This is a genomic window from Vibrio sp. 10N.261.46.A3 (assembly GCF_041472995.1).
Taxonomy (GTDB): domain Bacteria; phylum Pseudomonadota; class Gammaproteobacteria; order Enterobacterales; family Vibrionaceae; genus Vibrio; species Vibrio coralliirubri.
In genome coordinates, this window is sequence record NZ_JBFRRH010000095.1 from 1 (window position 1) to 57,671 (window position 57,671).

The 57,671-nt window shown below is 44.4% G+C and carries 42 protein-coding genes, 1 tRNA gene and 1 riboswitch (1 of these 44 running past the window's edge); of the genes, 16 read left to right on the top strand and 27 right to left on the bottom strand.

The window, feature by feature from the left end; all coding sequences use genetic code 11:
• Positions 1-22: 22 nt before the first annotated feature.
• Positions 23-967: a 23S rRNA pseudouridine(955/2504/2580) synthase RluC gene (rluC, locus tag AB4484_RS20280; RefSeq protein ID WP_017054981.1), complete on the bottom strand. Its 945-nt coding sequence runs from the start codon at positions 965-967 to the stop codon at positions 23-25.
• A gap of 618 nt (positions 968-1,585) precedes the next feature.
• On the opposite strand from rluC, the gene rne reads away from it, so the two are divergent.
• Both rne and AB4484_RS20290 read left to right on the top strand, forming a co-directional pair.
• The gene (gene rne / locus AB4484_RS20285; RefSeq protein WP_372080066.1) at positions 1,586-4,723 is read left to right on the top strand and encodes a ribonuclease E; all 3,138 of its coding nucleotides are present in this window, start codon (positions 1,586-1,588) and stop codon (positions 4,721-4,723) included.
• A 258-nt stretch (positions 4,724-4,981) separates the two neighbouring features.
• Complete coding sequence (locus AB4484_RS20290) at positions 4,982-6,529, top strand: SulP family inorganic anion transporter (RefSeq protein ID WP_019823563.1); 1,548 nt, start codon at positions 4,982-4,984, stop codon at positions 6,527-6,529.
• A 114-nt stretch (positions 6,530-6,643) separates the two neighbouring features.
• Here the strand turns inward: AB4484_RS20290 and AB4484_RS20295 are convergent, their stop codons facing one another.
• Positions 6,644-7,093, bottom strand: coding sequence for a low molecular weight protein-tyrosine-phosphatase (locus AB4484_RS20295; protein WP_172379805.1), 450 nt, complete (start codon positions 7,091-7,093; stop codon positions 6,644-6,646).
• 84 nt (positions 7,094-7,177) lie between these two features.
• Here AB4484_RS20295 and cobO point away from each other — a divergent pair, with 84 nt between their 5' ends.
• Entirely contained in the window at positions 7,178-7,783 is a 606-nt protein-coding gene (gene cobO, locus AB4484_RS20300; RefSeq protein WP_048610567.1) for a cob(I)yrinic acid a,c-diamide adenosyltransferase, read from the top strand.
• 220 nt (positions 7,784-8,003) lie between these two features.
• Here the strand turns inward: cobO and AB4484_RS20305 are convergent, their stop codons facing one another.
• From AB4484_RS20305 to apbC, 3 genes are all read right to left on the bottom strand, one after another.
• Positions 8,004-10,130, bottom strand: a complete 2,127-nt coding sequence (locus AB4484_RS20305; RefSeq protein ID WP_372080069.1) for an AsmA family protein — start codon at positions 10,128-10,130, stop codon at positions 8,004-8,006.
• 106 nt (positions 10,131-10,236) lie between these two features.
• Complete coding sequence (gene udk, locus AB4484_RS20310) at positions 10,237-10,878, bottom strand: uridine kinase (RefSeq protein WP_004734002.1); 642 nt, start codon at positions 10,876-10,878, stop codon at positions 10,237-10,239.
• A 257-nt stretch (positions 10,879-11,135) separates the two neighbouring features.
• Positions 11,136-12,212, bottom strand: coding sequence for an iron-sulfur cluster carrier protein ApbC (gene apbC, locus AB4484_RS20315; RefSeq protein WP_372080071.1), 1,077 nt, complete (start codon positions 12,210-12,212; stop codon positions 11,136-11,138).
• Between the two features lie 157 nt (positions 12,213-12,369).
• On the opposite strand from apbC, the gene metG reads away from it, so the two are divergent.
• Positions 12,370-14,430, top strand: a complete 2,061-nt coding sequence (gene metG, locus AB4484_RS20320; RefSeq protein ID WP_017062160.1) for a methionine--tRNA ligase — start codon at positions 12,370-12,372, stop codon at positions 14,428-14,430.
• Positions 14,431-14,651: 221 nt separating this feature from the next.
• Positions 14,652-15,131, top strand: a complete 480-nt coding sequence (locus tag AB4484_RS20325; RefSeq protein ID WP_010437231.1) for a DUF1456 family protein — start codon at positions 14,652-14,654, stop codon at positions 15,129-15,131.
• Positions 15,132-15,325: 194 nt separating this feature from the next.
• On the opposite strand, the gene fadR is transcribed toward AB4484_RS20325, so the two are convergent.
• Positions 15,326-16,165: a fatty acid metabolism transcriptional regulator FadR gene (fadR, locus tag AB4484_RS20330; RefSeq protein WP_017062161.1), complete on the bottom strand. Its 840-nt coding sequence runs from the start codon at positions 16,163-16,165 to the stop codon at positions 15,326-15,328.
• 640 nt (positions 16,166-16,805) lie between these two features.
• Between fadR and nhaB the strand changes: the two genes are divergently transcribed.
• Together nhaB and dsbB are read left to right on the top strand one after the other, a co-directional pair.
• On the top strand, positions 16,806-18,398 hold the full coding sequence (gene nhaB / locus AB4484_RS20335; protein ID WP_372080073.1) for a Na(+)/H(+) antiporter NhaB: 1,593 nt from the start codon (positions 16,806-16,808) through the stop codon (positions 18,396-18,398).
• 132 nt (positions 18,399-18,530) lie between these two features.
• Complete coding sequence (gene dsbB, locus AB4484_RS20340; protein ID WP_372080075.1) at positions 18,531-19,055, top strand: disulfide bond formation protein DsbB; 525 nt, start codon at positions 18,531-18,533, stop codon at positions 19,053-19,055.
• Between the two features lie 126 nt (positions 19,056-19,181).
• Here dsbB and AB4484_RS20345 read toward each other — a convergent pair whose 3' ends face one another.
• Entirely contained in the window at positions 19,182-19,802 is a 621-nt protein-coding gene (locus tag AB4484_RS20345) for an SEC-C metal-binding domain-containing protein (protein WP_048613192.1), read from the bottom strand.
• A gap of 175 nt (positions 19,803-19,977) precedes the next feature.
• Here AB4484_RS20345 and dusC point away from each other — a divergent pair, with 175 nt between their 5' ends.
• Positions 19,978-20,934 carry a tRNA dihydrouridine(16) synthase DusC gene (gene dusC, locus AB4484_RS20350; RefSeq protein WP_248639507.1) on the top strand — a complete coding sequence of 319 codons (957 nt, stop codon included), beginning with the start codon at positions 19,978-19,980 and terminating at the stop codon, positions 20,932-20,934.
• 30 nt (positions 20,935-20,964) lie between these two features.
• Here dusC and AB4484_RS20355 read toward each other — a convergent pair whose 3' ends face one another.
• From AB4484_RS20355 to yfbV, 4 genes are all read right to left on the bottom strand, one after another.
• On the bottom strand, positions 20,965-22,431 hold the full coding sequence (locus AB4484_RS20355; protein ID WP_372080077.1) for a GGDEF domain-containing protein: 1,467 nt from the start codon (positions 22,429-22,431) through the stop codon (positions 20,965-20,967).
• 191 nt (positions 22,432-22,622) lie between these two features.
• Positions 22,623-24,470, bottom strand: a complete 1,848-nt coding sequence (gene malZ, locus AB4484_RS20360; RefSeq protein ID WP_372080079.1) for a maltodextrin glucosidase — start codon at positions 24,468-24,470, stop codon at positions 22,623-22,625.
• 190 nt (positions 24,471-24,660) lie between these two features.
• Positions 24,661-25,626: an ABC transporter substrate-binding protein gene (locus AB4484_RS20365; protein WP_372080081.1), complete on the bottom strand. Its 966-nt coding sequence runs from the start codon at positions 25,624-25,626 to the stop codon at positions 24,661-24,663.
• 302 nt (positions 25,627-25,928) lie between these two features.
• On the bottom strand, positions 25,929-26,381 hold the full coding sequence (yfbV, locus tag AB4484_RS20370; protein ID WP_017062168.1) for a terminus macrodomain insulation protein YfbV: 453 nt from the start codon (positions 26,379-26,381) through the stop codon (positions 25,929-25,931).
• Between the two features lie 341 nt (positions 26,382-26,722).
• On the opposite strand from yfbV, the gene AB4484_RS20375 reads away from it, so the two are divergent.
• The 3 genes from AB4484_RS20375 (at position 26,723) to AB4484_RS20385 (ending at position 31,358) form a co-directional block, all read left to right on the top strand.
• Complete coding sequence (locus tag AB4484_RS20375) at positions 26,723-27,919, top strand: acetate kinase (protein WP_017107306.1); 1,197 nt, start codon at positions 26,723-26,725, stop codon at positions 27,917-27,919.
• Between the two features lie 147 nt (positions 27,920-28,066).
• Complete coding sequence (gene pta / locus AB4484_RS20380; RefSeq protein WP_017069189.1) at positions 28,067-30,232, top strand: phosphate acetyltransferase; 2,166 nt, start codon at positions 28,067-28,069, stop codon at positions 30,230-30,232.
• 121 nt (positions 30,233-30,353) lie between these two features.
• Complete coding sequence (locus AB4484_RS20385; protein WP_372080083.1) at positions 30,354-31,358, top strand: GGDEF domain-containing protein; 1,005 nt, start codon at positions 30,354-30,356, stop codon at positions 31,356-31,358.
• Here AB4484_RS20385 and AB4484_RS20390 read toward each other — a convergent pair.
• The 11 genes from AB4484_RS20390 to moaA all read right to left on the bottom strand — a co-directional run bounded on the left by AB4484_RS20390 (position 31,355) and on the right by moaA (position 41,503).
• Positions 31,355-32,296: a glutathione S-transferase family protein gene (locus AB4484_RS20390; protein ID WP_372080085.1), complete on the bottom strand. Its 942-nt coding sequence runs from the start codon at positions 32,294-32,296 to the stop codon at positions 31,355-31,357. The genes AB4484_RS20385 and AB4484_RS20390 overlap by 4 nt on opposite strands.
• 194 nt (positions 32,297-32,490) lie before the next feature.
• Positions 32,491-33,477 carry a murein tripeptide/oligopeptide ABC transporter ATP binding protein OppF gene (gene oppF / locus AB4484_RS20395; RefSeq protein WP_009848634.1) on the bottom strand — a complete coding sequence of 329 codons (987 nt, stop codon included), beginning with the start codon at positions 33,475-33,477 and terminating at the stop codon, positions 32,491-32,493.
• Positions 33,474-34,445, bottom strand: a complete 972-nt coding sequence (locus AB4484_RS20400) for an ABC transporter ATP-binding protein (RefSeq protein WP_012603544.1) — start codon at positions 34,443-34,445, stop codon at positions 33,474-33,476. Before AB4484_RS20400 ends, oppF begins: the two co-directional genes overlap by 4 nt.
• Before the next feature lie 42 nt (positions 34,446-34,487).
• Positions 34,488-35,390 carry an oligopeptide ABC transporter permease OppC gene (gene oppC, locus AB4484_RS20405; RefSeq protein ID WP_017062173.1) on the bottom strand — a complete coding sequence of 301 codons (903 nt, stop codon included), beginning with the start codon at positions 35,388-35,390 and terminating at the stop codon, positions 34,488-34,490.
• Between the two features lie 15 nt (positions 35,391-35,405).
• Positions 35,406-36,326, bottom strand: a complete 921-nt coding sequence (gene oppB / locus AB4484_RS20410) for an oligopeptide ABC transporter permease OppB (RefSeq protein WP_372080087.1) — start codon at positions 36,324-36,326, stop codon at positions 35,406-35,408.
• Positions 36,327-36,440: 114 nt separating this feature from the next.
• Positions 36,441-38,072, bottom strand: coding sequence for an ABC transporter substrate-binding protein (locus AB4484_RS20415; RefSeq protein WP_372080089.1), 1,632 nt, complete (start codon positions 38,070-38,072; stop codon positions 36,441-36,443).
• 650 nt (positions 38,073-38,722) lie between these two features.
• Positions 38,723-39,178 (bottom strand): molybdopterin synthase catalytic subunit MoaE, encoded by a 456-nt coding sequence (gene moaE, locus AB4484_RS20420; RefSeq protein ID WP_081230609.1) that lies wholly within the window; start codon positions 39,176-39,178, stop codon positions 38,723-38,725.
• Between the two features lie 2 nt (positions 39,179-39,180).
• Positions 39,181-39,426 carry a molybdopterin synthase sulfur carrier subunit gene (gene moaD / locus AB4484_RS20425; RefSeq protein ID WP_048617867.1) on the bottom strand — a complete coding sequence of 82 codons (246 nt, stop codon included), beginning with the start codon at positions 39,424-39,426 and terminating at the stop codon, positions 39,181-39,183.
• The gene (gene moaC / locus AB4484_RS20430) at positions 39,423-39,902 is read right to left on the bottom strand and encodes a cyclic pyranopterin monophosphate synthase MoaC (protein WP_004734026.1); all 480 of its coding nucleotides are present in this window, start codon (positions 39,900-39,902) and stop codon (positions 39,423-39,425) included. Before moaC ends, moaD begins: the two co-directional genes overlap by 4 nt.
• 12 nt (positions 39,903-39,914) lie before the next feature.
• Positions 39,915-40,427 carry a molybdenum cofactor biosynthesis protein B gene (gene moaB, locus AB4484_RS20435; protein WP_017084034.1) on the bottom strand — a complete coding sequence of 171 codons (513 nt, stop codon included), beginning with the start codon at positions 40,425-40,427 and terminating at the stop codon, positions 39,915-39,917.
• An 86-nt stretch (positions 40,428-40,513) separates the two neighbouring features.
• The gene (moaA, locus tag AB4484_RS20440) at positions 40,514-41,503 is read right to left on the bottom strand and encodes a GTP 3',8-cyclase MoaA (RefSeq protein ID WP_372080092.1); all 990 of its coding nucleotides are present in this window, start codon (positions 41,501-41,503) and stop codon (positions 40,514-40,516) included.
• Positions 41,492-41,644: riboswitch (molybdenum cofactor riboswitch) on the bottom strand. Its footprint overlaps the gene before it by 12 nt.
• Before the next feature lie 195 nt (positions 41,645-41,839).
• Between moaA and AB4484_RS20445 the strand changes: the two genes are divergently transcribed.
• Entirely contained in the window at positions 41,840-42,727 is an 888-nt protein-coding gene (locus AB4484_RS20445; protein WP_050620882.1) for a YvcK family protein, read from the top strand.
• A gap of 75 nt (positions 42,728-42,802) precedes the next feature.
• Here AB4484_RS20445 and luxU read toward each other — a convergent pair whose 3' ends face one another.
• From luxU to uvrB, 3 genes are all read right to left on the bottom strand, one after another.
• Positions 42,803-43,147: a quorum-sensing phosphorelay protein LuxU gene (gene luxU, locus AB4484_RS20450; protein WP_017066591.1), complete on the bottom strand. Its 345-nt coding sequence runs from the start codon at positions 43,145-43,147 to the stop codon at positions 42,803-42,805.
• A 24-nt stretch (positions 43,148-43,171) separates the two neighbouring features.
• A complete protein-coding gene (gene luxO, locus AB4484_RS20455) occupies positions 43,172-44,560 on the bottom strand; it encodes a quorum-sensing sigma-54 dependent transcriptional regulator LuxO (protein WP_004734031.1) in 1,389 nt (462 codons plus the stop codon).
• A 301-nt stretch (positions 44,561-44,861) separates the two neighbouring features.
• Entirely contained in the window at positions 44,862-46,892 is a 2,031-nt protein-coding gene (uvrB, locus tag AB4484_RS20460; RefSeq protein ID WP_372080095.1) for an excinuclease ABC subunit UvrB, read from the bottom strand.
• Positions 46,893-47,401: 509 nt separating this feature from the next.
• On the opposite strand from uvrB, the gene AB4484_RS20465 reads away from it, so the two are divergent.
• Positions 47,402-47,477: transfer RNA gene (locus AB4484_RS20465), tRNA-Asn, on the top strand.
• A 402-nt stretch (positions 47,478-47,879) separates the two neighbouring features.
• Here the strand turns inward: AB4484_RS20465 and melB are convergent.
• Together melB and AB4484_RS20475 are read right to left on the bottom strand one after the other, a co-directional pair.
• Entirely contained in the window at positions 47,880-49,253 is a 1,374-nt protein-coding gene (gene melB / locus AB4484_RS20470; RefSeq protein ID WP_048610537.1) for a melibiose:sodium transporter MelB, read from the bottom strand.
• Positions 49,254-49,728: 475 nt separating this feature from the next.
• Complete coding sequence (locus AB4484_RS20475) at positions 49,729-51,846, bottom strand: alpha-galactosidase (protein WP_372080097.1); 2,118 nt, start codon at positions 51,844-51,846, stop codon at positions 49,729-49,731.
• An 847-nt stretch (positions 51,847-52,693) separates the two neighbouring features.
• Between AB4484_RS20475 and AB4484_RS20480 the strand changes: the two genes are divergently transcribed.
• The 3 genes from AB4484_RS20480 to AB4484_RS20490 form a co-directional block, all read left to right on the top strand.
• Complete coding sequence (locus AB4484_RS20480; RefSeq protein WP_372080099.1) at positions 52,694-53,938, top strand: carbohydrate porin; 1,245 nt, start codon at positions 52,694-52,696, stop codon at positions 53,936-53,938.
• Between the two features lie 107 nt (positions 53,939-54,045).
• Entirely contained in the window at positions 54,046-54,948 is a 903-nt protein-coding gene (locus AB4484_RS20485) for a MalM family protein (protein ID WP_372080101.1), read from the top strand.
• Positions 54,949-55,077: 129 nt separating this feature from the next.
• Positions 55,078-57,671, top strand: the 5' portion of a protein-coding gene (locus AB4484_RS20490) for a beta-galactosidase (protein WP_372080103.1). The gene runs 508 nt beyond the window's last position; the window shows 2,594 of its 3,102 coding nt (coding positions 1-2,594); the start codon lies at positions 55,078-55,080; its stop codon lies off the right edge, out of view.

Genomic DNA, 57,671 nt, shown 5'->3' on the forward strand with positions numbered 1-57,671 from the left:
GTATCTCGTATCTCGTATCTTCTTAAAGCTTACGTAAACCAGTTAAGGCTTTCTCAAGCCTTCTTTCCATTGGCGCCGAGATATCCATCTTCTCTTCACTACCTGGGTGTGTGAACTTGATGTTTGCTGCATGTAGGAACAGACGATCAAGACCAACCTTGCCCGTGTAAGCATCAAAACGACGATCACCGTAGCGATCATCCCAAGCTATTGGGTGACCAGTATACTGAGCGTGCACACGAATTTGGTGTGTACGGCCTGTAATTGGGCTAGCTTGAATCAACGTCGCCTCTTGGAACTTCTCTAAAACCTTAAAGCGAGTTTCAGAAGCTTTACCATTCGGGTTCACTCGAACAATGCTATTCACTTCGTTTTTTAACAAAGGTGCGTTGACGACTTTACAGCTGTTCTTCCATTCGCCCATGACCAAAGCGAAGTAGTATTTTTGAACCGTTTTTTCACGGAACTGTGCTTGAAGGTGTCTTAGCGCCGAGCGCTTCTTAGCAACAAGCAAAATGCCAGACGTATCTCTATCGATACGGTGTACTAATTCAAGAAAACGAGCATCAGGACGAAGAGCACGTAATGCTTCAATCGCGCCAAACTTTAATCCGCTACCACCATGAACAGCAGTGCCAGATGGTTTGTTAAGAATTAGCATGTGATCATCTTCATAAATGATGCACTGTTCTAATTCTGAAACCTTGTTGAGTTTCGTGCTCGGCACGTTCTCTTCTGTTTTCTCTTCAATAGTAACCGGAGGGATACGAACTAAATCGCCAGCTTTTAGTTTGTACTCAGCCTTGATGCGTTTTTTATTTACGCGGACTTCGCCTTTACGCACGATTCGGTAAATCATGCTTTTCGGGATGTTTTTTAATTGGTTGCGTAAGAAGTTATCAATACGCTGACCAGCCATATCTTCGTCAATGTCGACGAATTGGACTTGGGTTCTAATTTCGCTCATTGCGCTATTGTATCACTGTCACTTTTGATAATTGAGATTTTCTTAGCCCTATTCCGAACTTATTTATCCCTAATCCTTACCGATCTATCCCAAAATGGTCATTGAAGTTCTATATTTCTTTGATTCTTCGAACAAAAAAGCACCAAGATTCCTGCAAATTAAAATATCAATTGATAAATTATTTATAGACAGTGAGTTAGAGCTATCAAAACCCAAACAAAAACTGTTTTTTTTACAGCATTCCGACAAAGCAGATTGCTGTGTTTACCGACCGCTGCTATAGTTCACAGCTGCTATCAGTGGTTTGACTATTATTTAAACAGCTAACCATTCATAAGCAAGTAAATGAGTAGATAACTCAGATTAGACAGTGCTGCAATCGGCGTAAGACACGGTCAACTGAGTTCCTTATCGCTCTACTCACGTACACTCATGTTGAGTATTCACCGCCACATCGCGGATCATAGGCTAACTCCCTATGATGACTGACGTGCCCCAGAGCATCCCTCTCCAGCCGGGAGGCTGCACCGATAAAGCCATGGGATCTGGCACCATGAGAAACGAAATAAAGCGATAAGAACAATGATGAAAATAAGAAAAGACAATGAGAATTTCTAAATGAAAAGAATGTTAATTAACGCAACTCAAAAAGAAGAGTTGCGTGTCGCTTTGGTTGATGGCCAACGACTGTTCGATCTAGATATCGAAAGTCCAGGTCACGAGTCAAAGAAAGCGAATATCTACAAAGGACGTATTACCCGTATTGAACCAAGCCTAGAAGCGGCATTCGTTGATTACGGCGCAGAACGTCACGGTTTCCTCCCTCTTAAAGAAATTGCCCGCGAATACTTCCCTGAAGGTTATACATACCAAGGCCGTCCTAGCATTAAAGAAGTGCTAAAAGAAGGCCAAGAAGTAATCGTACAAGTAGAGAAAGAAGAACGTGGTAGCAAAGGTGCTGCACTGACAACTTTCATCTCTTTGGCTGGTAGTTACTTAGTTCTTATGCCTAATAACCCTCGTGCTGGCGGTATTTCTCGTCGTATCGAAGGTGATGAGCGCACCCAACTGAAAGCAGCATTGAGCACTCTTGAGCTTCCTCAAGGTATGGGCTTAATCGTGCGTACAGCGGGCGTTGGCAAAAGCGCAGAAGAGCTAGAGTGGGACCTAAACGTTCTATTGAACCATTGGGGCGCTATCAAGCAAGCTTCTGATTCAAATGCAGCTCCTTTCCTAATTCACCAAGAGAGTAACGTTATTGTTCGCGCAATTCGTGACTACCTACGTCGTGATATTGGCGAGATTCTAATCGACAGCAATACTATTTTTGAACGTGCTCAAGCGCACATTCAATTAATACGCCCAGATTTCATGAATCGCGTTAAGAAATACGATGGTGAAGTGCCACTATTCAGCCATTACCAGATTGAAAGCCAGATCGAATCTGCTTTCCAACGTGAAGTTCGTCTTCCATCTGGTGGTTCTATCGTAATCGACCCAACAGAAGCACTGACTTCTATCGATATCAACTCTGCTCGTGCAACAAAGGGCGGCGATATTGAAGAAACAGCACTTAACACTAACCTAGAAGCTGCCGATGAAATTGCACGTCAATTACGTCTACGTGACCTAGGTGGTCTTGTTGTAATCGACTTTATCGATATGACTCCGGTTCGCCACCAACGCGAAGTAGAAAGCCGTCTACGTGATGCCGTTCGTTTAGATCGCGCACGTGTTCAGATTGGTCGTATTTCTCGCTTTGGTCTTCTAGAGATGTCTCGTCAACGTTTGAGCCCATCACTAGCAGAAGCAAGCCACCACATTTGTCCTCGTTGTACAGGTACTGGTGTTGTTCGTGATAACGAATCTCTAGCACTTTCTGTTCTACGTTTGATTGAAGAAGAAGCTCTAAAAGACAACACAGCACAAGTACTTGCTGTTGTACCTGTTCCAATCGCTTCTTACCTTCTGAACGAAAAACGTCGTTCAGTAAACCACATCGAGAAGAATCAAGAAGTTAAGATCACTGTTGTTCCTAACTCAGACATGGAAACGCCGCATTTTGAGGTTATCCGTGTTCGTGAAGGTGAAGAGTTCGATCTACTGTCTTACTTGCTGCCTAACAAGCTAGAAGCTCTAAAAGAAGCGGAAAGCAAAGAGCCAGCTGAACAGACTATTCGTCCTAAGAAGATCGAAGAACCTGCTCTGAAAGGCTTTGCAGCTCCTGCTCAATCAGCACCGACTCCTGCTCCAGCACCTAAAGCTGTTGAAGAGAAGAAAGCTGAACCAGCAGCGACTCAAGAACCAGGCTTAATTGGTCGTTTCTTCAAAGCTATCGGTAGCTTCTTATTTGGCTCTTCAACTCAAGAAGAGAAAAAAGAAGAAGAGAAGAAAGAAGAAGAGAAACCTAAAAACAATCGCAACAACGGCAACCGTCAACGCCGTGATCGTAACGATAACCGTCGTCGTAACCAACGTGGTGAGCGTAACGACCGTGGTGAACGTGGCGACAATCGTAACGAAAACCGTGACAACAAACGCCGTCGTAAGCCAGCTCGTGATGAGAAGCCTGAAGAGCAAAAAGAAGCAGCTCCACAGCAAACTCGTCAGCCTCGTAAGCCTAAGCAAGACCGTCGCAACAAGCCACGTGATGAGCAGAAGCAACGCGAAGAGCAAGCACCATCTAAATTAGCAGAAGAAGGTCTACAGCTAGCAGCAGAAGCACAAGCTGGTAAACCGGAAGCGCCTAAGGCTAAACCTGAAGCAAAAGCAGCTAAGATTAAAGAGCGTCGTCAGCGTCGTAAACTGAACAAGCAAGTTCGTGTTAAAGACCAACAAGCTCAAGCTGAAGATAACGCTTCAAAAGAACAGGTTGTTGCTAAAGAACAATCAGTAGCTCAAGAGCAAAAAGTTGCGGAACAAGTAGAAGCAACTCAAGCGAATGCAGAGCAAACTGAACAGGAAGAGCCGAAACAACGTCGTAACCGTCGTTCTCCACGTCACCTACGTGCAAGTGGTCAACGTCGTCGTCGCGGTCGTGATCGTCGCCCTAACCCATTCCGCCTACGTAAAGGTGGTGTAGCTTCTCCAGAGATGGCTATGGGTAAAGTGATGCCTCGCTTCATTCCAAAACCTCACCACAAGCAGGCAAAACCTGAAGTGGCTGAAGTTCAAGTAGCAGCTGAAGCGCAAACATCTGTTCAAGAGCAGAATGTTGCTCTAGAGACGGCACCACAAAGCAATGTAGTAATGGCTGGCGGCTTCGCATGTCCAGAGCTTGCAATGGGTAAAGTGATTATCCGTCGCGAAGAAGCTGCTGTTGAAGCTCAAGTAGCTGAGACTCCTACTGTAGTTGAAGCTCCTGCAGTCGTTGAAGAAGCACCAGTGGTCGTTGAAACTGCAAAAGTTGAAGCTCCAGTGATTGCAGAAGCGACGAAAGTTGAAGCGCCTGTTGTAGCAGAAGCTGTACAAGCAGAAGCAACACCAGTTGTTGAAGCTGAAGCGCCTAAAGCTGAAAGTGCAAAAGTTGAAGAAGCACCTGTTGTAAAAACAGAAGCTCCTAAAGCGGCACCAAAGGCAGCTGTTGCTAAGAAGCAAGCCGGTTCACCAATGACTAAAGCTCCTGGTCCTCAAGAGATCAAAGAGATTGAAGTGATTGCAGCTCCGTTCCGCACTGAACGTTTTGTATCGAAAGGTGCAGGCAGTCAGGCAGCGTCGAACAAAGCTGGCGCGGCGATGACTAAGCCAAACTACTAGTGATTACTGATAGATAATCGCAAGTAAATAGAATCAAAGGCTGCTTATTAAAGCAGCCTTTTTCATATCTACTAATCGAATAAAAATTAACAGATATATTACTCAAAGTTAGGTTCAACCTTGAACTTAATCACATTTTTGGGTAGCATTCGCGCACTTATCTTTTCGACACTTCGCTATTGCCGCTCTTTTCCATCACTGTTTGGCTACGCAATACACCCGTGTCGGTAAATCCATCTTAAGCATAGCTGAGCAAACATGTTCGAATTCCCACAATTTTCAAAGCACTCTGTAAAGAATGACGTGCTTTCAGGTCTTACAGTAGCCCTAGCTCTGGTACCTGAAGCTGTAGCATTCGCCTTTGTTGCTGGCGTTGACCCAATGGTTGGTCTTTACGCAGCATTCATCGTAGGTTTAATCACTTCTGTCTTTGGCGGTCGTCCAGGTATGATTTCTGGTGCAACTGGCGCAATGGCCGTGGTAATGGTGAGCCTAGTGGCAACCCATGGTGTTCAATACCTATTCGCAGCCGTTATGCTGGCTGGCCTTCTGCAAATTGCAGCGGGTGTATTTAAACTAGGTAAATTTATCCGTATCGTTCCACACCCAGTAATGATTGGTTTCGTGAACGGTTTGGCCATTGTTATCTTCCTAGCTCAGCTTGGTCAATTTAAAGCACCAGACGTAACAGGTGCGTTGACTTGGTTACCAAGCGGTCAAATGACACTAATGCTAGGTCTAGTAGCCCTTACAATGGCTATCATCCACTTCCTACCTAAGCTAACAACAGCAGTACCATCTTCATTGGTTGCTATTGTTACAGTAACAGCTTTGGTTGTGGGTCTTGACCTTGAAACTCGCACTGTTGTCGACTTCCTACGTACAATGTCTGGTGACGAAGCTGCTACGCTAGCGGGCTCTCTACCAACATTCTCAATTCCTGCTGTTCCGTTTTCTTTAGAGACACTACAGATCATCCTGCCTTACGCGATTATCCTTGCGGCTATCGGCCTGATTGAATCTCTGCTGACACTAACAGTACTAGACGAAATGACAAACACTCGTGGTCAATCTAACCGTGAATGTGTTGGTCAAGGTATGGCTAACGTAACGTGTTCTGTATTTGGCGCGATGGGTGGTTGTGCGATGATCGGTCAATCGATGATCAACGTAAACTCAGGTGGTCGTGGTCGCCTTTCAGGTATCGTAGCCGCAGTTGCACTACTGATGTTCATCCTGTTCGGTTCTGCACTGATTGAAATGATTCCTCTAGCAGCACTTGTGGGCGTAATGTTCATGGTTGTTATCGGCACATTTGAATGGGCTACTTTCAAGCTTGCACGTCGCGTTCCTAAGCAAGACTTCTTCGTTATCGTTCTTGTTACCGTAGTAACCGTACTGACAGACCTTGCTGTAGCGGTAGGTGTTGGTGTTGTAGCTTCAGCGCTAATGTTTGCTTGGCAACATGCTAAACACATCTACGCAGATACATCAGTAAACGCTGAAGGCTCAAAAGAGTACAAAGTTAACGGTCCAATATTCTTTGGTTCGACGGCTAACTTCCTAGAGTTGTTTGACGCTTACAACGATCCACAAGATGTGATCGTTGATTTCGCAAACTCACGCGTGACTGACCACTCTGCAATTGAAGCGATCGACACGATTGCTGACCGTTACGCGGCGCTAGGTAAAACACTTCACCTTCGCCACCTAAGCCAAGACTGTGTTGCTATGCTGCACAAAGCAGGTAGCTTAGTTGAAGCAAACGTTGCAGAAGACCCAATCTACAAAGTAATGTCTAAGTAATCTTAGCTGTAGCTTTAAGTTAGATTTAGAGAGGCCGACATTCAATGTCGGCCTTTTTTATACCTATCGGTCAGCTCTTACGCTGAACACCTAACAACGCACATTGTTCCTAAACTACATTGAACGTAGTATCGCTTCGCTAGACTCTTCGATTAAATCCAACACCAATTCAAAGCCATTTCCCTCACCATAATACGGATCGGGGATCTCTTGATATTGTGACTTTCCAAAGCTTAAAAATAACGCAAGCTTGTATTGGAGATGAGCGGGACACTGGCTCATTAAGTCATCTAGATTCGCCCTATCGGCCGCGAGTATCAGGTCAAATTCTTCGAAATCATTATCAACCACTTTACGAGAAGTTATCCCCTTAAAGCTATAGCCTCGCTTCTCTCCTGCAGATTTCGAACGCGAGTCTGGCGGGTTGCCTTGATGAAAACCAATCGTCCCTGCAGAGTCGACCACAACGTCAATATCCAGTTGTTGCGCTTTCTTCCTTAGCACCGCTTCACCTGTTGGCGAACGGCAAATGTTTCCCATACAAACTACGAGTATCTTTTTCATCCCTAATCACCTGTTCTTCCGATGGTTTTTGCTATCGTTAAGTTAGGCTATGATAGGCGCAATCACAACTTAAAAGGATTTGTTATGTCGACTGAAGACAACAAAGAACAACGCCACAAAGCAAGACAACAGAAAGTAAAAGAACAAGTCGATGCTCGTGTCGCTGCAGCACAAGAAGTAAAAGGCCTATTGTTGGTCATCACGGGTAACGGTAAAGGTAAATCAACATCCGGTTTTGGTACGATTACACGTGCAGTCGGTCATGGTAAGAAATGTGCCGTCGCTCAGTTTGTTAAAGGAACATGGGATAACGGCGAAAAGAACGTTCTTCAAAAGCTCGATGTAGAGTTCCAAGTGATGGGTACTGGCTTTACTTGGGAAACTCAAAACAAGGCTCAAGATATCGAAGCCGCCCAGCGCGTGTGGAAAGAGTGTCAGCGTATGCTAGCCGATGAGTCGATTGATGTAATTCTGTTTGATGAGCTGACTTACATGGTGAGTTACGGCTACATTGAACTGGATGAAGTGGTAGAAGCTCTAAACAACCGTCCGAAAATGCAATCCGTGATCATTACTGGCCGTGGCGCGCACCGAACTTTAACGGACATGGCCGATACCGTGTCTGAAGTTCGTAACGTTAAACACGCTTTCGAGTCTGGTGTAAAAGCGCTTCAAGGCGTTGACTGGTAATCGCACTCAACCAGAGATCCCCGACTCGGTCATTCTTCCCTCTCAAGGATGACGACCACTAGACTTTCACGCCCTTGAACAAAGGACGAGACCTGTCTTCATCCCCTAGAGCGAGTGACGCGTGTCATAGGGAATCTCTCGAAAGTATTATAAGCACCCAAACAAAAGCGCCATTCCTACAGTAGGAATGGCCCTTCTTTTATATATGAGTTAAAAACGTTTAGTTAAAGAAACCTTTCAATAAACCATCAACTGCTTCTTTAGTTTTCTCGTCTTTAATCTTGTCCGTTAGCTTGTTCACACCACGGTCAATTTCTTTCTGTGCTTTCTGCTTCAATACATCATCAAAAACAAGTGCGAATTTCGGGGCAGCCCACTGACCAGTTACCTTAATTGGGATTGTCACATCTTTCAGGTCGTCAATGCTCTTACCGCCCTGACCTTCAAGTGAACCCACAATTGATGTACGCACAAGGAAGTCGACCGTTTCATTGATGAAGTTTGCTTTACCTTGACCTGTCACACGTAACAGTGGCGACTGTGCTGATAAGTCGTTAGTTGAAACCCAACCTTTATCCACTTTCAGCGTCGCTTTCATTGCACTGAAGTCCGTTTTTTGAGCTTCATTTGTGCTTTCAACTTTCTCGCCCTTGATCTTAGCGTAGTTTTCTCGAATCAGTTGAGCTACGTTGATGCCGTTAACCGCACCATCTTCAAAGTTAATCGCGATAGTACCGACAAGGTTCTTCTTGATTCCTGTTGGAGTTAAGCTCTTACCTTTCACGTTGACATCAATATTACCGGTACCTTCCAGCATATCGTTATCTGCAACATCAACCAGTAACGGTTGTACTTTCACGCCTTTAATTTTCTTCTTAGCCGTGTAAGTTGCCGGTGTTTTACGAGCATCTAGCTTAGCCGTAGCTGAAATAGAGCCTTGGTAAAGATTCGATGTGAATGAAGTTAGCTCTGCGATACCACGGTTAACCGAAAATGCCGTTTTAACATTCTGCATTTTCGCGTTGTTCGCCTTGAACTTATCAATCGTAATGTCACCTTTCACGTCTAACGTTTTCAGAGCCGACAGATCAGGTTCCACTTCTTTAGCAGGAGCAGAGCTACCTGAGTTTGACGTTGAGCCACCAGCAGAACCAGAAGGCGCTGTGCTCGCGGTTTCTGTTGTATTGCCTAAGCCTAGGAATTCATCTAAATCAATATTCGGGCTATGAAGAGAGAAACGAACCTTTGGTATTTCAGATAGGGTTACGTCTGCTTTACCGTCTAATGCAATAGCGTTAGCTTGTAGCTTCTCTAACACAAAGCTCAGGTGGCTCTTGTTAAGATCGAAGCTTAAGTCAGACAGCATGTCGACTTTCATTGGAGACTGAGGAAGCGTATCGCCTTTGAATGTTGAGTCTAACGTTAATTTGTTCAGCGTTACTTTTGAAATCGCGCTATCAACCGTAAGTTCACCGCCACCTTTAAGATCAAGGTCAAGGCCAGCCGCATTACCGATTACGGCGTAAGTCAGTTGGTTTACCTTATCAAACTCAAACGTATTCAAGCCAATTTTTGCTGACTCAATCGACGTCGCTGGATCATTGAACTTAGCGTTTAAGTCGATATTACGAAGTGCGTAACTTGCAAAGCCTTCAGCTAATTTGAATTCTGCACGGCCTTGTGCAGAGAACTTCTGTTGATTGTTCTCACCAGAAGCCGCAAATGTCGCGGTTGTCCATGTATCAACGGCAAACTCAGAAAGATTCAAAGACACATCGTATAGCTTAGTGAATGAACCCGCTTGCTTGTCGTCCATTTCAAACAATGCGTTTGATACAGTTACGCCTGCAAGGTTGATCGTCCAGCCCGATGCGTCTGTGGTAGTTTGCTCTTGAGGGGCAGGCGCGGATTCAGAACTTGTATCTGCTGCAGGCTCAGATCCTTGAGGCGCTGACGCTTGCGTTAGTGCATCAATGTTCTTGCGACCATCTTTAAGCGTTTCTAAATAGAATTCTGCACCATCTAGAGTAATGTTGCCGATCTCTAGTTGGTTACTAAATAGCGGAGTAACCGAAACATCAACGCCAACGGTATCAACCTTGAATAGGTTTGGTTGGGTGAACCCTTCAGGATTACGTAATTCAGTTTGACCAAGTTCAAAGCCAATCGATGGGAAGAATTGCCAGCTGATATCACCCTCGATCACAAGCTCTAGGCCTGTGTGTTTTTGGGCTTGTTCGACAATTAATGGCTTAAATTGGTTGGGATTCACTAACAGCACTAGTGCCAGAATTGCTGCAACGACAACAAACACTGGTACAGCTATGAAAATGAGTAGTTTCTTCATCCGCATATTCCTTGCTTAGATTCCAAAAGAAAGTGGCACTATAAAAGTGCCACTGATTCGGTAAAAAATAAAGCTAAGTGAGTCACTTAGGCAAAATTTTATTCGATTAAGACTTCAACAACTTCGCAATGTGCGCTTTTAACACATCAATCGCAATACGGTTTTTACCACCACGAGGAACGATGATGTCTGCATGTTGTTTTGAAGGCTCGATAAACTGCATGAACATTGGACGTACTGTTTCTTGGTATTGCTTGAGTACAGTGTCCATTGTACGACCACGCTCTTCTACATCACGCTTAACACGGCGTAATAGACAGATGTCTAATGGTGTATCCATAAACACACTTGCGTGCATTAGTTTACGAAGACGCGGGTCTGTTAGAAGCAGAATACCCTCTAAAATGATCACTTTCTTTGGAGTAAGTGTAGTCGTTTCAGAAGTACGTGTGTGTTCTGTGTAGCTGTATTCAGGAACTTCTACGGCGTTGCCACTCATTAGCTGCTGTAGATGTTCACATAAAAGATCATGATCTAGTGCATTTGGGTGATCGTAGTTAGTTTTAACACGCTCTTCCATACTCAAGTGGCTTTGGTCGCTGTAATAGCAATCTTCCGTGATAACACCAATTTGATGGTCGCCTACTTTTTCGCGCAATTCATTATAAATTGTACTAGCAATCAGACTTTTTCCTGAAGCTGAAGCGCCAGCGATACCTACGATGACACATTGATTATTATCAGACATTAATTTTGCACCCGATATGGTTTGGTGGTGGGAAGAGATAAACCGCCTGATTATAGGGGCTAAAGCACATAGATTCTAGTCGCCATTTTAGCTAATTGCAGTCAAATTGATGATATCAATGCATTTAATGAATACAATCGTTTGCTTTCAAATAACTTGCCTACAACTATTTGCACAACCCCATTGGCTATCAGCCTAAATCCGACCACTGTTTATCTAATCCAGCATGATTTACATGACTCTTTGATTGGCTTTCGCTATTCAACCAAAGAAAAGTTAATCGCCTCTGGTCTCGCCTTGCCCGTCCAAAACATCTTCGCAGCCACATTCTCAGCAAGCTCTAAGTAGTGAAGTGTATGTTCACTGTCTGGACGACGAATCACCGTAGGGCAACCTGCATCAATGTCTTCTCGCACATCAATATGAAGAGGGATCTGTGCCAAAATATCGAGGTAAAATTCTTCTGACATAGCTTCTGCACCACCAGCACCAAAGATATGCTCTTTCTCACCACAGTGACTACAAATATGATAACTCATGTTTTCAACTAAGCCTGCCACTGGCACGCTTACCTTATCGAACATCGCTACGCCTTTACGTGCATCCGCTAGCGCCAAATCTTGAGGAGTGGTCACCACTACAGCCCCAGTCACTGGGATCTGGCGCGATAACGTCAGCTGAATATCACCGGTACCCGGTGGCATGTCGATCACAAGGTAATCCAACTCTGGCCATACAGTTTCATTAACAAGCTGCCCCAAAGCCTTCGCTGCCATAGGGCCACGCCAGATTGCCGCATCATCTTTCGACACAAGATAGCCAATAGAGTGGGTGAAAATGCCATGTGCCTCGATGGGCATCATCCATTTGTTGTTCTGTACTTCTGGTTTCGCGTCTAGTTGGCCGAGCATCATAGGCACTGATGGACCGTAGATATCCGCATCCAACAAACCCACTTTTGAACCTGACTTAGATAACGCGAGCGCAAGGTTTACTGAAGTCGTTGATTTACCCACCCCACCCTTTGCCGACGTCACAGCGATAATATTCTTAACACCCTTCAATGGCGTCGCGACTGTGGTTTCCAGCGCAGACGGTTTCACTTTTACTTCAAACTGAAAAGCGCTAACAAGCTGTTGTTCAATCTGAGAGTGAAGCCACTGTTCCAATTCAACCGCAAGCTGATTAGCGGCAAAAGGTAAGGTGATAACAAATGATCCACGCGGATCAACCGATACAATATTTTGGTGTAGCGCCCACTCTGGGATGAGGATTGGTGACTCGAACTCATTCAACCATGAACAGAAATCTTGCTTAGAAGTAAAGTTACGCATTGGGGCTCCTTTTTTTATTTATGCTATCACCCACGAGATGAAGACTGAACCCCTAAAAAACTAGGGGAATCCTTTGTCTGATACCTTGGCGTATCACACGTTATAAAGTAGTATTACCTCTCAAATTTATACCTATCAAAAAAGCGAATTATTAAGTATGGCAACTGATCCAAGACAACTTTTGGTAACTTGTGCGCTTCCGTACGCTAACGGCTCTATTCACCTTGGCCATATGCTTGAGCATATCCAAGCTGATATCTGGGTTCGATACCAGCGTCTACGTGGCAACACTGTAAACTTCATCTGTGCTGACGATGCTCACGGCACGCCAATTATGCTTAAAGCTCAACAGATGGGTATCACGCCAGAAGAGATGATCGCTGCTGTTAGTGAAGAGCACCAAAAAGACTTCGCTGGCTTTGATATCAGCTTTGATAACTACCACAGCACACACAGCGAAGAGAACCGTGAACTGGCTTCTCACATCTACCTAGAACTTAAAAAGAACGGCTTCATTTCTAGCCGTACTATTTCTCAGCTTTTCGATCCTGAGAAAGAGATGTTCCTACCAGACCGCTTCGTAAAAGGTACTTGCCCTAAGTGTAAGTCAGAAGACCAGTATGGTGATAACTGTGATAACTGTGGTGAGACATACAGCCCAACTGAGCTAATTAACCCTAAATCAGCGGTTTCTGGCGCAACTCCAGTAATGAAAGACTCTGAGCACTTCTTCTTCGACCTACCTCAGTTCGAAAGCATGCTTAAAGAGTGGACTCGTTCTGGCTCTCTACAGAATGAAACTGCAAACAAAATGCAGGAATGGTTTGAGTCTGGCCTGCAACAGTGGGATATCTCACGTGATGCACCTTACTTTGGCTTTGAAATCCCAGGCGAAAAAGACAAGTTCTTCTACGTATGGCTAGACGCACCTGTTGGCTACATGGCTTCTTTCAAGAACCTATGTGACAAGCGTGACGATCTAAACTTCGATGAATACTGGAAGAAAGACAGCACAACAGAGCTTTACCACTTCATCGGTAAAGACATCGTTTACTTCCACAGCCTATTCTGGCCAGCAATGCTAGACGGCGCAGGTTTCCGTAAGCCAAACAACGTATTCGTGCACGGCTACGTAACAGTGAACGGTGCGAAGATGTCTAAGTCGAAAGGCACATTCATCAAAGCAAGCACGTACCTAAACCACCTAGACCCTGAATGTCTACGTTACTACTACGCTGCGAAACTAAACAGCCGCATCGATGACTTAGATCTTAACCTTGAAGACTTCACTCAACGTGTAAACGCTGACGTAGTAAACAAGATTGTTAACCTAGCTTCTCGTAACGCTGGCTTCATTACTAAGCGTTTTGAAGGCAAGCTAGCTGCTGAATTTGCAGAGCCTGAGCTATACAACGAATTCGTTGCTGCTGCTGAGCGTATCGGTGAGCTATACGAAACTCGTGAATTCAGCCGTGCTATCCGTGAAATCACAGCACTAGCGGATAAAGCTAACCAGTACATCGACGAAAAAGCACCTTGGGTTCTTGCAAAAGAAGAAGGCAAAGAAGCTGAGCTTCAACAAGTTTCTTCTGTAGGTATTAACCTATTCCGCGTACTGATGGCTTACCTGAAACCAGTAATGCCAGAGCTTGCAGCTCGCACTGAAGCTTTCCTAAACGAGGAGCTAACGTGGGAAGCGATTGCTACTCCGCTAACTGATCACGAGATCACTAAGTTCAAAGCGCTATTCAACCGTATTGATCCTAAGAAAGTGGAAGCAATGGTTGAGTCTTCCAAAGAAGATGCAGCCGCTGAAGCAGCAGCGAAAGAAAAAGCAGAAGCTGAAAAAGAGCAGGCAAGCCAAACTGAGCTAGACAAAGAGCCAATCGCAGACGAGATTGAGTTCGATGCCTTTGCAGCAGTAGACATGCGTATTGCTCGTATCATCTCTTGTGAAGAAGTACCAAAAGCGAACAAACTACTGAAGTTCCAACTAGACATCGGTGGTGAGACTCGCCAAGTATTCTCTGGTATCAAATCAGCATACAAACCTGAAGAACTAGAAGGCAAGCTAACTGTAATGGTAGCCAACCTAAAGCCTCGTAAGATGAAGTTTGGTATGTCAGAAGGCATGATCCTGGCAGCTGGCCCTGGCGGCAGCGACCTATGGATCCTTGAGCCACACGAAGGTGCTCAACCTGGTATGCGTGTAATGTAATTCTGACTCCAGTCAGATAACAAGCACCCATCACTAAATCCCTAATGCATTTTTGACTTGAAAGAGTTAATCAGCATTGGGGATTTTTTATATCTACCGAAAATTAGCGTTCTCTGTTAGAGTCGCCGTCAACTATGCTATGTAGAGTAGAAACTGGTTCGTCGACAAAAATAGGCGAAACCAACACCTCTTTACTCTAAAACCCTTTTTAGGAATCCCCAGTGACTAACAACGAAATCTTGCGTCGTATTCAACACGCACTAAACCTTAAAAATGCACAAATCATCAAAGCTATCGAACAAGCTGATGTGACCGTTGCTCATGACCAAGTGATTAACTGGCTAAAAGACGACAACGACAAGTCATGCTCTAAGATGAAAGATAAAGAGTTAGCGGTATTCCTAAATGGTTTTATCAACCTTAAGCGTGGCAAAAAAGAAGGCGAGCAACCTAAACCTGAAGTTGCACTGACGAACAACATGATCTTCATGAAGCTTCGTATCGCATTAAACATGAAAGCAGAAGATGTTTTGGACGTACTAGAAGTGGTTGGCATTAGCTTGAGCAAGTACGAAATCGGCGCTTACTTCCGCAAGCCAGAAAACAAAAACTACAAAGTGTGTGAAGACCAACTACTTTGCGATTTTCTAAACGGCGTGCAATTTACCAACCGCCCAGACTCAGAAGAGTTTGCGGGTTAAGTTGCTACTCCTAGATAAATTTTAAGTTGCTACACATAGATAAATTACTCGTCATAGGTAAGTAACTGACCCACGGATAATTTTCTAGCAACGACAGATAAATAAAAAGCGGCGAGATAATTGAATTATCTCGCCGCTTTTTCGTTTTCTTTACGTCACTGACTAAACAGGAACAACAATAGTAAACCTATGGCTTAGCTGTCGTCTTCAGTGAAGTTCGTTGGCAATGTCGTTTTCATTTCATTCCAAACTTGTGCACTTGCGATACCGTAGTTACGAATCACCAATGGCAAAGTTTCGCGCTCGCCACTTTCACAAATAATGAACAGCTCTTTATAAAAGTCCATCGCTAAACGTCGTGCTTCTGGGTTAGAGAAGTAGTAGCTACCGATACGGTCATACAGTTTGCGCACACCGTTAAAGATCAGGCCGTAAATCTGGTTGCCTGAGTGGAATGCCAAACGTTGGAAAAGCATGTAATCATAGAAGTTGAAAGTCTTCGCGATTAAGATCGTCTGACGTTTCGCTTCATCTTTTTCTGAATCTTCTTTTACCGCTTGTTTGATCTTGTCAGCGTATGGCGACGATTCTAGGAACTCATCCCAAGTTGGTGCCGCAAGTAGCGCTTCACAAGATTCAATCACGTTACTGATAGTACGCTCTGAAGCTTCTTTGTTTGCTTTGAATGCATAACGCATAAAGATCGGGCTGATATTAGTACGAGCAGCAAGCAGGTCTTCTACCATTTTGCTTGCGTTATCAACGTCCAACGTCATTAGCGTATCAAGGATATGAAGACCTGAGGTTTCCATAAACTGGTTAACTTTAGTTGGTTTGCCGTGTTGGATTGTCAACCAACCATCACGAGCAAGACGTTGTAGTACTTCACGAAGCGTAGTACGTGTAACACCAATCAGCTCAGAAAGCTCACGCTCTGCGGGCAAGATAGAACCTGGAGGGAAACGGCCATTCCAAATACTTTCAATGATATACTTCTCTGCAAATCCTGCCGGGCTCTTCGCCTTAATGACCATCTACACTTCAATCCAATTTAATTATTCTGTTCTAATTTACTCATCATACCACTAGTTCACACCTAGCGGAAACACCCTCAAAAATTTTACTCACTCTAAATACCGTTAGAGTTATAACTCTAAAGTTCAACACACGTTTGCACCTCAGGTTTGTAAAGCAAGCGACTCTAAATCACCATTTAAACAAACCGTTAACACAACAATTTTTCTTTAAAATCAATGGGATTGGTCATATTTTTAAAGCTATTAATTTGCAATATTAAGTTGTAATAATCATATATAAGCCGTCGTTATTCTGTAATTTTCAATCATTTCGCTGAAATATTGATTCTAGTCGGTTTTTATCACATTTTAAGTGGTATGCTTGCGCTACTTTGATCGCGTTTCTCAACAAAAAAGAGGTATTTTTAGGGCTACAGGGCTTTTCCTGTTGACTAAATGTTATCTAAGAGTAAAGTTGCGCTCAAAAATAAGCAGTGCTTGAGTTTCTAAGGGAGTGACTTGGCAAGACCACAGAACATTACATGGAATGTAGTTTTTCTAAGTCACTGTTAGTTATAGTTTTTAACAATTTCTATAGCTCGATTCTCAAAATGTTGTATTGCTTGTCTATTCATAATCAACATAAAAGAGTATTAACATGCCGATGTCTCTCGGAAACGCTTTTATCAAGAACTTCCTTGGTAAAGCTCCTGATTGGTATAAACTTGCCATCATTTCCTTTTTAATCATCAACCCGTTTGTTTTCTTCCTAGTTGACCCATTTGTTGCGGGCTGGCTATTGGTGGTTGAGTTTATTTTCACTCTAGCTATGGCTCTCAAATGCTACCCACTTCAACCGGGTGGTCTATTAGCTATTCAAGCAGTCGCCATTGGCATGACCAAACCAGAAATGGTTTATCACGAGCTGCAAGCAAACCTTCCTGTATTACTCTTGCTCGTATTCATGGTTGCTGGCATTTACTTCATGAAAGAACTGCTTTTGTTCATTTTCACGAAGATCTTGCTTGGCATCCAATCTAAAATTTTACTTTCTGTTGCCTTCTGTGTTGCTGCTGCTTTCTTATCAGCATTCCTAGATGCACTAACAGTAATCGCTGTAGTTATTAGCGTTGCGGTCGGCTTCTACTCTATCTACCACAAGGTTGCATCGGGTAAAGGCACAACGTCTGCGCACGATCATACACATGATGAAGAGATCTCTGAGCTAACTCGTGATGACTTAGAAAACTACCGTGCTTTCTTACGTTCACTGCTTATGCACGCCGGTGTTGGTACAGCACTGGGTGGTGTAATGACCATGGTAGGCGAACCACAAAACTTGGTAATTGCTAAGCAAGCAGGCTGGGAATTCGGTGAATTTATCATCCGTATGCTGCCAGTAACACTGCCTGTTTTCTTCTGCGGTATTTTAACTTGTGCACTTGTCGAGAAATTCAAAGTATTTGGTTACGGTTCTGAGCTACCAACGAATGTTCGCCAAATCTTGGTTGAGTTTGACAACAAAGAACGTGCAAACCGCACCAAGCAAGACGTAGCAAAACTATGGGTTCAAAGTGCAATTGCAGTTTGGCTTATTGTTGGCCTCGCACTTCACGTTGCTGAGGTAGGTTTGATTGGTCTTTCTGTGATCATCTTAGCTACAGCGTTTACGGGTGTTATTGAAGAGCACTCTATGGGTAAAGCCTTTGAAGAAGCGCTACCATTTACTGCACTTCTAGCCGTTTTCTTCGCGGTTGTTGCTGTAATCATCGACCAAGCTCTGTTTAAGCCAGTAATCGATGCTGTACTTCACGTTGAAGATAAAGGCGCACAACTCGCTCTCTTCTATGTTGCCAACGGTATTCTATCGATGGTTTCAGATAACGTATTCGTCGGCACGGTTTACATCAACGAAGTGAAAACGGCATTAGTAGAAGGCATCATCACTCGTGACCAGTTCGACCTACTTGCTGTTGCTATCAACACAGGTACTAACCTACCTTCTGTTGCTACGCCAAACGGCCAGGCTGCATTCCTATTCCTATTAACATCAGCACTTGCTCCGTTAATTCGACTGTCTTACGGCCGCATGGTTATCATGGCACTGCCATACACCATCGTATTAGCACTGGTTGGCCTTGCTGGTATCGTGTTCTTCGTAGAGCCAATGACAGCATGGTTCTACGACGCAGGTTGGATCATTCAACGCACTGGTGAAGTCGTTGCTCCAGTTATCTCTGGTGGTCACTAAGCTAAATACTGTGTCGCAAACCACAATAACTATAACTAACTAATCAAAAATATTAGTTGATTAGGAAACTTATCCAAGATAAAAAGCTCTGAGTAATCAGGGCTTTTTTATTTTATAGACGGGATTAAATTCGTGAACTTTTTAGCAATGATCAAAGACTTCTCTAAGGGACGTTTATCTTGGCTTTTACTGCTGGCTTTTATTGTCTTTTTTGAGGCATGTGCTCTCTTCTTCCAACACGTGATGATGCTTGGCCCTTGCGTAATGTGCATCTATGAGCGCGTTGCGATGCTTGCTATCGGTGTTGCAGCCATGATTGGTGCTATTGCCCCGAATAACCCAATATCACGTTGGTTAGGCCTTGCTGGCTGGGGATTTGGCGCATATAAAGGTTTAACGCTGGCTTTAGAGCACGTTGACTATCAGTTTAATCCGTCTCCTTTTGCTACTTGTGACCTATTCGTGACCTTCCCAAGCTGGGCACCTTTAAACCAATGGGCTCCGTGGATGTTTGAGGCTTACGGCGACTGCAGCAAGGTGGTGTGGCAGTTCTTAGAGCTTTCGATGCCACAGTGGCTGGTGATTATCTTCGCGGGCAACTTAGTTGCTTTCGGTTTTGTGGTTATTTCTCAATTCGTTAAATCAAAGAATGACTAACAATTAGCTCATCATGTTCAGATACGAAAAAGTCGACCCTAAGGTCGACTTTTTTATTACTTAAGCTTTTGAACATATAAAGAGAGTCTGTTACTGACTCAAGTGATGTTCATCAACAAACTGCGATTAGCTGTTTTTGCCGCAGCATTGTTTAAACTTCTTGCCGCTTTCACAAGGGCAAAGGTCGTTTCGACCAATATCTTTAAACGGGTTCACGCTCTGGGATTTATTGCCCAACATAGCTTCGTCCGCTGCCATTGCCACTTCTGAGATCATCAGATCGACTTGACCTACTAAATCGGCAAGCGATGGTGGATTGGTAAGCCCTGCTGCGATCATTTGTTGTTGAGTTTGCTCTTCATCAATCGCAAGCATCAAGGTTGTTAGGAGCGCTTGTAACATGCGTAGAGTGCCATCCGCGACTGTTACGCTCTGCCACTGCTCTTCCACTGTTGGCCAAACCATCATGAAGCCTTCAGAAAAATCGGCGAACTGTTCGTTAAAGTCACCTTCAGCCAATACGTCTGTCAGTAGGTATTCATTACGCTGAATCAGGTTGTGTTGGCGGTTAATCTGTTCTGTCACCGTTGTTACCAACTCTTTACCCGCTTCAGGCGCAACGATAGCAAGCCACTCTTCTGGATCGAGTGGTTTGGTCGCTAAGTTAGAGGCAAGGATTGCACCTTCCATAAACTGCGGAGTAATGTCTGTGATTGATTCTGGTAGGCTTAATAATTGATATGTCATGAAAGCTCTGGATATTGGGCATTTTCGATATTATAACGCCATCCTCCCCAAGATGTCGCTATTAAGAGACGAAACCATCATTAAGACATACACCACACTCATAGTGACAATCCTGTAAGCACACCGTACAATCACGCCTCGATTTTTTCGGTTCACTCAGTTTAGGTAAAGCAACATGCGCGTAATACTTGGCCCTATGGAGGGCGTTCTAGACCACCTAATGCGTGAAATTCTCACAGAGATTAATGATTACGATCTCTGTGTGACAGAGTTTGTGCGCGTCGTGGATCAACTTCTTCCCCCGCATGTATTCCACCGAATTTGCCCTGAGCTACATCAAGGCTCTCAGACCATGGCTGGTGTGCCAATCCATCTCCAACTTCTAGGGCAACACCCAAATTGGATGGCCGAGAATGCTTTTCAAGCTGCTAGCTTAGGAGCTAAAGGCATTGACCTTAATTTTGGTTGCCCAGCAAAGGCGGTAAACAAAAGTAATGGTGGTGCGTCACTGCTAAAAGAGCCAGAACTCATTTATCAAGTGGTGAACGCCTGTCGAGAAGCAGTACCTGCACACATTCCTGTATCCGCAAAGATTCGATTAGGTTGGGAGCATCCGGAAGAGTGCTTTGAAATCGTCGATGCCATCGAACAAGCAAAAGCTGACGAACTCACCGTACATGCAAGAACCAAAGTTGGCGGCTATAAAGCCAGCGAAATCAAATGGGATTTCATCAATCAAATAAGAGAAAAAACGTCTATACCCTTGATTGCTAATGGGGAAATCTGGAACTATCAAGATGGTCAAGATTGCATAGAAGCCACAGGCGTCGATTCATTGATGGTCTGCCGTGGTGCTTTCAATATTCCAAACCTTGGCAACGTAGTTAAGCACAACCACCAAAAAATGCCGTGGGATAAAGTCATTGAACTTTTGCTGCGCTATTCAGAGTTCCAAATTAAAGGGGACAAAGGCATGTACTACCCTAATAGAGTGAAGCAGTGGTTTGTTTATTTAAGCAAAGGCTACCCTGAAGCGAACGAACTATTTAAAGAAATTCGTACTTTCAAGAAGGCGCCACCAATTGTAGAACGCCTTCAGCGTTATCAAGAAGAACGCCACCAAGCTGTTTAAGATTACGCGCTTAACGATTCAATAACGTGGCTAGAATTCAAGACGGTCTTTACCCGTCGTCTTGGCTACGTACAGCTTTTCATCGGCGTACTTAAATATCTCATCGAAGTTAAGTTTACTTTGCTCAGTTTCAACAATGCAGACACCACCAGATACCGTAAACCCATTTGGAATAATGTCGGCTGAAGTGGAACAAATCGCATTCTTCACTCGCTCTAATGTTCTCATCAGAGTTTCACGATCTTCGCCTTTCATGTAAACGACAAACTCTTCACCGCCAAACCGAGCTGCAACATCACTGCTTCGAATACTGTTACTGATCTGACGCGACATATAACGAATCACATCATCACCCTTATCGTGGCCGTAGGTGTCGTTAATTGACTTAAAATCATCGATATCGAAGACGGTTAAGGCAAACAGTTGATCGTGCTCTACGCTGCGCCAGAACGCTTCTAAGCCACGACGATTCAATAACCCTGTCATAGGGTCTTTGGCTGCGAGATCTTTGAAGTAACCACGTTCAATATTGGAATTGACGTAGAAGAAGATGGTTACAGAGAACAGATACACAATGATGGCAACAATAAGGCTGTCTTTCTCGTAGACGAAAAAGTGCTCAACCTCTTTCGTGATGTCTAATTCGTAATACATCGCATGGTGAGACGCGACACCATCCAGTTTGATCTCGTGATAAAAAGCCGCAGAATCTACCGGGGTCGCTAAAGTGGTATCAATGATATCGATACGACCGGCAAGATGTTCATTCGAGTTTGCAAGCAGCTTGTCAGCGTCAATATCAACCGAAAGCATCCCTTGATGCACACCTTGGTGGAACACTGGGATCGTCATACTGATCATTCGGTCTAGAGACTCAAATCGATAAGCAGGACCGGTTAGTGTTAATTGTTCTGGATTGTTGGCTGTTTTTTGCCAATAGGGACGACTTTTTATGGTCGAAAGCAATTCCTTACTCAGTTTCTTAGCAAAGCCTTCAGGCGACGAGATCACATAACCACGCGTATCAATAAAGTGCACACCGTTATGGAACTCATCAAGTTGGGATAAGAATGAAAGAATTGGCGCAAGAGCAATCTTCTCAGATGCACTTTTGTAGCTGTCACTGGTTTCGGAACAAAGGGACTCTTCACCGACCAACATATAGTCGATATCGACGGAAGGGATGTCTGAGGTTTTACCATCAGCGAGAAGTAACACGTCGATCGGCCAAATTTGGCAAAGGCCATTCACAACTTGTTTGTTGTGATCAAGAAAGAGAGGGTTTCCTGATTTGTAGTAGTTGGAGAAGCTGTAATCTAAGGCTGTCACCACCTTTGTGGTTCGTTTGAACACCTCTTCAATACGTTGGAATTCGCTGCCAATGTCTTTCTTCACCAAATCAAAATGATTCTTTCCGATTAAGCCAAGCAGCATCGTCGCGATCACCGCGGGAAACCCGAAGACAAAGGTTAGGCTAAAGTGCCTATTTACTTTCATATAATGTGCTCTTAGCGTTCAGCTATTTTCATTTACCCCATTAATATTATTACATTAATTGCCATTTTCCTCGAGGTAAAAGAGTGTAAATTGATATGAATCGAGCCTAAGTATTGAACAGACAATTCCTTTTATAAAACTAACCCTGCATGAAGCAGGGTTAGATGAGATTGTTTAAGTCATTTTAAAATTCAACAATTTACCACATCAAAAATCTTCGCTTGCATCGCTGGAACAAGAATGTCAACGGCACCGTAAGCAATCGGCAAGCTCTTCTCCTTGCCTTGCAAATTGACCAACTCTCCTTGCTCTTGTCCAAGCATCCACACAGGCAAAGACAACGCCTTTTCATTTTGGGATAGGTTGAGCACAACCAGTGTTTTTTCACCGTTGAGGCTGCGGGCGAACACTAACGTCTCAGCGTCACAATACAACTCGAGATAGGCACCACTTTGTAAGCTGCGACGTTCTGTTCTCAGTTTTATCAAGGCTTGATGGAATGGGAACCAAGACGAAGACTCTTCCTCTCCCCATGGGAAACATCTGCGGTTATCTGGGTCTTGCCCCCCTTCTAAACCGACTTCTGTTCCGTAGTATAAACACGGAGTTCCAACATAGGTAAACAACAACGTCAGAGCCAGTTTTTGCTTAGCTTGGTCGCCGCCTAGCAGCGTCAGTAGACGAGCCGTATCATGGCTGTCTAATTGATTCAGCTGCGACAATTGGTTCAGCCAAGGAACCTTCGCTCTCGCTTCAGCTAACCAATCAGAGAAAGCGAACATATCAATGTCAATCGGCTCGTACGCGATGTCTTGTTTCGCCAATAACGCACGAACTGGGTGAGCGAAACCATAATAGTTCATCGACCCATCTTCTTGTGCGCCCTGTAGCCATGATGTGGCCTCAAAGAAATGCTCTCCCAAGATGTAGGCCTCAGGGTTCTCTGCTTTCGCTGAATTCCGAAATGCCTCTACATAATGCGCATTGTTATAAGAGCCCTCACCCTCGCCTAACATGTGAATCACATCGAAGCGCCAACCATCGACATTATAAGGTGCTTTCAACCAATGCTTTATCACAGAGTCTTGCGACTCATATATGTAATCTCGCACGGAAGCATTAGAAAAGTTTAAGACTGGAAGCGAACTGATCCCTTTCCAGCCGACATATTGCTGAGGGTTGTCAGGGTCGAAAAAGTAGTAGTCGTGAAATGCCGAGCCTGGGTGGTCATAGGCACCCGAGCCTGTCACTTTCAGCTTATCAAACCAAGGATGCTCCACAGAGGTGTGATTAAACACAGCATCCAGAACGACTCTCATATCACGCTTGTGGATGTCATTTGAAAGTGCAGCGAACTCGTCATTGGTTCCGAAATGCGAGTCGATGTTGTAATAGTCAGTTGTGTCGTATTTATGATTACTAGGCGACTGAAAAATTGGATTGAGATACAGCGCGGTGATGCCTAGATCTTGTAGATAATCTAACTTGTTATGAATGCCTGCTAGGTCACCACCGAAGAACTCCGCAGCCCCCGTTCCATTGTGCCCTTCGACAGCGTCGCCCCACTCTTTCACCACAACATCTAAGGTGTTTTCTTTTAGGCGATATTCCCCAGTTTTGACGCTAATGCTCGGGTTTCCGTTACAAAAACGTTCAGGGAAGATTTGATAGAAGACTTGCTCTGACACCCACGATGATGGTTGATGCTGGCTATTAAACTTAAAGTGAAATTCGCGACTCGAAACACGGCTGTGAACGCCTTTCGCATCCAGCCAGTATTGTCCCTTTGAATCGACAAGCTTGAACGCATAGTGTGTAACACTTCTGTCAGTATTAACAGGAAAAGAGACCTGCCAAAGCGTCAAACGACCTTGTTCACCCACCTTTGTCATATCGAGCAGGTACTCTTCGTTATCTGGCTCATGCCTCAACTGAACCTTATTCCAGTCATTGCGTTCAGACAATAATGTTACGGTTAGTACACCATCTTTTTCGTGGAAGTAGTCAGAAGTTTGAGCATGAAAGATAAATGGTTTCATAACGGTTCTCGAGCAATGTTCAATTTGCTTAAGATATGAAAAATTTCATTGACCACAATGAGAAAAATAACATCCGTTAAAGTAGATCACGTTTTGTAGATCCACTTTGTTTACAGTAAGTCGATTTCTCTCAAAATGATCAATTGAGTCACCCATTTAAGAAAGGGATATCAAATTTGGAATTACTCCATCAACGGCTAATGACCGCACGATCAATCACAGACTGAGGCACTATCACGCCAAGCTCACGTGCAGCATCTAGGTTGACCACCAGCTGAGAACTCTGCGCAGTTTTGACACTCAACTTCCCGGGCTTCTGTCCTTCCAGAATGGCTGCGACATAATCCGCAGTCTGAACCCCAACATCATAATAATCTAGACCTAAACCAGCAATCGCTCCCTTCCCGACATAAGACGTTGCTCCTGCAACCACAGGTGTGCCAGCTTGGTTTGCAGCGTCTATCAGCCCCTCCATGCCGCTTGCAACCGTGTTATCGGTCAAGGCATAGATAACATCAGACTTCTTAGCAATGGATTCTGCTTTTGCTTCGACATCGTCAACAGTCAGCGCTTTTTCGGTGTGAAGTGTATAACCGAAATCTCGGGTCGCCTTTCTCAATAACCCAACTAACGCAACGGCATTCGCTTCGGCAGGGTTATAAACCACACCGATTGAACTTGCCTTAGGAAGAAGCTCTTTGATCAAAGAGACATGTTGAATAATTGGAGAGAGATCAGAAAGACCCGTGACATTCCGGCCCGGCTTTTCTAGCTGTTTGACCAGCCTAGCACCGATAGGATCCGTAACCGCGGTAAACACAATCGGTATCGAACGGGTTGCCGAAACCAAAGCTTGTGAAGTCGGTGTCGCGATGCCAACGAGTACATGAGGATTTTCACTGACGAGCTCTCTGGCTATCTTGGCTGCCTGAGCCGGGTTACCATTCGCCATTTCATAGGAGAATTCTAAGTTCTTACCGGGTTCATAGCCCTTGGCTCTCAATCCTTCAAGAAGCCCTAGACGTGTCGCATTCAGATCTGGATGGTCAACAACTTGTGAAACCGACACTTTGGCAACGTTTGCCATTGCATTGCCAGTCCATAGCAACATCAAGCAACTTAAAACCGCTGCCAATACCTTTCTTACAGAACTCATTATCGCTCCCTGAATCAAGCTCTACCCGTCATTACTCGCTCAAAGAGAACAACATCAAAATCACTATTGATATTATTACCAGTAACCATTGATAACTTGAAGTGATATTTAACAAAAATACAACAAGGCTCGAGTTATGTGAGAAAGATTATATTGACTTCGGAGGAAGGTAAGAAACCAAGTGAATAAGGACAGGTAAGCTAAACGGAAAGTAAGCGAGGTAACAAAGAGAGGAGCAAATCTGAGAACAAGCTATAGAAGATGAATAGTTGTTCTCAGACAAGAGGGAGAGCTGGGATTCTTTAGAACCAACGCTCCATTGAGGACTTATCTAACTGACGAAACGCACGATTTAAAATGATTGCCAATTCTTTATAGCGAGGTCGCGGCTTCATAGGCTCTAACGCAAAACCCGTTTCAGTGATCTTTTCATGCAGTTCGCGGTACCACGATACTAGCGCTGGCGGAAGTTGTGTATTTGAGCGATTGCCCAACCACCACATACCTTGAAGCGGCAAGCTGATCGCAAACAAAGCCATAACCACAGCCTGTGGCATCGCTTGGTAATTATTAAAGACCATTTGTGTAAGAACACTGATAGCGGCAATCGCAGGCATCACTTTCACGCCAAAACGGGTCGCTTTAATAATGCGCTGTTCTGGGAAGATCGCGTTTAACTCTTTTCGGACGGGCCAGAGATCCATGTACTTTTGGCCATCTTTTAAACTACTAGCTAAACCAACTCTATTGCTCATATGAGTCTCCCATTAAAAAAAAGTTGAAATCATCAACTAAAAACACAAAAATTTGACGAAAAATAATATTCTTTCAAATTTTTTTGTTATATTTGCACAATATCGCTATTATTTGCAGACCTCAATCTCATTGTTGCCCTTATTTACAATTTAAGCAACTTTGAGAAGACTTCTGCAAGGAATGCACAAGCCTCTTTTTGATAAAGAGCGCTTTCACTTTATACGGAAATTAACGTTTTTTTGACCAAGGTTAGTACGCAAGCCTATGTGCTTCGACTATTCTTGAGATTAATTTTCATCCTTAACTGATTTCGATCAGAAAAATAAACAGGTAGTCATTAATGTCTAAGCTAGTTTTAGTTTTAAACTGTGGTAGTTCTTCTCTTAAATTCGCTGTTGTTGATGCAGAAACAGGTGCAGAGCACCTAACTGGTCTTGCTGAATGTCTAGGTCTTCCAGAAGCTCGTATGAAGTGGAAACTTGATGGCAAGCATGAAGCACAACTAGGCGCGGGCGCAGCTCACGTAGAAGCACTATCTTTCATGGTAGAAACTATTCTTGCTTCTAAGCCTGAGCTTAAAGCTAACCTTGGCGCTATCGGTCACCGTATCGTACACGGTGGCGAGCAGTTCACTTCTTCTGCACTTATCACTGATGAAGTTCTTAAGGGTATTCAAGACGCTGCGACTTTCGCACCTCTTCACAACCCAGCTCACCTTATCGGTATCGAAGCGGCTCAACAGAACTTCCCTGGTCTACAAAACGTTGCTGTATTTGACACTGCGTTCCACCAAACAATGCCTTCTGAGTCTTACCTATACGCTCTACCGTACAACCTGTACAAAGAGCACGGCATCCGTCGTTACGGCATGCACGGTACTTCTCACCTATTCATCACTCGTGAAGTTGCAGGCCTACTAAACAAGCCAGTTGAAGAAGTTAACATCATCAACTGTCACCTAGGTAACGGCGCTTCTGTATGTGCAATCAAGAACGGTCAATCTGTAGATACTTCTATGGGTCTGACTCCTCTTGAAGGTCTTGTTATGGGTACTCGTTGTGGTGACCTAGATCCTGCGATCATCTTCCACCTACACGACGCTCTTGGTTACTCTGTTGAAGAAATCAACAACATGCTAACTAAAGAGTCTGGTCTTGCTGGTCTAACTGAAGTGACTTCTGACTGTCGTTTCGTTGAAGACAACTACGGTGAGAAAGAAGAAGCAACTCGTGCAATGGACGTGTTCTGTCACCGTCTAGCTAAGTACGTTGCTGGTTACACTGCAACTCTAGAAGGTCGTCTAGACGCAATCACTTTCACTGGCGGCATCGGCGAGAACTCTGGCCCAATCCGTGAAATGGTTCTTAACCGCCTAGGCATCTTCGGCATCGAAGTTGACGGTGAAGCTAACCTGAAAGCTCGTTTCGGCGGCGAAGGTACTATCACTACAGCTAACAGCCGTATCCCTGCAATGGTTATCTCTACTAACGAAGAGCTAGTAATTGCTGAAGACACTGCGAAACTAGCAGGTCTTTAATTGATTTTCCTGACTAGCTTCACTCGAAGCTAGTCAGTTTTTCATATCAAGAAAATGGGGCTCAACTTCTATTCCTACCCCAATTTAAATATCGGTGGGAATAGCAGTTGAGCTTTTTTTATTTCCAATAGTCAAAGGTGTTCGTCAATGTCACGTACTATTATGCTTATCCCTACAAGCGCTGGTGTTGGTCTTACTAGTGTTAGCATGGGTGTTCTTCGCGCTATGGAGCGTAAGGGCGTAAGTGTTTCTTTCTACAAGCCAATCGCTCAGCCTCGTAGCGGTGGTAACCAACCAGATCTAACGTCTACTATCATCAGCGCAAACAGCGACATTAAGATTGGTGAGCCAATCGCAATGACTAAAGCTGAAGCTTTGATCGGTAGCGAAAAAATGGACGAGCTTCTAGAGTCTGTTGTTGAGCAATACAACAAGATCAACAAAGACGCAGAAGTAACGCTAATCGAAGGTCTAGTACCTACTCGTAAGCACCCATTTGCTAACCAAGTGAACGCGGAAATCGCAAAAACACTTGGCGCGGAGATCGTATTCGTTGCGACTCCTGGTACTGACAACCCTACGCAGCTTAAAGAGCGTATCGAAGTAGCATGTTCTAACTTCGGCGGTACTAAGAACAAAAACATCAAAGGCGTAATCATCAACAAGCTTAACGCTCCTGTTGATGAAGCTGGCCGTACTCGCCCTGACCTTTCTGAAATCTTCGATGATGCAGATAGCGCTCAGCAAGCGAACCTTGAAGTAATGCAAATCTTCAACTCTAGTCCTATCCGTGTTCTTGGCTGCGTGCCATGGAGCATCGACCTAATCGCAACTCGTGCGGTTGATATGGCTAAGCACCTTAACGCTGAAATCGTTAACGAAGGTGAAATCTCAACTCGTCGTATTAAGAGCATCACTTTCTGTGCTCGTTCTCTACCGCATATGATTGAGCACTTCAAACCAGGTTCACTGCTAGTAACTTCTGCAGACCGTCCTGACGTTATCGTTGCTGCGGCACTTGCAGCGAAAAACGGTGTTGAGATTGGCGCAATCCTGCTTACTGGCGGTTACGACATTCCAGAAAGCATTGCTAACCTTTGTGCACCTGCATTCGCTTCAGGTCTACCGATCTTCAAGGCTCAAGGTAACACTTGGCAGACGTCTCTAAACCTACAGAGCTTCAACCTAGAAGTGCCTGCAGACGATAAAGAGCGTATCGAGTTCGTTAACGATCACGTTGCAAGCCACATTGATGGCCCTTGGATTGATTCTCTATCTGAAGGTACTCAAGGCATCCGTCGTCTAAGCCCACCAGCATTCCGTTACCAGCTAACTGAATTTGCTCGTAAAGCGGCTAAGCGCATCGTTCTTCCTGAAGGTGATGAGCCACGTACAGTTAAAGCTGCGGCTATCTGTGCTGAGCGCGGTATCGCAACGTGTGTACTTCTAGGTAACCCTGAAGAAATCCGTCGCGTTGCAGCACAGCAAGGTGTTGAGCTTGGCGCTGGCGTTGAGATCATCGATTCTGCATCAGTTCGCGAAAACTACGTAGCTCGTCTAGTAGAACTTCGTGGCGCTAAAGGTATGACTGAAGTTGTTGCTCGTGAGAAGCTAGAAGATTCAGTATTCCTAGGTACTATGATGCTTGAAGCTGGCGAAGTTGACGGCCTAGTTTCTGGTGCTGTTCACACAACGGCGAACACAATCGTTCCTCCGTTCCAGATCATCAAGACTGCTCCTGATGCTTCTATCGTATCTTCAATCTTCTTCATGCTTCTGCCTGATCAAGTTCTTGTATACGGTGACTGTGCGATCAACCCAGATCCAACAGCTGAACAACTTGCTGAAATCGCTATCCAATCTGCAGATTCTGCTGCGGCATTCGGTATCGACCCACGCGTTGCTATGATCTCTTACTCTACTGGTGAATCTGGTAAGGGTGCAGACGTAGATAAAGTACGTGAAGCAACGAAACTTGCTCAAGAGAAACGTCCTGATCTAGTGATCGACGGTCCTCTACAGTACGATGCAGCAATCATGGAAAACGTAGCCGCTTCTAAAGCGCCTAACTCTCCAGTTGCAGGTAAAGCGACAGTATTCGTATTCCCAGATCTAAACACGGGTAACACGACTTACAAAGCTGTACAACGTTCAGCAGATCTAGTATCTATCGGTCCAATGCTTCAAGGTATGCGCAAGCCAGTAAATGACTTGTCTCGTGGCGCTCTAGTAGACGACATCGTTTACACAGTAGCTCTAACGGCTATCCAAGCAGACCAAGCTGCACAAGCTGAAGAAAAAGTAATTAACTAATTACCTTTTCACGTCCGAAAGGACTTAAAAAGCGTTAAAACCCATGCAATTGCGTGGGTTTTTTTATACCTAATTATCGTATAACATACTAAAAATAGATTTAAGAAAGTGAAAGTGGCGCATGTCGATTGAATTTACCAAAGAGTCAGCAATACGTGACCACGTATTAAAAAGCGTGAGCATCGCCCTCGCGCTTTTTGTATTGGTTGTCGCTTCGTCTAATTTCTTTTTAAGCAAAGATTATGTTCTCGGCAGTCTGGAAGTGCTTATCTCACTAGTCCTTTTCCATGTCTATTACGAGACCAAACGAGGCTTCTCACTTTCCTGGCAACCGCTTGTATTAGCGTCAGTGATTACTGGAGGTCTCATCTATGGATTTGCAAACACGAAGCCACAATCCGCTATCGTTATGTGGGTCTTTGTTCTGCCTCCACTTTACCAACTGCTCTTTAACCGATTCATTGGGGCACTGTTCACTTTCGCGATGCTAGTAGCGACTGCACTACTTTATTTCCCTAACCTATTTAACGAAGACGTTTACCCTTTTGCATTCGTAAACTTCGTCATCCCGTATTCGATGATTTGGCTCATCTCTTTCAATCATGAATCAGTACGTATCGGTGTTAAAGAGCGCCTTGAGCAACTGGCCCGAACCGATGCTCTAACAGGCGCATTCAATAGACTTGCCTTACAACAAGATGCATCAAACATACGACCTTGCTGTTCGATTAACCACTTACTGCATTTCGATTTAGATTGGTTTAAAGCAGTTAATGACACCTACGGACACAGTACTGGTGATCAAGTTCTTAAAGAAGTGGTATCTGAAACACAACGAGCCTTACCGAACAGCAAGGTTTATCGAATTGGTGGCGAGGAGTTTTGTGTCATATTTTGTGCTGATAACTTTGAGGATGCGACAGCTCAAGCGAATGGATTAAAAGATTCGATTGCTCAGTTAGCTATCTCAAAAGGCAGTCACCACATCAATGTCACCATCAGCGGTGGACTTATTGAGCTAACTACCCAAGTGACCACTGACCAACTTGATGATGCTTTGCAGAGAACCGATAAAGCACTCTACAAAGCAAAACAGTCAGGAAGAAACCTAATTGTCGCAGCTTAGAGACCGCGACCGTGGGGTGAGTCTAAATCCAGATCTGGCCCTTTGGGTACCACTTGAGTTGGGTTAATACCTGTATGGCTGTAGTAGTAGTGACGCTTGATATGATAAAAATCGGTCGTCTCTTTAATACCCTCTATTTGGTACAACTCTTTTAAGTACCCTTGAATATGTGGGTAGTCAGCAATTCGCTGCTTATTACACTTAAAGTGCCCCACATACACCGCATCAAATCGAACCAGAGTAGTGAACAAGCGCCAATCCGCTTCTGTAATCTCGCTACCCGCTAAATAACGATGTTCGCTAAGGTGAGCGTCTACTTTGTCTAAGGCTTCAAACAAGGCGTCATAAGCTTCTTCGTAGGCTTCTTGTGTTGTCGCAAAGCCGGTTCGGTATACGCCGTTGTTGATGGTTGGGTAGATATAATCATTCCACTCATCAATCTTCTTGGACAACTCCCAAGGGTAGTAATCATCGGTGTTGCCTGTTAGCTCGTTAAACTCTGAGTTAAACATACGAATGATTTCAGACGACTCGTTACTCACAATGGTGTTGGTTTTCTTATCCCACAACACAGGTACCGTTACTCTGCCCGAGTAATCCGGTTTGGCTTGAGTGTAGATTTGATGCATGCGCGTGTGACCGAATAGAGGTTCAGGTAACCCCATTTGCCAACCTTCACTCATCATGTCTGGGCAAACGACTGTCACGTCAATATGATCGGTTAGGTCTTTCAGTTCGCGGAAGATAAGGGTTCGGTGCGCCCAAGGACAAGCTAACGATACATATAAGTGATAACGGCCGCTTTCCGGCTCAAACTGCGCGCCCGGTTTGTTCTCTACCCAGTGACGAAAGCCCGCATCTTCACGAACAAACTTACCACCGCTTTCTTTGGTGTCGTACCACACATCGTGCCAAACACCTTCAACTAACTTACCCATATCCAAACCTCTGTGATGCTAACTTTTCTCTAGTATAAAAAAAGCCAACTTTTTCAAAACTAGAAGAAGTTGGCTTAGTTGTTCGAATTATTTGATGAAGCTTATTTAATATGGAGCTTTAGATACAAAAAAAGCGCAACTCATAAACAAGTTGCGCTTAAGCCTGTCACAGGCTGAACCGGTTTAAATAGGCTCTAGACTTGTACGTGCAAGCAAGATACTGCGTGTACGTCATCGCCTTGGATAGTTGGCTTAGTTTGCGCACACGCCTCTGTTGCTTGTGGGCAACGTGTACGGAACACACAACCTGATGGAGGATTGATTGGCGATGGTAAATCACCTTCCAACATCTGAATCGTTTTGTTGCGCTCTAGACGAGGGTCTGGAATCGGAACCGCAGACATCAACGCTTTGGTGTACGGGTGCTTAGGATCAGAGAATAAGGCATCTGATTCACCCAGCTCTACCGCGTTACCTAGGTACATCACCAATACACGATCAGAGATGTGTTTAACTACTGACAAATCGTGCGCGATGAATACCAAAGACAAACCGAGTTCTTTCTGTAGCTCTTTCAGAAGGTTAACTACTTGAGCTTGGATAGATACATCCAATGCTGAAACTGGCTCATCACAGATGATCATCTTAGGCTTCAAGATAAGCGCACGTGCAATACCAATACGCTGACACTGACCACCAGAGAATTCATGTGGGTAACGGTTGATTACGTTTGGTAGTAGACCAACCTTTGCCATCATCTCTTTAACTCTGTCCTTCACTTCTTGTTTAGAAAGTTCAGGGAAGAAAGTCTCTAGAGGCTCAGCAATAATATCGCCTACTGACATACGTGGGTTAAGCGATGCTAGCGGGTCTTGGAAGATCATCTGAATCTCTTTGCGAGTCTCACGACGCTTCACTTCCTGCATCTTAGTTAGGTCTTGACCTAACCACATCACTTGCCCTTCAGTTGCTTCAACCAAGCCGATAATCGCACGGGCAAAAGTTGATTTACCACAACCAGACTCACCTACTACACCGAGTGTTTCGCCTTCGTAAAGGTGAACATCAACACCATCAACCGCTTTAAGATTTGATGGTTTTGCCCAAGGCCAAGCAGACTTAGCTGCAATGCTAAAGTGAACTTTCAGGTCTTTAATATCTAATAGTAATTCTTTACTCATTTTGTCCAAGTCTCCCAATCTGAAAAACAAGCACGCTGACGGTCTTTAGCAAATGGCTGCAAAATCGGTGCTTCTTGCTTACAACGGTCCATTACACGGTGACAACGGTCTTGGTAAGGACAACCTGTTGGTAGGCGAAGTAAGTTAGGTGGGTTACCTGGAATCGTCGGTAGAATTTCACCTTCGGTATCCAAACGAGGAATCGCTTTAAGCAGGCCTTCCGCATATGGATGGCTTGGCTCGTAGAAGATTTCATCAACCGTGCCGTATTCCATTGTACGACCCGCGTACATCACAAGTACTTTGTCACATGAGCCAGCAACAACACCCAAGTCATGGGTGATCATGATGATTGCCGTATTGAACTCATCTTTAAGTTCGTTCAGCAATTCCATGATTTGCGCTTGAATGGTTACATCCAGTGCCGTTGTTGGTTCATCAGCGATAAGCAATTTAGGACGACACAGCAGTGCCATTGCGATCATCACACGCTGACGCATACCGCCCGAAAACTCGTGCGGGTACATAGTGATACGCTTGCGTGCTTCAGGGATTTTCACCGCTTCAAGCATGCGTACTGATTCTTCAAACGCTTCTGCTTTACCCATGCCTTTATGCAGCATAAGTACTTCCATCAACTGATCACTTACTTTCATGTAAGGGTTCAGTGAGGTCATTGGATCTTGGAAGATCATTGCGATCTGTTCAGCACGAACCTTGTTCAGTGCTTTTTCAGGCAGGTTGAGGATTTCATTGCCTTCAAACTTTGCACTGCCTGAGATGATGCCGTTCTTAGCCAGCAGTCCCATCAGTGCAAATACCGTTTGTGATTTACCTGAACCCGACTCACCAACAATACCCAGCGTTTCGCCTTGGTTAAGTGAGAAGTTCAAGTCGTTTACTGCGGTTACGATACCATCTTGCGTGGTAAATTCGACGCGCAGATCTTTGACATCTAATAAGCTCATTATTGCTTCCTTAATCTTTTATAGCTTTTAATTGCTATTTCGTTATCTGTCTTTTGGATCAAGCGCGTCGCGCAGACCATCACCTACGTAGTTAAAGCAGAACAGCGTAACTACCATGAATGCCGCAGGGAATGTTAATTGCCAGATTGCAACTTCCATTGTTTGCGAACCTTCTTGAAGCAATGCGCCCCAGCTTGTCATAGGCTCTTGAACACCAAGACCAAGGAAAGATAAGAATGATTCTGTAAGGATCATGCTTGGAATAAGCAGCGTAGAATAAACCGCTACGATACCCAGTACGTTCGGTACGATGTGACGTGTAATGATCTTCCATTTGCTTACACCACATACGTGTGCAGCTTCAATGAACTCTTTACTACGTAGGCTCAACGTTTGACCACGTACAATACGCGCCATATCTAGCCAAGCAATCGCACCAATAGCAACGAAGATTAGGACGATGTTACGACCAAAGAACGTTACCAGTACGATTACTAGGAACATGAATGGTACTGCGTACAAGATCTCTAGGATACGCATCATCACTCGGTCAGTACGACCGCCGATGAAGCCTGAAGCTGCACCGTAAAGCGTACCAATCAGTACCGCTACGAAGGCACCCATCACACCAACCATCAATGAGATGCGGCCACCGACAAGAGTACGAACGTACAAATCACGACCTAAGCTATCTGTACCAAACCAGTGATCCGCATTCGGACCAACGTGCATTGCGTACCAATCAGTATCGTCATAAGTGTACTGAGCCAGCATTGGTAAGAAGATAACTGCCAGTACCATAAGCGTAAGAATGAACAGGCTCACCATCGCAGCTTTGTTTCGCATGAAACGAATGCGCGCGTCCTGCCACAAACTACGACCTTCAATCTCTAAGCTCTCAGAGAACTTTTCGATCGCTTCTAAATTTTCTTTTTTCTTCAACATAACCATGCGTCCCTGTTAGTAGCGAATTTTCGGGTCAATCAGCGCTAGCAAAATATCAACAATTGCGTTGAACAAGATGAATAGGAAACCAATCAAGATGGTTACACCCATTACTAGCGAGTAGTCACGGTTAAACGCGGCGTTAACAAACAGCTTACCGATACCTGGTAGGCCGAAGATGGTTTCAACAACAACTGAACCTGTGATGATACCTACGAACGCAGGTCCCATGTAAGAAACAACAGGCAGCATTGCTGGCTTAAGTGCATGTTTTAGAATGATATAACGGTAGCTTAGGCCTTTTGCACGAGCAGTTCGGATAAAGTTACTGTTTAGCGTTTCAATCATGCTACCGCGAGTAATACGAGCAAAGGTTGCTACGTAAAGAAGAGACATCGCCATAACAGGCAGCACGATGTACATGAATGTACCGCCATGCCAACCACCTGCTGGGAATATGTTCCAGTGCAGGGAGAAAAGGTAAATAAGCGCCGGTGCCAACACGAAGGATGGCATCACCACCCCGAGCATGGCGGTCGACATTATGGTGTAGTCGACCCAGGTATTGTGCTTCAAGGCGGCAATCGTCCCGACGGTGACCCCCATCAATAGTGTGAAGATAAAGGCAACGAAACCTACCTTCGCAGATACTGGAAGTGCAACCGCGATCAGCTCATTTACTGTGTAATCTTGGTATTTAAAAGAGGGACCGAAGTCACCTTGTAAGATATTTGTCAAATACGTGGTGTATTGTTCAAATACTGGTTTATCTAAGCCGTATTTAGCTTCGATGTTAGCCATAACTTCTGGCGGTAATGGACGCTCGCTTGAAAACGGGTTACCCGGTGCGAAACGCATGAGAAAGAAAGATATAGTGATCAACACCAACATGGTTGGAATCGCTTCAAATATCCTTTTCATAATGAATTTAAGCATAAACTCACTCTTTCAGTCTGTGACAATTAAAATTAGAAAGACGCTACATGCGCGCCCTGCGCATGTAGTGTCTGTATCGTTATAGTTATATTAACTTTTTAGAATCGAAGCTTATTATTGAGCTTTGATGTATAGGTCTTTCGAGAAGATCTTGTCTTCGGCGTTGTTGATTGGGAAACCACCAACATGCGGGTTAAGTAGACGTGATTTCACGTATTGGTAGATAGGAGCGATTGGCATGTCGTTTGCCATTAGCGCCTCAGCTTCTAGGTAAAGTGCTTTGCGCTCTTCTTCTGAAGTTGAGTTAAGTGCTTTATCGATGATTTTATCGTAAGCCGCGCTGTCGTAGTGAACACCACCGGTAGTGTTGTTACTCTTCATTAGCGTTAGGAACGAAGACGCTTCGTTGTAGTCACCACACCAGCCAGCACGTGCTACTTCGAAGTCACCAGAATCTTTAGAAGATAGGTACGTTTTCCACTCTTGGTTCTCAAGTGTTACAGAAAGACCCAATGTTTTCTTCCACATAGAACCTAGCGCTACAGCAATCTTCTTGTGGTTCTCTGAAGTGTTGTAAAGTAGGTTGAATTTAAGTGGGTTATCTTTACCGTAACCTGCTTCTTCAAGAAGACGTTCTGCTTCTGCGTTACGCTCTTTTTGAGACATCTTACCGTAAGCTGGTAGCTCAGGATCGAAGCCAGCTGTGATTTCAGGCGTTAGGAAGTACGCAGGTTTTTGACCTTGCGCTAGGATAGCACCTGTTACGATATCACGGTCGATTGCGTAAGAGATTGCTTGGCGAACACGAACATCATCAAATGGTGCTTTCTTCGTGTTGAAGATGTAGTAGTAAGTACATAGGTTACCCGCTACAGATACATCTTCCGCGTACTCTTTTTGAAGACGCTTGAAGTGCTCAGTTGGAAGTTCGTTTGTGAAATCGATTTCGCCAGATAGGAAGCGGTTCATTTCCGCTACTTGGTTTTCGATTGGTAGGAAGGTTACTTTATTTAGAACCGTCTTATCGTTGTTCCAGTATTGGTCGTTACGCTTTAGAACTAAACGCTCGTTAACAACCCATTTATCAACAGAGAATGCACCGTTACCAACGAAGTGGTCAGGCTTAGTCCATTGGTCACCGAATTCTTCAACAGTCGCCTTGTGTACTGGCTTCATTGTTGTGTGGCCCATCATCATTACGAAGTATGGTACCGCTGTTTCTAATTCAACAACAAGCGTGTTTGCATCTACAGCTTTAACGGCTAGCTCACTCTTGTCTTTCTTACCCGCTACGATGTCCTTCGCATTCGCCATCTTGGTATATTCCATGTACCAAGCGTATGGAGAAGCCGTTGCAGGATCAACTGCACGTTGCCAGCTGTAAACGAAATCTTCAGCTGTTACAGGATCGCCGTTAGACCATTTTGCGTCTTTACGTAGGTGGAAAGTGAATGTTTTGTTGTCTGTCGTTTCCCAGCTCTCAGCAACACCAGGGATAGTATTACCTTCGCCGTCTTGGTTCACTAGACCTTCTAGAAGATCACGAATTACGTGAGATTCTGGTACACCTTGAGATTTGTGTGGGTCGATAGTCGCAACTTCAGTACCGTTACCGCGAACAAGTTCCTGAACTTTTGCTAGTTCTGTACCTGCTGGAACTTCAGCAGCGATAGAAAGAGTAGAAGTGGCAGCCACTGCCAAACCAGCACCTAGAAGAAGGGCCTGAGTGATTTTATTCTTGTACATTTAATAAACTCCAAGTTTTTCGTATTGCATCCATGACTTCTTTGCTAGGTTCACTGAACGGCAGTGATTTAGATTTATTTAGCTCAAAATTTAAGCATAAAAATCTAAAACCTTACAAAGATTGAGGCACACACTATCAACCATTGAAGTAATTTGCCATAAACAAGTCGCAAAAAATCGGATAATTCTCCGAATTACTTAAGGTAATAGTGTAAATCTCTAATAAAAACCTAATGAATAGTGAGTTACACATAGGGATTAATTAAAAAACAGCCTTTAGTGTTGATGTATCTGTATTGACACTTTTTTTTAGCATCTTATGCTAGAACACAGACGGCAAATTAACATTAATGCCACATGAAATCTAATTGCACATCACATATCCCCTAAGTAGACTCCACTATTTGTGAGGGTTATCACTTTATACAAAACAGCATAAAGCACTGCACCAAAACAGTTTTAGAAATGCACCAAGACAGACAAAATCAGGCATCGAATTTATATGCAACATGAATGACTAACCATTTATTAATACAGCGCTTATTTATAAATGACTTTGTAGCACGCACAAAAAAGCCGACCTTAATAGTCGGCTTTTTACTGTCTCAATCAACAGAGCGAATTTTTGAAGCAGCATTATATTGCGAGAATTATTTCTCCCAACGCTCCGCAGCTTTTGTATCTGAATCGCGAGAATCAACCCAGCGAGTTGTTTCAGTAGTACGTTCTTTTTTCCAAAACGGCGCTTTGGTTTTCAGAAAGTCCATAACAAACTCACACGCTTCGAAGGCAGCACCACGATGCGCACTGGATACACCAACGTAAACAATCTGGTCACCGATATCTAGGTCACCCACGCGGTGAATCACTCGCATCTTCTGAATAGGCCAGCGTGCCTCAGCTTGATCACAGATCTCGCTCAGCGACTTCTCTGTCATACCCGGATAATGCTCCAGAGACAAACCAATCACGTTGTCGCCAAGGTTCATGTCACGAACTTTACCAACGAACGTCACAATCGCTCCGGCAGCTGTGCCTTGAGCCAAGTAGTCGTATTCGTCGCCTACAGAGAAATCCTCTGTTGTCACTAATACTCTTGGATCCATGCTTAGCCTCCAGTCACTGGTGGGAAGAATGCCACTTCGTCGCCGTCTTTCACTTCAGTCGTCAAAGGTACGATTGATTGGTTAAGCGCAGCCAGAAGCTTGCCCTCTTCCAAAGCGATATCCCATTTGCCTTCCTGTTCTACAAGGTGGCTGCGAATCGCTTCAATTGTCTTGAACTGTGCATCAACTTCAAGGCTGTCCACACCAACAAGTTCACGAGTTTGAGCAAAGAAAAGTACAGTAATCATGATTCCACCTTAAAGTGTCCTGATTTACCACCCGTCTTCTCTAACAGACGTACGTTCTCGATAACAATGTCTTTCTGAACAGCTTTACACATATCGTAAATCGTCAGCGCAGCAACAGAAGCAGCCGTTAGCGCTTCCATTTCTACGCCTGTCTTACCCGCAAGCTTACATACCGACTCGATACGTACCTTGTTTTCAGACTCGATCGCTTCAAGCTGCACTTCTACTTTAGTTAATAGTAGAGGGTGACACAGTGGAATCAGATCCCAAGTTTTCTTCGCCGCTTGGATACCCGCAATACGTGCCGTTGCGAAAACATCACCTTTATGGTGGCTACCAGAGACAATCAGCTCTAACGTTTCAGCAGACATCTGTACGAAAGCTTCCGCTCTCGCTTCACGTACCGTTTCCGCTTTAGCCGATACATCGACCATGTTTGCTTCGCCAGACGCGTTAATGTGTGTAAATTGGCTCATACTCAAACCGCCTTATACAGAAAGGTGTGGCATGAAGTTACAAGGGCGATGGCTAGCATCCATCTGTTGCTTGATGATCTTAGTCCAACCTGTGCGGCAAGCACCTGTAGAACCTGGCATCGCAAAGATTACTGTGTGGTTAGCAAAGCCCGCAATCGCACGAGATTGAATTGTCGATGTACCGATCTCTTCGTAAGATACTTGACGGAATAGCTCACCAAAGCCTTCTACTTCTTTGTCGAACAGTGGCTTAAGTGCTTCTGGCGTGCTGTCACGAGATGTGAAGCCCGTACCGCCAGTGATCATAATTGCTTGAACGCTTTCGTCAGCAATCCACTGAGATACGATCGCACGGATCTTGTACATGTCATCGATAACGATTTGCTTATCAACCACGTTGTGGCCTGCTTCTTTAGCATGCTCAGCTAGGTAACCACCTGACGTGTCATTTTCTTCTGTACGAGTATCTGAAACGGTTAGTACTGCGATGTTTGCTGCTTGGAATTTGCTTTCTGCGTGACCCATTTGTTCACCTATATAAATTTTTCATTAGACTGATTCGCCCAGACTAAAGAAGCTGAGCGATAAAATGCTTTAGAGTATATAGCGGGTTAACCGCCGATTGACGCCAAGTTTGGAGTCATGCCGCTGTTGCCATCGTGTAAGAAGTGGCTAACGGACTTGGTTTGAAGCTGAGCCTGAATTCGATCAATGAGCTCTTGCTCTTGTTGATCTTCTTGAATCAGATCTCTCAGTTCAACACCATGGTCGCCAAACAGACATAGGTGAAGTTTACCGGTCGCAGAAACGCGCAGACGGTTGCAACTCTCACAAAAGTCTTTCTCGTAAGGCATGATCAAACCGATTTCACCCTTGTAGTCTGGGTGGACAAACACTTGCGCCGGGCCATCGTTAACGGCTTTGACTTTTAACAGCCAACCATTAGCAATAAGCTGGTTGCGAATCGCAACGCCAGACACATGATGTTTATCGAACAACTCGTCCATCTTGCCGGTTTTCATCAGCTCGATAAAACGTAATTGAATAGGTTTGTCTTTGATCCAATTAAGGAAGGCTGGTAATTCCTGACTATTGAGGTCTTTCATTAATACGACGTTGACTTTGACTTGTTCAAAGCCAACCTCAAACGCTTTATCAATGCCTCGCATAACCTCAGTAAACTTATTCTCACCAGTGATCTGATGGAACATGCGCGAATCTAAACTATCCACGCTCACGTTTATATGGGTTAAACCAGCATCACGCCATTGCCCTACTTGTTTCTCCATGCGGTAGCCATTCGTTGTGGTGGCTACTTTTTCGATGCCTGGAGTAGAAGCAACGGTATGTATGATTTCAGGAAAGTCTTTACGCAGACTCGGCTCTCCGCCTGTAATGCGGATCTTTGAGGTACCACAATCTGCAAACGCTTTAACAACGCGTTTGATCTCGGGAACATTTAAAAAAGACGAGTTTTTTTGCCCTGACGGTTTGTAACCATCTGGCAAGCAGTAAGTACATTTAAAGTTACAGACGTCTGTAACCGACAAGCGCAAGTAATAAAACTTGCGATGGAATCTATCTTCGAATTGTTGCGCCACGGAACACCTTTCCAAACACGGGAGGCATAATCATTTCCAATTAAGCCCTTGTGACAACATGTCACTGGCTCTTGATGCGTATCGGTACAGCAAATACCACTGTGCGACTTAGCATGCGAGAGCTCGGAGTTATGGCAACTGAGCGTTATATTCACACGCGCAGTAGCTGAGTAATAAAATACTTAATATTTGTACGTGAATCTAGCTCTGATGGTAAAAAAACGGGTCACATCGGCAAAAAAAACGTATCAAACGCTCAAAATAACTCTTGTTGAGTATATAGCGAGGAGCATTTAACCTAAATTATAGTTGGTAATAACCTAACAAGAACAATAAATGAATATTTACTCTTCAAAGAAAGTCGTAGCAATCGGCGGTGGCCATGGCTTAGGTCGCATGTTAGCTGCATTAAAAGACTTTGGTAACAACGCAACTGGCATTGTTGCAACGACAGATAACGGCGGTTCCACCGGACGTATTCGAGATTGCCAAGGTGGCATCGCATGGGGAGATACACGCAACTGTATCAACCAATTAATCACAGAACCTTCAATCAGTTCGATGATGTTCGAATACCGCTTTCGCGGCCAAGGTGAGCTAGACGGTCATAACTTGGGTAACCTAATGCTGACTGCGTTAGACAACCTTTCCGTTCGTCCATTGGAAGCAATTAACCTGATTCGAAATATGCTCAAGGTCGATGTCAATATCGTGCCGATGACTGAGCATCCTTCAGACCTCACGGCTCTATCAATGGACGGCCGCTGGGTAACCGGCGAAACCAACGTTGATGACATGACAGAAAAACTGCGCATGATGGACTTGTCTCCAGAAGTGCCTGCAACCAAAGAAGCCGTTGCTGCCGTTGAGCAAGCAGACTGCATTGTCCTTGGCCCTGGAAGCTTTTTAACCAGTGTGATGCCCCCTCTTCTCCTTCCAGAGATTGGCAAAGCAATCGCTGAGAACACCAAGGCAAAAGTTATCTTCGTTGAAAACCTTTCACCAGAGCACGGCCCTGCAGGGAAAATGACGCTTCAAGAGCAATTGGAGTGGTGTGAACGTACCTGTAAGGCAAGGAAAATAGACATTGTACTGGGTAATGAACCACACCCTGAATTAGAAGGGCAATGGAATTGTGTGACCACAGATCTTGCATCGGCAAACCGAGATTGGCGACACGACCGTGTGAAGCTTCAACAAGCCATTGAAGCCCAGTTAACTTAAGCCGTCAGTTAAAGCGACAGACAACAAAAAAGGAGCATGATGCTCCTTTTTTAATCTCAGTAATAACTCGCCGTTTTAGAGGTCCGTCATCAACTGCTGATATTCAGTGTACGTCGATAACAGGAGGTCTTGCATATCTTGAAAATCAACTTCTGTCACCGGCAACGCTTGCTTCACTTTTGCATCTAAGCTAATCGCAAAACTACACAAAGAATCCGCGCCAAAACTTGCTGCGCTGCTCTTAAGTGCATGACTGATATCAGCCAAGTACTTAGAGGTATCCGACTCTTTATTTATCTCTAGGTGTTCGTAGTAGCCTTTCAACTCACCTAAAAAGATTTCAAGTAAAACTGGAACATTCTCTTGGCCTATTTCGCCGGCAAGCTCATCAACTTTTTGCTGATTTAATACTTTCGTCATTATTATTTTCTTATTGTTTGTTGATTACTGCTTCGCATTCCACGTTTGCAACTTACGGTATATCGTCGATGGACTGACATCTAAGAAACCTGCCGCACGGGGGATGTTGCCATCACACGCTTTAATGGCTTGTTCGATAGCCGTTTTCTCAGTGATCCACAATGGGAAAATATCTTTTACCGTGATGTCTTCATTCTGCTTCTCTTTCAATCGCAGACTGTTTTCAATCGGTTGGTTCAACGGTGGTGGAAGCATGTTGAGAGTAATCTCTTTGCCGTTATTCAAAACCACCACGTTTCGCAACACGTTTTGTAGCTGACGAACGTTACCCGGCCACTCATATTGATTAAAGCGATCAAGTACTTCCTGAGCAAAACGTACAAACGCCTTCCCCTCCTCGACCGACATATAGCCTAGCAGAGAATACGCAATCTCAATGACATCTTCACCACGCTCACGCAATGGCGGCAAGTGCAATGGAATCACGTATAAACGATAGTATAAATCTTCTCTAAAGCGACCTTCTTGTACTTCTTTCCAAGGGTCACGGTTGGTCGCGCACACAAAACGAACGTCGACACTCTTCATCTTCGAAGAGCCGACTTTTTGGAAAGTACCGGTTTGGATAAAACGCAGCAGCTTGGTTTGCAGCTCTAAGTCCATTTCGCACAGTTCATCAAGAAACAGTGTTCCACCATCAGCAAGCTCAGCAGCACCTTGGCGATCGGTCGCAGCACCGGTAAAGGCACCTTTAACGTGGCCAAACAGTTCACTTTCAATCAGATCTTTAGGGATAGCGGCACAGTTAATCGCGATGAAAGGCTTATCGCCACGCTTACTCGCCGCATGAATGGCTTCTGCACATACCTCTTTACCGGTACCACTTTCACCAGTAATGAAAATGCTCGCCTTACTCGATGCTGCAGAATCAATCGTTCGGTAAACCTGCTGCATGGTTTGGCTGCTGCCGATAAAGCCTTGGTAGTTCTGGTTTCCCGGGTGTTCCGAGCTATTTTTAAGCTTGGTGGCTTTGCGGATCGCGTTGTTCACCGTAATACGGAGTCGGTCGGCTTCACACGGTTTAATAAGGAAATCTTGAGAACCATGACGCATCGCTTCTACGGCGGTATCGATAGAGCCGTGAGCCGTCATGAAGATAACCGGAACTTCAGGGTACTTTTGTTTTACAGCAAATAGCACGTCCATACCCGTCATATCAGGCAGACGTAGATCTAATAAAATAAGGTCTGGGATTCGATGATTCAAACTCTCGATTGCATCGCGGCCAGTGCCGACAATGTTGATATCAATTTCGAGCGGTGTAAGATACGAGCGATATAAAGCTGCTACCGAAGCGGTATCCTCTACCATCAACAAATACTTCGATTTGTTATCTAGCGTTTTTGATTGCATATCCTAGCCATTTATAATTTGCATTTCTTATTATAGTCGCATTCCGCTTTGCATTATGCAAATTAGCCACAGTATTTGTAGTGTGTTTTTTTACTTACTTCAAACAATCAATGTTTTATCTATGTGGCACGAACGATGCAAAGGTATGAATGACCTTCGGGTCACCTAGCCAACTGACGTTGTTAGTGGACCGAGTGTTCACAAACGTAAGCCAGTAGAACATTTACTACTGGCTGTTTTTTTGTCTGAAACACTCTCAATTCTTGTGTTGAGGGGAATGCTTCTCGAGTGAAAAGTGAGATTAGCTGTTGGTAATAAACTGCTTTCTTAACTGCTCAATTTCATCACGCTTCTGTGCGGCCAATTCAAATTCTAGATTCTGGGCATGCTGATACATCGCAGCTTCTAGCTTGCTGATCTCTTTATCAAGCTGTTGCGGCGTAAGTACTGCATAACTTTCAGAAGGCTCTGCCACCTTAGATAGTAGAACTTGTTTCGATTGGCGCTGCTGCTTCGACTTGGTTAGATCACCCAGTTCCATAATGTCTTTGATATTGCGTTTCAACGCTTGTGGCGTGATGCCTTGCTCTTCGTTGTAAGCCTGCTGTTTCTCTCTACGACGATCGGTTTCATCAATCGCTTTTCTCATCGACTTAGTAATCGAATCACCATAAAGGATCGCTCTACCTTCCAAGTTACGCGCAGCACGACCAATGGTTTGGATCAGAGAACGCTCAGAACGCAAGAAGCCCTCTTTGTCTGCATCAAGAATCGCCACCAGCGACACTTCAGGCATATCCAAACCTTCACGAAGTAAGTTAATACCCACTAACACGTCGAACTCACCCAAACGTAGGTCTCGGATTATCTCAACACGCTCAACGGTATCGATATCGGAGTGTAAGTAACGCACTTTAACGCCGTGCTCACTTAAATATTCGGTTAAGTCTTCTGCCATTCTCTTGGTTAATGTTGTGACCAACACGCGCTCTTCTTTCACTGAACGGATTCTGATTTCAGACAACAAGTCATCCACCTGCGTCGCGACAGGTCTTACTTCGATGATTGGGTCTAACAGACCAGTAGGACGAACCACTTGATCAGCAATCTCGCCATCTGATTTTTCAATCTCGTAATTACCTGGCGTTGCCGACACAAAAATAGTTTGTGGAGCGATCGATTCGAACTCTTCAAACTTCATTGGGCGGTTATCCAATGCAGAAGGCAGTCTAAAACCAAACTCGACCAAGGTTTCTTTACGAGAACGGTCACCTTTATACATCGCACCAATTTGCGGCACAGTCACGTGTGACTCATCGATGATCAGCAAACCATCATCAGGCAGGTAGTCAAATAACGTTGGCGGCGCTTCCCCTTCCGCACGGCCGCTCAAGTATCGTGAATAGTTTTCGATACCGGAACAGAAGCCAAGCTCAGTCATCATCTCAATATCAAACTGAGTTCTTTGAGAGATACGCTGCTCTTCCAAAAGCTTATTGTTGTCTTTTAAGTATTGAGCACGATCGCGCAGTTCATCCTTGATGTTCTCAATCGCCTCAAGGATCTTCTCTCTTGGGGTTACGTAGTGAGTTTTTGGATAAACCGTAAAGCGCGGCAAGTCTCTTTGCTTAACCGCACCAGTCAGTGGATCAAAGATACTAATGCAATCGACTTCGTCATCGAACATCTCAATTCGAACCGCATCTTGGTCAGATTCAGCCGGGAAGATATCGATCACCTCACCACGAACTCGGAACTGACCACGTTCAAAGGCGACATCGTTTCTTGAATATTGCAGCTCAGCCAAGCGGCGTAGGATGTCTCGCTGATCCATCACCTCACCACGACTCAAATGAAGCATCATCTTCAAATAAGACTTAGGATCACCAAGACCGTAGATAGCCGACACAGAAGCCACAATGATGGCGTCTTTTCGTTCTAGTAAGGCTTTGGTTGCCGAAAGCCTCATCTGTTCAATATGAGCATTCACAGACGCATCTTTCTCGATGAATGTGTCCGTGGTTGGAACGTAGGCTTCAGGTTGGTAGTAATCGTAGTAAGAAACAAAATACTCAACGGCATTGTTTGGAAAGAAAGATTTCATCTCACCGTAAAGTTGAGCCGCCAATGTCTTGTTAGGCGCTAACAGGATCGCAGGTCTTTGAGATTGGGAAATGACGTTGGCAAGGGTAAAGGTTTTACCAGAGCCCGTTACCCCTAATAGAGTTTGATGTGCCAAACCAGAATCTAGTCCATCTAGTAATTTGGTTATCGCCGTCGGCTGGTCACCGGACGGGCTGTAGTCCGATACCAAGTCAAAGAGTTTGCTCATAGGTCGCCATTTCCATACTGTTTTTTTAATCAGGTCATTGTCACTCTAGGTGGAGTGTCGTTGCAACTATTATCTAGAGAAATGCATCTTAAGATTCGAGATCAGTTATAGCTTTTATTTTTAGAACTTGGTATTATCCGTGCCCCTGCAAAGTTTCCCCAGCTAAATTACTCGAATTTTAATCCACTACTTTTCCCCAAAAAACCTAAAAATACCGCTTGTTTTACTGTTCGTTTTATAATCTACAAAAGTTATACAATTGCGATATTTTGCTATAAATCTTTTAAATACATTACGTTAGATAAGTTTTTTACATTTTTCGATTTATCCCAATTATTGTTGTTAAAGTTTCACACACACACTTATCCACAATTTTGGTGGATAACTAAAGCAAAGCTAAATCCAATAAGGCGTTCAAGAAAGTAAAGTTTTTTATCTTACTTTTTTCTTATATTTTTTATTGACAGAAATCCGGACAATTATTAGAATTCGCGTCGCTAACAAGCAATTCCCCCTTAGTTCAGTTGGTAGAACGGCGGACTGTTAATCCGTATGTCGCAGGTTCGAGTCCCGCAGGGGGAGCCAAATTTAAAGAAGCCGCATCACTCGATGCGGCTTTTTGCGTTTTAACTGCAACTAACTTGTTCCAAGTTAATGTCTCAGAACTGGCCGTCCGCGTTCGAGTCCCGCAGGGGAGCCAAATTTAAAGAAGCCGCATCACTCGATGCGGCTTTTTGCGTTTTAAAGCGACTGGTTTGTACCAAACCAATGTCTCAGACCTAGTCGGCCACGTTCGAGTCCCGACATGGGGAGCCAAATTTAAAGAAGCCACATCACTCTATGCAGCTTTTTGCGTTTTAGTCGAAACAAAAGCTCTACAGACACAGCTTTGATTAGCTAACATCCATAAAAAAACGCCTCACAAGGAGGCGTTTGGGCTTAGTGACTAAACTGAGCGTTATTCTAGATGAGACGTCGTTTTAGCGGTTATGCTTCTGCTGTAACAACATTAGTCTGAGTCTCTTTACCGGCTTGGTCTTGATCAAATCCTTCATGCAGGTGGTAGTAGCGCTTATAAACAAGAGCACTTACGGTCATTAGAATCGCTGGTAAACCTACCATCATAAACTGCAGTCCCATGATAGTGCTGTCAGACTGTTCCACGTTTGGTACATAACCCACCACAGACAAGCCCATACCAACAATAAAACCACCAGCCGCGCCTGCAAACTTAACAAGCATCGTTTGAACAGAGAAGATAACACTCTCACTGCGACGACCTGTTTTGTGTTCACCGTAATCAACAACATCTGCCAGCATTACAGTTTGCAGTGCGTTAGCGATACCCACACCAAACTTGATAGCAGCACCTGCGATACCGATTAGAATCGCGTTACCTGGAGCGATAAAGCCCATGATAAGTAGAGTGATACAAGACAGCACTGGGAAGCCACAAGCGATAACCCATAGGTGTTTGCGTGGTAACACTGATGCAATACGAGGGAACAAGAATACGCCTGCAACTTCAGCGATACCTGCCACCATCATATAAACGGGGAACAAGTCAGCGTTGCCTAAAGCGTAAGAGAAGTAGTAAATCGCAAAACCACCCACCAACAAGTTTGCTATTTGGAACGACAATACGGTACCAATAAGTGCTTTTAGTTGGTCATTCTTACCAATGATAACCATTACATCTTTAAAGCTGAAACGCTCAGCTGGTTTAGCATTTGCTGGTGCAGATTTTTCTTTTACGTTGCGAGCAATTAAGAATGCACTCATCACGAACAGAACAGCAATCAATATAGCAACGTTGAAGAAACCTTGTCCTTGGTCGCCATCACCCAGTTTACCGACAATGTGTAGCCCGTAAGTACCCGTAATAAACCACGCCAAGCTAGCAAACAATCGTGGCCAAACAACCAGCTTTTCACGTTCTTGACGAGAGCTCGATAGTGCAGGAATCAAAGACCAGTATGGAATGTCCATAATAGTGTAGGTAAGGCCCCACAGAATATAAGCAGCCGCTGCATAAATGTATAACGTAGTGCCTTCAAACATATGCGTACTAAAAAGGCCAACAAGCACTACAGCATTTAACAGAGTTCCAATCACTATCCAAGGACGGAATTTACCAAACTTAGAGCGTGTGTTATCAACGATAACGCCCATCATTGGGTCGGTCACCGCGTCGACAATGCGCGCGGCCAAAAAGATAGTACCCACGAACGCCGCTGACAGCCCAGCAACATCGGTGAAGTAAAACATTAAAAAGATGTAGATCGGAGCACAGGCAAAGTCTTTACCTAAAGCCCCAAGTCCATACGATAATTTGGTTTGTAGAGTAATTTGATCAGACATAGTATTTCCTTCAGGCGCGTAACTTCATCTCCTAACAGACGTTGAAACGCTTACCTTTTATTTATAATAATTTATCCACTCAAGTTCTGTTTTAGAGCCACTCTGTGGTCGCTTCTTAAAACACTCAAGTATCAAGTCCGACGCTAATGTAACCATTCCAACGAACAGATACTGTGATCAACAACCACTCAATGGAAACGTTTTCAGTCAAATATCTAAAGTGAGAGATCGAACAATAAAACCCTCGAATTGATAGAGAATATCGCTAATTAAAGTGCTCAAAACAGTTCGTAGTGTGAAGTAACGCATGAGAACGATTACATAAGTGCAGTATCGCGGTGGGAATACCTACAGCTCTCCAATCTATAAGGGCACATCAAATTGATTAGATAGTTCATGACGGCTTATTAAAGGCAATTAAAAACCGCGTAATTTCACCTACGCGGTTCGTCAAATATAAGGTCTATGTTAAAACTTACTCGATACGTTCAAACTTAATCAGCATCGCTGTTTCTGCATCGAGTATTGGCATCGTCAGCCCCACCTCGGCACACCAAGCACCTGATAATTCACAGCCAGACTCAGTCCATGGCGGTTGATAATTCACAATATCATCGTAGTTTGACGGTTTATCAATCACAGAGATCTTGTATAGGCTTTGTGGATCTAGCCCAGGTATCCGCAAATGGCCACTCAACGAATTGGTTGGCATCGCCAGCTGTGCAATCATCACCACCGCTTCTGACACATCTTCGGAAACGACCGCATGGATTTGATGGGCACTGTCGTCCGTTGGTACTCGCCAAGTTCTCCCGCTATGCAGTAACGGGCGCAGCATCTTATGTAGCTTGATGTAGTGTTCGAAGCCCTCTTTCTCTTCTTGAACTTCTTTCACAGGGTCTAATTCAATCCCCATATGACCAAACAGTGCTGTTAGACCACGAAACTCAATACTATGACGACGACGAGTGCTGTGGCAGTGGCTCGCACCAATATGACTTCCCATTACCTCGGGGGGGAAGAAGTAACTCATCCCACGCTGAATCGTTTGTCTTTCCAGCGCGTCATTGTTATCAGACGCCCAAAAACGTTGCGTACGCTTAAGAACCTCAAAATCGATACGACCACCACCAGCCGCACACGATTCAATATCAACCATAGGGTGCTTCTCTCGGACTTTATCGACCAACTCATAATAACGAGCGGTTTGTTGATGGGCCGCAGCCCTGCCTAGATGCGCAGGTTGTACAACTTCTCGGTTCATATCCCACTTAATGTAAGCAATGTTGTACTTACTTAAGAAGTGGTCAAGGCGCTCAAACAGAAAGTCGAATGCTTGTTGATTCTGAAGATCGATAACATATTGATTGCGACCCGTTGGTTGGTCATAGCCGTCAACCGCCAGCAACCAGTCTGGGTGGGCTCGGTATAAGTCAGAATCCTTATTGATCATCTCAGGTTCGAACCACAATCCAAACTCCATACCCAACTGATTAACGTGTTCAACGATCGGCTCTAAACCATTTGGGTATTTTTCTTCATCTAAGAACCAATCCCCTAGCGCAGCCTTGTCTCCGCAGCGCCCTTTGAACCAACCATCGTCAATGATAAAGCGCTCTACTCCCATATCCGCGGCTTGGCTAGCCATCGACATAATATAATCAGGATCATGGTCAAAATAGATGCCTTCCCATGTATTAAGATGGATAGGTCGAGGCTTTTGTGCGAAATACTCTGGCAGGATCGAACCACGCACATGGGAGTGGAACTGGTGGCTCATTCCATTTAGGCCTTCCGAACTGAAACTGGCATACAACCAAGGTGTCGTTAAGCTTTCACCTTCATCCAATGCAATCTCACCCGGTAGATAGATAACTTCCGCTTGCACGTAGCGACGACCGTCTGCTTTTACATCAGCGCGCAGTCTGTGGTTACCACTCCAAGCGAAGTGAATGCCCCATACATCACCTGCCATTTCATTGAAGTTAGCGGTACCGACAACCATCGCTGGATAATGTTCATGAGACGTTCGTCCGCGACGATTTTCTTGCTGATAGCCCCCTTGCTGTAAGGGTTGACGCACCGTTTGGAACTCATGTACCCAGCGGCCGTAGTACGTCATCAACTCATTAGCTCTTGCTGGTAATGGCAAAGTATTAGCGAGACGGTTCACCTGATAAAGGCCGGCTTTAACGTTGGTTAAGGTGTGACGAGATTTCACAACGTCATGTTTATCAAGGCATAACTCGGTTGTTAAATGTAAGCCTGCACGCACATCTTCACTCTCAATGATTAGGCTAGATGGTGTTTGTTGAATATCCGTAATAGAGAAAACAGGCGCCCAGTCCAATCCGTCTCGGTGCCCTTCTAATGCTGGACTGCTGAATACACCGCGTCCGAGCTCTGGGCTCAGTGACATAGCGACATCATTATCAAGGCGACCGTAAGGAACTGGCCTTTGAAGAGAAACACGAAAGTTCGTTAGATCGCCACGAACTGGTACTCCCCAATGCAGAATTTCGGCGAAATCACCAAGTTCAACGATCAGTTGTGAGTCTTTACCCGTAATTTCTACTAGGGATTTATTCGTCATTTTATTTAACCTTAACGCGTTTAATTACCCCGTATCATAATTATTGAGCTGAGAGTTTCTGTGATCAAACCCAAAATCATGAAAACGTTTCCATTAAATATTTTGAGATTAATAGATTCAAATAATGCCCCCTAATTCAAAGATTTATGCCAACCACCATCTCAATGCATATGCTCCTAATCCCCAAAAATAGGGGTATTCCACATTAAATAAAGCGCTATAACGTTAAAATAAACAGGAGTTTAACAACAATTAAATCCTTAAAATTCATTATCTTATGGTAGCTCTGTAATTTGAAAATTGTCTCAAACACATTTCCTCTTGAACTCACCACACCACACTCGTATTCTTAACCTTTAGAGTACAACTATGAAGTGTCTCCCTGGGCCCTAACTTTTACATTCCAGCTTGACGGTATAGAACGCAATGCCTGTAGCCTAGCTTCGGCATTGAATTTGATACTTGCTTCCTTGTCTCACATGCCCAGTTATCATTAACTGGGCTGCTTTTCCCCTCAAAAATCCCCCAAACCCCTTGTTGGCTATAGCCCTACATCACTGTTACCTATGTTCGAACACAACGAGCAACTTCAACTTTAACGCACGATCAAGCCTCTCCCCCCCTGAAATAGAAAACGATTCCATTAAAAATCCACAGAAACCTCTATAAAACTGCCACTACAAGCCCAATAACCAGATCAAAATCACACAAAATAATCACAAACCCATCAATAGCGTAAAAATGCCAACCTCATCATGAAAACGTTTCCATAGTTTATTTACACTCTCGCTCGAGTTAGGACTCAAACATAAAAATATCCATAAATAAAAAATAATGGAGACACTTCATGAAACAAAAAATGCTAGTTAAAGCATTAGGATTCACTCTGGCCCTCACCCCATTAATCAGCTTCGCTGCAGTGGAAAACGTAACGTATTTGGGTTATGCGAAATGGGGCAACATCTACACCGACAATGACCAACATAACGATGGCAAAGGAGAACGCAACGACGTTATTCGAGCAGGTCAAGGTTACGGTAACTACCGTTTAGGTAATGAACTGAACTGGTGGGAAGCCGGTGTTAAAGCGGATGTATGGCGTGACAATGACGCTTATTTTGATACCACGATTTATCTAGGCAGCGGTGATAGCTGGGGGGATGTCAGTACGATCCAACTTTGGTCGGCAGGTCATGGCCTTATCGAAGGACAACCTAACGCGAAAGTATGGGCCGGAGAACGTTTTTATCGTCGCCATGAAGTCCACATGATTGACGTTAAGTACTGGGATACATCCAGTACGGGTTTAGGTATTGAAGATTGGGACCTAGGGTTTGCGGATGCACATTTGGCCTGGATGGCGCCAAATTCTTCAAGTGACGATGGGCGTAGTCTTCACAATATTGATGCTCGCTTAAGCGGGATTGAATTGAGTGACACAGCGGATCTTACTCTTGGTTTGAACTACGTGACCACGCAAAACTCGAGCTACGACGATAAAGACATTACTACTTCTGGCGCAATGCTCTCTGCTCTTTACCGTCAAGCTTGGAACTACGGTTCAAACACCTTGGCTTTTCAATACGGTACTGATGCCTTAGCTGGCGGATTAATGAGTGCTGAAGGTGGTTCAGACAAAAAGTACAGCACTGGCGTCGAACATGATGGCTACAGCTGGCGTCTATTTAACCATGGTGATTTAAATATCAGTGAAGATGTTCAAGTCATGTACTCCATCGCTTATCAAGATAACAACCTAGATAACAACGATGGTGAGAAATGGTTCAGTGTCGGTGCTCGTCCTCAATATGCTTGGACAGATTATATGTCGACAGCACTTGAAGTCGGTTACGAAACGGTAGAAGCACAAAACGGCTCAGGCACCAATGATATGTACAAAGTGACTGTCGCTCAAATGTTCCAAGCTGGCAAAGGCGTATGGGCTCGCCCATCTATCCGTATCTTTGCAACTTACTCTGAATCCAACAACGAATGGGATCGTGGTAACGAGACTTATGGAACGGCAACAAGCATCAATGCCGAGACTGTTGACGAGATTACCTTTGGTTTCAACGTAGAAACTTGGTGGTAAACCACCACACCCGAGCGTCTGTTCAATCAACGAATTGACGCTCAACACTGGAATAGCAATTTAACGGGGAAAGCCGATGTTTTCCCCTTTACTAAGGTAGCAATCAGATGAAATTAAAAGCATTGGTGATCATTGTCGCGGCACTCACCGTTAGCGCATGCAGCGGAATACCTGAAAAGGAACTTAATACTGATTTCAATGAGAGTGCATGCTGCTCTCAGCTAAGTGCGCTGCCAATGACGCAATTGTCTGTTCCATTCCACCAACAAGTGATTATGGACGGTCATTTACCGACCCTTTCCTCTTCATTGTTAAATGACAATACACAAGCAGATAGCCAACGCTTTCCGACCATCGCGTACCAAATCAGTGACATGACAGAATCGCTGTCCTTACTCATTCGTTCATACATTAAAAATGATGCGCTATTCGCACCGTCTATCTACGTCTTTGACAAACAATGGCGACTGCTTGGTCAATACAGGACTAACGACTTCACTTACTACCCGACAGCGATGCAAGGGTTAGAAAGAATTGAAGCATCAATTGCACTCGAACCTCAACGAGACAACGCGCAATTTATTGTGGTCAGCGCCGATAGCACTAAGTTAGATAGCGCCATCAATCGAATTCATCCTGAAGATCTGTATTCAGAATCTCAGCAGATTATTGGCAATAAGCAACTGCCGTTGACTGCCACGTTGAGCAGCGTAGGTGCCATTGATATTACGGCGAGCAAATCAACAAACAGTGCAGTTTTGACCCTACTGGCTGAGCTTGGCGTTTCATCCAACAATGAGCCCGAAACCTTAGGTTCAAAGCAAGTTTCTCAACCATCAACTCAGACAGTTGAAACCAATCAAAAGGCGCAATGGCTGAATATCCAAAAGGACATTAACCAAGCCCTAAACAACAACGACATCAAACAAGCCGCATTTATTGCTAATCAAGCGGCCGAACAGGGCATGCCCGAAGCAAAAGATTATTTATTAAAACAGCTCGCTGAATAGCTCAATAGCTCAATAAGCCAACAGAGCAATACGCAAAACCAACGATTTGATAACGGTCATCACGGCTTAAAAAACCGATGACTTAATAGAATTATTACCAATATTGAACACTTTAAGAGTAGGAATACCATGAAGGCATTTTCAAACATCATCCAAAGACGCGATTGGGAAAATCCACAGTCTGTGAATATCCACTGCCTTAATGCGCACAGCCCATTATCAAGCTACCGCAACCTTAAGCACGCTCGAGACGGCATTGAATCACAACGTAAATCTCTTAATGGACAATGGAAGTTCAAATACTTTGATGCACCTGAACAAGTTGACGGTGAATTTATCGAAACAAGTTTCAATGACTCACACTGGGACGAGATTACCGTACCATCAAACTGGCAAATGCAAGGCTACGATAAACCTATCTACGCCAACGTAAAATACCCATTTGAAGTGAACCCACCGTTTGTACCGGCAGAAAACCCAACCGGTTGTTACCGCACTCAAATTACATTGACTAAAAATGACCTAAAGAACACCCAACGTATTATCTTTGATGGCGTCAATTCCGCTTTTCATCTTTGGTGTAATGGCAATTGGGTTGGGTACAGCCAGGATAGTCGCTTACCTGCAGAGTTCGACTTAACTCAGTATCTAACTGTTGGCGACAATACGCTGTCTGTCATGGTGATACGTTGGTGTGATGGTAGCTATTTAGAAGACCAAGATATGTGGTGGCTAAGCGGTATTTTCCGTGATGTGACCTTACTAGCCAAACCAAAGCAGTGCATTGAAGATGTGTTCGTTACGCCGGACTTAGACGCATGCTATCGCGATGGTTCACTGTCTATTGTCACCAAAATTACGGCACCAGACACTTACCAAGTTCAGGTTCAACTGTTTGACGGTGAAAACGCAGTAACTGAGCCACTTATCGATCGCCCGCATAATCGACGAATTGACGAGCGTGGCACCTACGATGATGTGGTATTCCAAACTCTTCATGTTCGAGAACCGAAGAAATGGAGCGCAGAAGTCCCTAACCTTTACCGAATTGTCGTGTCATTGCTTGATAGGCAAGGTAACCACATAGAAAGTGAAGCTTATCAAGTTGGATTCCGTAAAGTCGAAATGACAGACGGTCAGCTAAAGCTAAACGGCAAACCGCTATTGGTTCGCGGCGTGAACCGTCATGAGCATCACCCAGAGTTGGGGCATGTGATGACAGAAGAAGACATGATCCGCGATATCTGTCTAATGAAACAGTACAACTTCAATGCTGTGCGCACCGCTCACTACCCTAACCACCCACGATGGTACGAGCTGTGTGACGAATACGGTTTATACGTGTGTGATGAAGCGAACATAGAGACCCATGGCATGCAGCCTATGAATCGCTTGTCTGCAGACCCACAATGGGCACACGCTTATATGAGTCGTTACACGCAAATGGTCATGCGTGATAAGAACCACCCTTCTATCATCATCTGGTCTTTGGGCAACGAGTCAGGGCACGGCAGCAGCCACAATGCGATGTATGCTTGGTCGAAACAGTACGATCCTTCTCGCCCGGTACAGTATGAAGGCGGTGGTTCAAATACCACAGCTACCGATATCATTGCGCCAATGTACGCACGCGTTAACAGCACTATCGAAGACGATGCCGTTCCAAAATGGTCTATCAAGAAATGGGTTTCTCTGCCTAACGAACAACGCCCGCTTATTCTTTGTGAATACGCACACGCAATGGGTAACAGTTTAGGTAGCTTTAATGATTACTGGGATGCATTCCGAGAATACCCTCGCCTACAAGGCGGTTTCATCTGGGATTGGGTTGACCAAGGATTAAGTCAGTGGGATGAAAACGGTGAACACTTCTGGGCTTATGGTGGAGACTTTGGCGACATCATCAACGACCGTCAGTTCTGCATCAACGGTTTGATCTTCCCAGATCGCAGCGTACACCCGACCTTGGAAGAGGCGAAATACTGCCAGAGAATGATCAATGTGACGTTAGCAGAGCAAACTGAAGATCAATGTCGCCTAACGGTAACCAATGAAAACCTGTTCCGAGCGACTGACAATGAAATCTTACGCTGGCAATTGCTCGAAAATGGCGTCGTGATTCAATCTGGGCAACACGTCTTATCCGTTACTGAAGATAGTAAACAAGAGCTGGTCATTGACCTTGCTTTCACGCCAAAAGCACAAGCCGAATATCATCTCAACACCGATATTACTCTGATTCATTCAACCAAGTGGGCAGAAGAAGGCCATGTTTGTGCGACGGAGCAATTTGCTTTACGTAACCATGCAGGCTTGCAATTCCCTAGTACTGCAAATGCTTTGGCTCCTCAGTTAAATCAGCAAGACAATAAAGTGGTCGTGTCTAGCCTAGATGAAACACATCAATGGCAATGGGATACAGAGAGTGGATTGTTGACCCACTGGATCGTTGATGGACAACCGCAAGTTATCAAGGCACCTGTCGATAACTTCTATCGCGCACCACTTGATAACGATATTGGTATCAGTGAGATAGACAACATCGACCCAAATGCATGGGCTTGTCGCTGGGAACTTGCAGGCATTGGTCAATGGGAACGTCAATGTACAAGTTGTGCCGTGCAAGCACTCGCAGACTCAGTACAAGTAACGTCAGTATTCGCCTACCAATTTAATGGCCAAATCCAAGCGATTACAAAATGGCAATACACCTTAAATAACCT

What these genes read in the sequence shown, in the direction of transcription:
- rluC (WP_017054981.1), bottom strand. Translation starts at nt 967, where the DNA reads ATGAGCGAAATTAGAACCCAAGTCCAATTCGTCGACATTGACGAAGAT.
- rne (WP_372080066.1), top strand. Translation starts at nt 1,586, where the DNA reads ATGAAAAGAATGTTAATTAACGCAACTCAAAAAGAAGAGTTGCGTGTC.
- AB4484_RS20290 (WP_019823563.1), top strand. Translation starts at nt 4,982, where the DNA reads ATGTTCGAATTCCCACAATTTTCAAAGCACTCTGTAAAGAATGACGTG.
- AB4484_RS20295 (WP_172379805.1), bottom strand. Translation starts at nt 7,093, where the DNA reads ATGAAAAAGATACTCGTAGTTTGTATGGGAAACATTTGCCGTTCGCCA.
- cobO (WP_048610567.1), top strand. Translation starts at nt 7,178, where the DNA reads ATGTCGACTGAAGACAACAAAGAACAACGCCACAAAGCAAGACAACAG.
- AB4484_RS20305 (WP_372080069.1), bottom strand. Translation starts at nt 10,130, where the DNA reads ATGAAGAAACTACTCATTTTCATAGCTGTACCAGTGTTTGTTGTCGTT.
- udk (WP_004734002.1), bottom strand. Translation starts at nt 10,878, where the DNA reads ATGTCTGATAATAATCAATGTGTCATCGTAGGTATCGCTGGCGCTTCA.
- apbC (WP_372080071.1), bottom strand. Translation starts at nt 12,212, where the DNA reads ATGCGTAACTTTACTTCTAAGCAAGATTTCTGTTCATGGTTGAATGAG.
- metG (WP_017062160.1), top strand. Translation starts at nt 12,370, where the DNA reads ATGGCAACTGATCCAAGACAACTTTTGGTAACTTGTGCGCTTCCGTAC.
- fadR (WP_017062161.1), bottom strand. Translation starts at nt 16,165, where the DNA reads ATGGTCATTAAGGCGAAGAGCCCGGCAGGATTTGCAGAGAAGTATATC.
- nhaB (WP_372080073.1), top strand. Translation starts at nt 16,806, where the DNA reads ATGCCGATGTCTCTCGGAAACGCTTTTATCAAGAACTTCCTTGGTAAA.
- AB4484_RS20345 (WP_048613192.1), bottom strand. Translation starts at nt 19,802, where the DNA reads ATGACATATCAATTATTAAGCCTACCAGAATCAATCACAGACATTACT.
- dusC (WP_248639507.1), top strand. Translation starts at nt 19,978, where the DNA reads ATGCGCGTAATACTTGGCCCTATGGAGGGCGTTCTAGACCACCTAATG.
- AB4484_RS20355 (WP_372080077.1), bottom strand. Translation starts at nt 22,431, where the DNA reads ATGAAAGTAAATAGGCACTTTAGCCTAACCTTTGTCTTCGGGTTTCCC.
- malZ (WP_372080079.1), bottom strand. Translation starts at nt 24,470, where the DNA reads ATGAAACCATTTATCTTTCATGCTCAAACTTCTGACTACTTCCACGAA.
- AB4484_RS20365 (WP_372080081.1), bottom strand. Translation starts at nt 25,626, where the DNA reads ATGAGTTCTGTAAGAAAGGTATTGGCAGCGGTTTTAAGTTGCTTGATG.
- yfbV (WP_017062168.1), bottom strand. Translation starts at nt 26,381, where the DNA reads ATGAGCAATAGAGTTGGTTTAGCTAGTAGTTTAAAAGATGGCCAAAAG.
- AB4484_RS20375 (WP_017107306.1), top strand. Translation starts at nt 26,723, where the DNA reads ATGTCTAAGCTAGTTTTAGTTTTAAACTGTGGTAGTTCTTCTCTTAAA.
- pta (WP_017069189.1), top strand. Translation starts at nt 28,067, where the DNA reads ATGTCACGTACTATTATGCTTATCCCTACAAGCGCTGGTGTTGGTCTT.
- AB4484_RS20385 (WP_372080083.1), top strand. Translation starts at nt 30,354, where the DNA reads ATGTCGATTGAATTTACCAAAGAGTCAGCAATACGTGACCACGTATTA.
- AB4484_RS20390 (WP_372080085.1), bottom strand. Translation starts at nt 32,296, where the DNA reads ATGGGTAAGTTAGTTGAAGGTGTTTGGCACGATGTGTGGTACGACACC.
- oppF (WP_009848634.1), bottom strand. Translation starts at nt 33,477, where the DNA reads ATGAGTAAAGAATTACTATTAGATATTAAAGACCTGAAAGTTCACTTT.
- AB4484_RS20400 (WP_012603544.1), bottom strand. Translation starts at nt 34,445, where the DNA reads ATGAGCTTATTAGATGTCAAAGATCTGCGCGTCGAATTTACCACGCAA.
- oppC (WP_017062173.1), bottom strand. Translation starts at nt 35,390, where the DNA reads ATGTTGAAGAAAAAAGAAAATTTAGAAGCGATCGAAAAGTTCTCTGAG.
- oppB (WP_372080087.1), bottom strand. Translation starts at nt 36,326, where the DNA reads ATGCTTAAATTCATTATGAAAAGGATATTTGAAGCGATTCCAACCATG.
- AB4484_RS20415 (WP_372080089.1), bottom strand. Translation starts at nt 38,072, where the DNA reads ATGTACAAGAATAAAATCACTCAGGCCCTTCTTCTAGGTGCTGGTTTG.
- moaE (WP_081230609.1), bottom strand. Translation starts at nt 39,178, where the DNA reads ATGGATCCAAGAGTATTAGTGACAACAGAGGATTTCTCTGTAGGCGAC.
- moaD (WP_048617867.1), bottom strand. Translation starts at nt 39,426, where the DNA reads ATGATTACTGTACTTTTCTTTGCTCAAACTCGTGAACTTGTTGGTGTG.
- moaC (WP_004734026.1), bottom strand. Translation starts at nt 39,902, where the DNA reads ATGAGCCAATTTACACACATTAACGCGTCTGGCGAAGCAAACATGGTC.
- moaB (WP_017084034.1), bottom strand. Translation starts at nt 40,427, where the DNA reads ATGGGTCACGCAGAAAGCAAATTCCAAGCAGCAAACATCGCAGTACTA.
- AB4484_RS20445 (WP_050620882.1), top strand. Translation starts at nt 41,840, where the DNA reads ATGAATATTTACTCTTCAAAGAAAGTCGTAGCAATCGGCGGTGGCCAT.
- luxU (WP_017066591.1), bottom strand. Translation starts at nt 43,147, where the DNA reads ATGACGAAAGTATTAAATCAGCAAAAAGTTGATGAGCTTGCCGGCGAA.
- luxO (WP_004734031.1), bottom strand. Translation starts at nt 44,560, where the DNA reads ATGCAATCAAAAACGCTAGATAACAAATCGAAGTATTTGTTGATGGTA.
- uvrB (WP_372080095.1), bottom strand. Translation starts at nt 46,892, where the DNA reads ATGAGCAAACTCTTTGACTTGGTATCGGACTACAGCCCGTCCGGTGAC.
- melB (WP_048610537.1), bottom strand. Translation starts at nt 49,253, where the DNA reads ATGTCTGATCAAATTACTCTACAAACCAAATTATCGTATGGACTTGGG.
- AB4484_RS20475 (WP_372080097.1), bottom strand. Translation starts at nt 51,846, where the DNA reads ATGACGAATAAATCCCTAGTAGAAATTACGGGTAAAGACTCACAACTG.
- AB4484_RS20480 (WP_372080099.1), top strand. Translation starts at nt 52,694, where the DNA reads ATGAAACAAAAAATGCTAGTTAAAGCATTAGGATTCACTCTGGCCCTC.
- AB4484_RS20485 (WP_372080101.1), top strand. Translation starts at nt 54,046, where the DNA reads ATGAAATTAAAAGCATTGGTGATCATTGTCGCGGCACTCACCGTTAGC.